At 65.8% G+C, this 55,958-nt stretch carries 49 protein-coding genes, 1 tRNA gene and 3 pseudogenes; 30 read left to right on the top strand and 23 right to left on the bottom strand.

Annotated elements, in window-relative coordinates:
* The first annotated feature begins 98 nt into the window (after window positions 1-98).
* Window positions 99-1,505 (top strand): class II fumarate hydratase, encoded by a 1,407-nt coding sequence (locus OZ10_RS06670; protein ID WP_039564253.1) that lies wholly within the window; start codon window positions 99-101, stop codon window positions 1,503-1,505.
* Window positions 1,506-1,641: 136 nt separating this feature from the next.
* Here OZ10_RS06670 and OZ10_RS06665 read toward each other — a convergent pair whose 3' ends face one another.
* From OZ10_RS06665 to OZ10_RS06635, 7 genes are all read right to left on the bottom strand, one after another.
* Entirely contained in the window at window positions 1,642-2,064 is a 423-nt protein-coding gene (locus OZ10_RS06665; protein ID WP_039403207.1) for a hypothetical protein, read from the bottom strand.
* Window positions 2,065-2,338: 274 nt separating this feature from the next.
* Complete coding sequence (locus tag OZ10_RS06660) at window positions 2,339-2,869, bottom strand: DUF2884 family protein (RefSeq protein ID WP_039564251.1); 531 nt, start codon at window positions 2,867-2,869, stop codon at window positions 2,339-2,341.
* A gap of 22 nt (window positions 2,870-2,891) precedes the next feature.
* Window positions 2,892-3,716, bottom strand: a complete 825-nt coding sequence (locus tag OZ10_RS06655; protein WP_039564250.1) for a DUF4097 family beta strand repeat-containing protein — start codon at window positions 3,714-3,716, stop codon at window positions 2,892-2,894.
* Between the two features lie 10 nt (window positions 3,717-3,726).
* Window positions 3,727-4,713: a hypothetical protein gene (locus tag OZ10_RS06650; RefSeq protein WP_039403197.1), complete on the bottom strand. Its 987-nt coding sequence runs from the start codon at window positions 4,711-4,713 to the stop codon at window positions 3,727-3,729.
* On the bottom strand, window positions 4,710-5,585 hold the full coding sequence (locus tag OZ10_RS06645) for an ABC transporter ATP-binding protein (protein ID WP_039403195.1): 876 nt from the start codon (window positions 5,583-5,585) through the stop codon (window positions 4,710-4,712). Before OZ10_RS06645 ends, OZ10_RS06650 begins: the two co-directional genes overlap by 4 nt.
* Window positions 5,582-5,944: a GntR family transcriptional regulator gene (locus OZ10_RS06640; protein WP_003483692.1), complete on the bottom strand. Its 363-nt coding sequence runs from the start codon at window positions 5,942-5,944 to the stop codon at window positions 5,582-5,584. The genes OZ10_RS06645 and OZ10_RS06640 overlap by 4 nt, the downstream gene beginning before the upstream one ends.
* Window positions 5,945-5,946: 2 nt before the next feature.
* Window positions 5,947-6,195: a hypothetical protein gene (locus tag OZ10_RS06635; RefSeq protein WP_039403185.1), complete on the bottom strand. Its 249-nt coding sequence runs from the start codon at window positions 6,193-6,195 to the stop codon at window positions 5,947-5,949.
* 135 nt (window positions 6,196-6,330) lie between these two features.
* On the opposite strand from OZ10_RS06635, the gene OZ10_RS06630 reads away from it, so the two are divergent.
* The 10 genes and pseudogenes from OZ10_RS06630 (at window position 6,331) to OZ10_RS06585 (ending at window position 15,612) form a co-directional block, all read left to right on the top strand.
* Entirely contained in the window at window positions 6,331-6,888 is a 558-nt protein-coding gene (locus OZ10_RS06630; RefSeq protein ID WP_039403183.1) for a glutathione peroxidase, read from the top strand.
* Between the two features lie 90 nt (window positions 6,889-6,978).
* On the top strand, window positions 6,979-7,950 hold the full coding sequence (locus OZ10_RS06625; RefSeq protein WP_039403181.1) for an FKBP-type peptidyl-prolyl cis-trans isomerase: 972 nt from the start codon (window positions 6,979-6,981) through the stop codon (window positions 7,948-7,950).
* Window positions 7,951-8,011: 61 nt separating this feature from the next.
* Window positions 8,012-8,365, top strand: a pseudogene (locus tag OZ10_RS06620) (UDP binding domain-containing protein); the annotation flags it as partial.
* Window positions 8,358-8,594 (top strand): SlyX family protein, encoded by a 237-nt coding sequence (locus tag OZ10_RS06615; protein ID WP_039403175.1) that lies wholly within the window; start codon window positions 8,358-8,360, stop codon window positions 8,592-8,594. The pseudogene OZ10_RS06620 and the gene OZ10_RS06615, both read left to right, overlap by 8 nt.
* Before the next feature lie 18 nt (window positions 8,595-8,612).
* Window positions 8,613-9,350 carry a DUF2058 domain-containing protein gene (locus tag OZ10_RS06610; RefSeq protein WP_324251030.1) on the top strand — a complete coding sequence of 246 codons (738 nt, stop codon included), beginning with the start codon at window positions 8,613-8,615 and terminating at the stop codon, window positions 9,348-9,350.
* Window positions 9,351-9,743: 393 nt separating this feature from the next.
* Complete coding sequence (locus OZ10_RS06605; protein ID WP_139051283.1) at window positions 9,744-10,586, top strand: transporter; 843 nt, start codon at window positions 9,744-9,746, stop codon at window positions 10,584-10,586.
* Window positions 10,587-10,996: 410 nt separating this feature from the next.
* Window positions 10,997-12,103 carry a LacI family DNA-binding transcriptional regulator gene (locus tag OZ10_RS06600; RefSeq protein WP_236726781.1) on the top strand — a complete coding sequence of 369 codons (1,107 nt, stop codon included), beginning with the start codon at window positions 10,997-10,999 and terminating at the stop codon, window positions 12,101-12,103.
* A 13-nt stretch (window positions 12,104-12,116) separates the two neighbouring features.
* The gene (gene fucP, locus OZ10_RS06595; RefSeq protein WP_039403156.1) at window positions 12,117-13,427 is read left to right on the top strand and encodes an L-fucose:H+ symporter permease; all 1,311 of its coding nucleotides are present in this window, start codon (window positions 12,117-12,119) and stop codon (window positions 13,425-13,427) included.
* Window positions 13,424-14,410, top strand: coding sequence for a carbohydrate kinase family protein (locus OZ10_RS06590; protein WP_039564248.1), 987 nt, complete (start codon window positions 13,424-13,426; stop codon window positions 14,408-14,410). The genes fucP and OZ10_RS06590 overlap by 4 nt, the downstream gene beginning before the upstream one ends.
* On the top strand, window positions 14,407-15,612 hold the full coding sequence (locus OZ10_RS06585) for an AGE family epimerase/isomerase (RefSeq protein WP_039564246.1): 1,206 nt from the start codon (window positions 14,407-14,409) through the stop codon (window positions 15,610-15,612). Before OZ10_RS06590 ends, OZ10_RS06585 begins: the two co-directional genes overlap by 4 nt.
* A 129-nt stretch (window positions 15,613-15,741) precedes the next feature.
* Here OZ10_RS06585 and metH read toward each other — a convergent pair whose 3' ends face one another.
* From metH to OZ10_RS20565, 3 genes and pseudogenes are all read right to left on the bottom strand, one after another.
* The gene (gene metH, locus OZ10_RS06580) at window positions 15,742-18,495 is read right to left on the bottom strand and encodes a methionine synthase (protein ID WP_039564245.1); all 2,754 of its coding nucleotides are present in this window, start codon (window positions 18,493-18,495) and stop codon (window positions 15,742-15,744) included.
* 316 nt (window positions 18,496-18,811) lie between these two features.
* Entirely contained in the window at window positions 18,812-19,951 is a 1,140-nt protein-coding gene (locus tag OZ10_RS06575) for a homocysteine S-methyltransferase family protein (RefSeq protein WP_039412832.1), read from the bottom strand.
* Window positions 19,948-20,950: pseudogene (locus tag OZ10_RS20565) on the bottom strand (ArsR/SmtB family transcription factor). The gene OZ10_RS06575 and the pseudogene OZ10_RS20565 overlap by 4 nt, the downstream one beginning before the upstream one ends.
* 123 nt (window positions 20,951-21,073) lie before the next feature.
* Between OZ10_RS20565 and OZ10_RS06570 the strand changes: the two are divergent.
* Together OZ10_RS06570 and OZ10_RS06565 are read left to right on the top strand one after the other, a co-directional pair.
* Window positions 21,074-22,222 carry an acyl-CoA dehydrogenase family protein gene (locus OZ10_RS06570; RefSeq protein ID WP_039412847.1) on the top strand — a complete coding sequence of 383 codons (1,149 nt, stop codon included), beginning with the start codon at window positions 21,074-21,076 and terminating at the stop codon, window positions 22,220-22,222.
* A 333-nt stretch (window positions 22,223-22,555) separates the two neighbouring features.
* Window positions 22,556-24,079 (top strand): platelet-activating factor acetylhydrolase IB subunit, encoded by a 1,524-nt coding sequence (locus OZ10_RS06565; protein WP_039412850.1) that lies wholly within the window; start codon window positions 22,556-22,558, stop codon window positions 24,077-24,079.
* A gap of 269 nt (window positions 24,080-24,348) precedes the next feature.
* Here OZ10_RS06565 and OZ10_RS06560 read toward each other — a convergent pair.
* A tRNA-Leu gene (locus OZ10_RS06560) sits at window positions 24,349-24,435 on the bottom strand.
* Window positions 24,436-24,555: 120 nt separating this feature from the next.
* Here OZ10_RS06560 and rnr point away from each other — a divergent pair.
* The 4 genes from rnr (at window position 24,556) to OZ10_RS06540 (ending at window position 32,179) form a co-directional block, all read left to right on the top strand.
* Window positions 24,556-27,102: a ribonuclease R gene (rnr, locus tag OZ10_RS06555; protein ID WP_039412853.1), complete on the top strand. Its 2,547-nt coding sequence runs from the start codon at window positions 24,556-24,558 to the stop codon at window positions 27,100-27,102.
* A gap of 126 nt (window positions 27,103-27,228) precedes the next feature.
* Window positions 27,229-27,702: a GFA family protein gene (locus tag OZ10_RS06550; RefSeq protein ID WP_039412856.1), complete on the top strand. Its 474-nt coding sequence runs from the start codon at window positions 27,229-27,231 to the stop codon at window positions 27,700-27,702.
* 438 nt (window positions 27,703-28,140) lie between these two features.
* Window positions 28,141-28,890, top strand: coding sequence for a 23S rRNA (guanosine(2251)-2'-O)-methyltransferase RlmB (gene rlmB / locus OZ10_RS06545; protein WP_039412860.1), 750 nt, complete (start codon window positions 28,141-28,143; stop codon window positions 28,888-28,890).
* A gap of 256 nt (window positions 28,891-29,146) precedes the next feature.
* Complete coding sequence (locus OZ10_RS06540) at window positions 29,147-32,179, top strand: ligand-binding sensor domain-containing diguanylate cyclase (RefSeq protein WP_039564243.1); 3,033 nt, start codon at window positions 29,147-29,149, stop codon at window positions 32,177-32,179.
* Window positions 32,180-32,405: 226 nt separating this feature from the next.
* Here OZ10_RS06540 and rnt read toward each other — a convergent pair whose 3' ends face one another.
* The 8 genes from rnt to OZ10_RS06500 all read right to left on the bottom strand — a co-directional run bounded on the left by rnt (window position 32,406) and on the right by OZ10_RS06500 (window position 40,655).
* A complete protein-coding gene (rnt, locus tag OZ10_RS06535; protein WP_081419347.1) occupies window positions 32,406-33,047 on the bottom strand; it encodes a ribonuclease T in 642 nt (213 codons plus the stop codon).
* Window positions 33,048-33,204: 157 nt separating this feature from the next.
* Complete coding sequence (gene phoU, locus OZ10_RS06530) at window positions 33,205-33,915, bottom strand: phosphate signaling complex protein PhoU (protein WP_039412869.1); 711 nt, start codon at window positions 33,913-33,915, stop codon at window positions 33,205-33,207.
* Between the two features lie 111 nt (window positions 33,916-34,026).
* Window positions 34,027-34,857, bottom strand: a complete 831-nt coding sequence (pstB, locus tag OZ10_RS06525) for a phosphate ABC transporter ATP-binding protein PstB (RefSeq protein WP_039412872.1) — start codon at window positions 34,855-34,857, stop codon at window positions 34,027-34,029.
* A 22-nt stretch (window positions 34,858-34,879) separates the two neighbouring features.
* Window positions 34,880-35,749 (bottom strand): phosphate ABC transporter permease PstA, encoded by an 870-nt coding sequence (pstA, locus tag OZ10_RS06520; protein ID WP_039412875.1) that lies wholly within the window; start codon window positions 35,747-35,749, stop codon window positions 34,880-34,882.
* Window positions 35,749-36,723, bottom strand: coding sequence for a phosphate ABC transporter permease subunit PstC (gene pstC / locus OZ10_RS06515; protein ID WP_039412879.1), 975 nt, complete (start codon window positions 36,721-36,723; stop codon window positions 35,749-35,751). Before pstC ends, pstA begins: the two co-directional genes overlap by 1 nt.
* A 111-nt stretch (window positions 36,724-36,834) precedes the next feature.
* Window positions 36,835-37,926, bottom strand: a complete 1,092-nt coding sequence (pstS, locus tag OZ10_RS06510) for a phosphate ABC transporter substrate-binding protein PstS (RefSeq protein WP_039412882.1) — start codon at window positions 37,924-37,926, stop codon at window positions 36,835-36,837.
* 262 nt (window positions 37,927-38,188) lie between these two features.
* Window positions 38,189-39,208 (bottom strand): phosphate ABC transporter substrate-binding protein PstS, encoded by a 1,020-nt coding sequence (pstS, locus tag OZ10_RS06505; protein WP_039412904.1) that lies wholly within the window; start codon window positions 39,206-39,208, stop codon window positions 38,189-38,191.
* A 196-nt stretch (window positions 39,209-39,404) separates the two neighbouring features.
* Entirely contained in the window at window positions 39,405-40,655 is a 1,251-nt protein-coding gene (locus tag OZ10_RS06500) for an OprO/OprP family phosphate-selective porin (RefSeq protein ID WP_039564242.1), read from the bottom strand.
* Window positions 40,656-40,991: 336 nt separating this feature from the next.
* Between OZ10_RS06500 and OZ10_RS06495 the strand changes: the two genes are divergently transcribed.
* From OZ10_RS06495 to OZ10_RS06485, 3 genes are all read left to right on the top strand, one after another.
* The gene (locus tag OZ10_RS06495; RefSeq protein ID WP_039412909.1) at window positions 40,992-41,312 is read left to right on the top strand and encodes a hypothetical protein; all 321 of its coding nucleotides are present in this window, start codon (window positions 40,992-40,994) and stop codon (window positions 41,310-41,312) included.
* A 115-nt stretch (window positions 41,313-41,427) separates the two neighbouring features.
* Window positions 41,428-42,108: a carbonic anhydrase gene (locus OZ10_RS06490; protein ID WP_039564241.1), complete on the top strand. Its 681-nt coding sequence runs from the start codon at window positions 41,428-41,430 to the stop codon at window positions 42,106-42,108.
* Window positions 42,109-42,119: 11 nt separating this feature from the next.
* Window positions 42,120-43,688, top strand: coding sequence for a SulP family inorganic anion transporter (locus OZ10_RS06485; RefSeq protein WP_039564240.1), 1,569 nt, complete (start codon window positions 42,120-42,122; stop codon window positions 43,686-43,688).
* Window positions 43,689-43,896: 208 nt separating this feature from the next.
* Here the strand turns inward: OZ10_RS06485 and nth are convergent, their stop codons facing one another.
* Genes nth through OZ10_RS06470 form a run of 3 tightly spaced genes read right to left on the bottom strand, consistent with a single transcriptional unit; the run spans window position 43,897 to window position 45,775 of the window.
* Window positions 43,897-44,562 (bottom strand): endonuclease III, encoded by a 666-nt coding sequence (gene nth / locus OZ10_RS06480; protein ID WP_081419345.1) that lies wholly within the window; start codon window positions 44,560-44,562, stop codon window positions 43,897-43,899.
* A 41-nt stretch (window positions 44,563-44,603) separates the two neighbouring features.
* Window positions 44,604-44,984, bottom strand: coding sequence for a hypothetical protein (locus tag OZ10_RS06475; protein WP_039564262.1), 381 nt, complete (start codon window positions 44,982-44,984; stop codon window positions 44,604-44,606).
* Between the two features lie 8 nt (window positions 44,985-44,992).
* Window positions 44,993-45,775, bottom strand: coding sequence for an enoyl-CoA hydratase/isomerase family protein (locus OZ10_RS06470; RefSeq protein ID WP_039412897.1), 783 nt, complete (start codon window positions 45,773-45,775; stop codon window positions 44,993-44,995).
* 164 nt (window positions 45,776-45,939) lie between these two features.
* Between OZ10_RS06470 and OZ10_RS06465 the strand changes: the two genes are divergently transcribed.
* The 4 genes from OZ10_RS06465 (at window position 45,940) to OZ10_RS06450 (ending at window position 49,465) form a co-directional block, all read left to right on the top strand.
* Complete coding sequence (locus OZ10_RS06465) at window positions 45,940-46,638, top strand: FKBP-type peptidyl-prolyl cis-trans isomerase N-terminal domain-containing protein (RefSeq protein WP_039412898.1); 699 nt, start codon at window positions 45,940-45,942, stop codon at window positions 46,636-46,638.
* Window positions 46,639-46,756: 118 nt separating this feature from the next.
* A complete protein-coding gene (locus tag OZ10_RS06460; protein ID WP_039412914.1) occupies window positions 46,757-47,554 on the top strand; it encodes a CoA pyrophosphatase in 798 nt (265 codons plus the stop codon).
* Window positions 47,551-48,423, top strand: a complete 873-nt coding sequence (locus OZ10_RS06455) for a sulfurtransferase (RefSeq protein WP_039564235.1) — start codon at window positions 47,551-47,553, stop codon at window positions 48,421-48,423. Before OZ10_RS06460 ends, OZ10_RS06455 begins: the two co-directional genes overlap by 4 nt.
* An 88-nt stretch (window positions 48,424-48,511) precedes the next feature.
* Window positions 48,512-49,465, top strand: a complete 954-nt coding sequence (locus OZ10_RS06450; RefSeq protein ID WP_039412472.1) for a DUF1684 domain-containing protein — start codon at window positions 48,512-48,514, stop codon at window positions 49,463-49,465.
* Window positions 49,466-49,503: 38 nt separating this feature from the next.
* Here the strand turns inward: OZ10_RS06450 and OZ10_RS06445 are convergent, their stop codons facing one another.
* Complete coding sequence (locus OZ10_RS06445; RefSeq protein ID WP_039412435.1) at window positions 49,504-50,079, bottom strand: N-acetylmuramoyl-L-alanine amidase; 576 nt, start codon at window positions 50,077-50,079, stop codon at window positions 49,504-49,506.
* Between the two features lie 23 nt (window positions 50,080-50,102).
* On the opposite strand from OZ10_RS06445, the gene OZ10_RS06440 reads away from it, so the two are divergent.
* The 6 genes and pseudogenes from OZ10_RS06440 to rlmKL all read left to right on the top strand — a co-directional run bounded on the left by OZ10_RS06440 (window position 50,103) and on the right by rlmKL (window position 55,766).
* On the top strand, window positions 50,103-50,594 hold the full coding sequence (locus OZ10_RS06440) for an MOSC domain-containing protein (RefSeq protein ID WP_039412437.1): 492 nt from the start codon (window positions 50,103-50,105) through the stop codon (window positions 50,592-50,594).
* Window positions 50,591-51,118 carry an alpha/beta hydrolase gene (locus OZ10_RS06435; protein ID WP_039564232.1) on the top strand — a complete coding sequence of 176 codons (528 nt, stop codon included), beginning with the start codon at window positions 50,591-50,593 and terminating at the stop codon, window positions 51,116-51,118. Before OZ10_RS06440 ends, OZ10_RS06435 begins: the two co-directional genes overlap by 4 nt.
* A gap of 40 nt (window positions 51,119-51,158) precedes the next feature.
* Window positions 51,159-51,665: a GNAT family N-acetyltransferase gene (locus OZ10_RS06430; protein ID WP_039412443.1), complete on the top strand. Its 507-nt coding sequence runs from the start codon at window positions 51,159-51,161 to the stop codon at window positions 51,663-51,665.
* A 186-nt stretch (window positions 51,666-51,851) separates the two neighbouring features.
* Window positions 51,852-53,465: an ABC-F family ATP-binding cassette domain-containing protein gene (locus OZ10_RS06425; protein ID WP_039564231.1), complete on the top strand. Its 1,614-nt coding sequence runs from the start codon at window positions 51,852-51,854 to the stop codon at window positions 53,463-53,465.
* Window positions 53,444-53,634 (top strand): annotated as a pseudogene (locus OZ10_RS21045) (hypothetical protein). The gene OZ10_RS06425 and the pseudogene OZ10_RS21045 overlap by 22 nt, the downstream one beginning before the upstream one ends.
* The gene (gene rlmKL, locus OZ10_RS06420) at window positions 53,631-55,766 is read left to right on the top strand and encodes a bifunctional 23S rRNA (guanine(2069)-N(7))-methyltransferase RlmK/23S rRNA (guanine(2445)-N(2))-methyltransferase RlmL (protein WP_039564229.1); all 2,136 of its coding nucleotides are present in this window, start codon (window positions 53,631-53,633) and stop codon (window positions 55,764-55,766) included. The pseudogene OZ10_RS21045 and the gene rlmKL overlap by 4 nt, the downstream one beginning before the upstream one ends.
* Window positions 55,767-55,958 lie beyond the last annotated feature (192 nt).

Genomic DNA, 55,958 nt, shown 5'->3' with positions numbered 1-55,958 from the left:
GCAACGTCGCCAGCGGGTATCGTAGTGGGCCTCGCCAGCGTGGGTGCGCCCGCTGCCAGCCATTGCGTCACCACCACCACTACGTGCGGAGAGTGCAGATGAGCGAACGTTTCAGGACCGAACACGACAGCATGGGGCAATTGCAGGTGCCCGCCGATGCGTTGTGGGGCGCGCAGACCCAGCGTGCGGTACAGAATTTCCCGGTGTCCGGCCAGCCGATGCCGCGCGGCTTCATTCGCGCGCTGGGGCTGATCAAGGCCGCTGCCGCAGGCGTCAATGCCGACCTGGGGCTGTTGCCGAAGTCGATCGGCAAGACCGTGCAGGATGCGGCATTGCAGGTGGCCGATGGCACGCACGATGCGCAGTTTCCGATCGATGTGTACCAGACCGGCTCGGGTACCTCGTCCAACATGAATGCCAACGAGGTGATCGCCACGTTGGCCACGCGCGCCGGCAAGGATGCGGTGCATCCCAACGACCACGTCAATCTTGGCCAGAGTTCCAACGATGTGATCCCCACTGCCATCCGCGTCTCTGCGTTGCTTGCGGTGCAGGACCATCTGCAGCCGGCACTCAAGCACCTGCGCAAGACCATCGACAAGCGCGCCAAGTCGCTGGACAAGATCGTCAAGACCGGGCGCACGCACTTGATGGATGCGATGCCGCTGACGTTCGGGCAGGAATTCGGCACCTGGTCGGCGCAGCTGAGTTCGGCGCAGGAGCGCATTGACGATGCGCTCAAGCGGTTGCGGCGGCTGCCGCTGGGCGGCACCGCGATCGGCACCGGCATCAATGCCGATCCGCGTTTCGGCGGCAAGGTGGCCAAGGCCTTGTCCAGCCTGAGCGGGGCCAAGTTTGAAAGTGCGCAGAACAAGTTCGAAGGCCTGGCCGCGCAGGACGATGCGGTGGAGTTGTCGGGCCAGCTCAATGCACTGGCCGTTGCACTCATCAAGATCGCCAACGACCTGCGCTGGATGAATGCCGGCCCGTTGGCGGGCCTGGGCGAGATCGAACTGCCGGCGTTGCAGCCTGGCAGCTCGATCATGCCCGGCAAGGTCAATCCGGTGATTCCCGAGGCCACGGTCATGGCATGCGCGCAGGTCATCGGCCACCACACCGCGATCACCGTGGCCGGGCAGACCGGCAATTTCCAGTTGAACGTGACCCTGCCGCTGATCGCCTACAACCTGCTGGATTCGATCACGCTACTGGGCAATGTGTCGCGGCTGCTGGCCGATAACGCCATCGCCGGATTGAAGGTGCGCCAGGAGCGCGTGCGCGAGGCTCTGGACCGCAATCCGATCCTGGTGACCGCTCTCAACCCGATCATCGGCTACGAGAAGGCCGCCGCGATCGCCAAACGTGCCTACAAGGAACAGCGCCCGGTGCTGGACGTGGCGCTGGAAGACAGCGGGCTCGGCGAAGCGGATCTGCGCCGTTTGCTGGATCCGGCCGCGTTGACGCGTGGTGGCATCCAGGCCGGCAGCAGTGGCGGCGGTGGCTGACCACTGTGAAGCGTGTGCGGATGTAGGAGCGCACCTGGGCGCGATGAAGCCTTCCCGATAAGGCCCCATCGCGCACCAGCGCGCTGCTACACGGTCTCGCGCCAATCTACTGATTTGCGCGGACTTGGCCAGCGACTCAGTGCCGCTCGGCCTGGATGTTGCCAAAGCTTTCGCGATACGGTTGCAGCGACGGAATCTCATCCAGCAATTGGCTGCTGAGCGTCTGGATCTCGGGTGTGGCGGTCAGCTTGATCGACTTGTATTCCGGGTCCGGGCCGGCGTCGTTGACCGCCTGCTGGCGCAGCATCTGCAGGTGCCCGAACAGCAGTTGCAGCTTGGCGCGGGTCGGCTCCTTCTGCGGTAGCGCGATATCGTCGATCTTGAGGGTGCCGTCCGGGGTGATCTCCGCGTTGGCGGCAGGCGGGCGACGGATCATCACCGACTGCGTGGTGATGGCGACGCGCGGCTTACCACGTTCGGCACGCCGGGACGACTGATCGCCGCAGGCGGCGAGTGTGCACAGCAACAGCGCCATGCAGAGCATCACGAACTTGTTCATGGGATCGGTGGGTCGAGGGGAGCGCACTAGTGTAAATCCCGCCGCGGTCTACGGGTGCCGGCGCGGGTGGTCGGCAGAGCTAACAAAACGTCGCAGGGGTGCGCCAACCAGCGGTTGCAACACGATCATCGTGCGCCGCTGACGGATTGCATGTTCACCCGTGCGCAGAGTGCCGGCCAGTGGCTGCCGCGATGTCCGACCAGGCCGATGCAGGGCCGCAAGCACGACGGCGAACGCCGCGGAGCCGAGCCCTGCCTCAATCCGCTCGCCGCCCTCAATCGCGGCAGTCGGCAACATCCTTCTGGGTGAGATTGGCATAGGGTCCAAATTCGGGCACGGCACGGGTTGCGGCATCCTGCGCGCCGCGTAACTTGTCCAGCTGATCGCAGATCAGCATGGTCTTCTGTTTGAAGGTCTCCGCTTCGGCTTCGATCTTGTCGCCGATCTGGTCCGTGTTGCCGCTCAGCACGCCTTTGAGCGCTTCACCGGCGGCATGCGCGCCGAATGCCGCACCCTGCGTACCGATATCGATGCCCTTGGCCGCAACGCCCTGGATCTGCGCGTAGTAATTGCGCATCGCCTGATGCTGCATGTCGTTCAAGTTCACCGGTTTACCGTCGATGCTGAGCGCACCGTCGGCACTGATGGTCGCCGCGGGCAAGCCGCTGCGCTTGAGCGTCACGCTCTTGCCGTTGAAGGTCACGCCGCCGCTGTCGTTCTCGCCCGACACCACCACCTTCGGCTCGGACTTGCCGCAGCCCACCAGCAACGCGCTGGCCATTACCGCAGAAATAAGCAGTTTCATAAGCTATCCCCCAAATGAAGAGTTACTTGTCCGCCGGCACGCGCGTGGCGCCGACCACATCGCTGGCGCTGATGTCGCCGCTGCCCTTGCGCACAAGGCTGACATCGCCACTGACCTTGCGCACATGGATCGAGCCGGAGCTGATCGCCTCGACCCGAACGCTTCCCTGCACGTCCTCGATCTCCACCTCGCCCGACCCCACGGTGCCGACGGTGACGTTGCCTGCCACGTCGCGCAGTTTGACGTCGCCGGAGCCGACCGTACCGACGTCGGTTGCGCCATGGATCTGCTTTGCCTTCAGATCGCCCGAGCCCACCGCCAGCACACGCAGCGCACCGATATCCTCCAGCTCGATGTCGCCGGAGCCCACCTTGGCGGTGACACGTCCCTTGCTGCGGCGGACGGTCATATCGCCCGAACCGACATCGGCGCTGACGGATGCGGCACCGGTGATCTCGGCATCACCGGAACCCACATCGAACTGCACCAGCAGGGTGTTCGGCACGCTGCCGCGCAGGTCCAGATACGAATAGTTTTCGCCGATGGACATGCGGATCAGGCGGTCTTCGGCCAGGGTCACCACCAGCTTGTCGCCGACCCGCTTCTGGGTCACGGTCAGGTGCTTGAGCAGTTCGGCCTTGGCCGCACAGGCGCGGCCTTGCAGGCGTCCGCCGGTACCGGGCGCGGCGTCCACACGCAGGTCGTTGGAGGCGACTTCGAACAACACCGACTTCACTCCCGCCAGTTGCAGCTCCAGGCTGCGCGGCTCGGAGTACTTGCATTGCTCTTCGGCAGCCGCGGCGCCGGGCAATGCGAACAGAAGGGCCAGGGTCAGGGGCAGGCGCATGGAATGTCCTTCAGGCTTCGGAGCGCCGGCGGCGCAGGTAGATGGAGGCGACGATCAGGGCCACACCGATGGCGGCGCCGATCCAGATGTCGGCATTGCCGTAGACGCGTGCGCTGTCGGTGTGCTGCAGGGCCCACTGCACCAGGTCGCTGGGGTTCTGCATGGCGCTGCTGTCCAGGTTGCCGCTGACCGCACGCGGCGACCAGGTGCCCGGCAGCACGCTGAGCAGGCCGCGGTAGCCGACGATGTACCAGATCCAGCCGATCGGCAGCGACACGCCAGGCATCGCCGCAAGGATGCTCAGCATTACGCAGGCCAGCAGCGGGAACAGCACCGCCCACAGGAATGGCTTGCTCGAGGCCCAAGCGGAGCAGAACATCAGCCAGCCGATGGTGGGCAACGACCACAGCAGGCTCATCGGCACGGTCTTGAGCAGCAACCACAGTAGCGCGAACGGATGCGAGTGCGTGGCCATGGCCCAGGGGCTGGGCGCACCGGCGATCAACGCGCCGCCGATGGCGATCAGCCACAGCGCCAGCCCCACCACCAGACCGATCGCAATGGCGATCAGCGGCGCCAGCAACAGCGCCCAGGCGGCCTTGGACAGCACGGTCTGCACGTCGGAGACCGGCAGCGATTTCCAGAACAGCACGCTGCGGTCGCGGCGGTCGTCGTACAGGCTGCCCAGCGCATAGAAGAACACCACGAAGGCCAGTACGACCGAGGCGATGCCGATCCCGCCCAGCAGCAGGCCGTCGCCCACTTGGCCCAGGGTGCGGGTGTACTCGGCCATGTCGTCCAGGTTGACGCTGTCGCCGACCATGTTGCGGCGCGCCGTGATCGCACCGATCACCGCGCCCAGCAGCGCGAAGAACACCGCAATGCCGCCGGTGATCACCTGCGCCCACACGAAGCCGCCACGGTGTTCCCAGTATTCGCGTTTGAGCAGCCAGCCGAAGGTGCGGGCAGGCGATGCGTGGTTGGTCATGGCATTCATGCGTAGGTCCCCTTCATGACGGCAACAAACAGGTCGGCCAGGCCGGGATTGCGGGTTTCTCCAAAGCCGGCGAGCTGCGCTTTGGGCACGCCGTCGAACAACATCACCGTCTTGCCGAAGGGCAGGGCGCGTTCGTCGATCGGCCTCAATGTTCGCGCGGCGTCGAGGTGCTCGGTACCGACCAGTACTTCGGTGTAGCGCTGCGCCACGTCTTCCATGTCGGCAGTCAGCACGATGCGGCCGTCGCGGATGAACATCACATCGGTGAGGATGTGTTCGATCTCCTCGACCTGGTGCGTGGTGACGATGATGGTCTTCTGCTCGTCGAAGTAATCCTCCAGCAGGCGCTGGTAGAACTGCTTGCGGTAGAGGATGTCCAGGCCCAGGGTGGGCTCGTCCAGCACCAGGATGCGTGCGTCGATGGCCATCACCAGCGCCAGGTGCAGCTGCACGATCATGCCCTTGGACAATTCGCGCACCCGCGACTTGCGGTTGAGCTGGGTGTTGGCCAGGAAGCGCTCGCACTTTGCGCGATCGAAGCGCGGATGCACGCCGGCGACGAAATCAATCGCCTCACCAACCCGCAGCCAGCGTGGCAGCACCGCCACGTCGGCGATAAAGCAGACCTCGTTCATCAGCGCGTTGCGCTGGGTGCGCGGGTCCAAGCCCAGCACGCGCAGCTCGCCGTCGAAGTCGGTCAGGCCCAGTACCGCCTTCAGTGCGGTGGTCTTGCCGGCGCCGTTGGGGCCGATCAGGCCGACGATGCGGCCGGCGGCGATGGTGAAACTGGTGTTGTCCAGCGCCAGGCGGTGTTTGTAGGCCTTGCGCAGGCCGCGGGCGTCGACGACATGGTCGGTGGAGACGGCGGTCATGGTGTTTTCCCCTGTGGCAACAGATCGTCGATGGACAGGCCCAGGCGCTGGATGCGTTCCAGCACCGCCGGCCATTCTTCATTCAAGAAACGCTCGCGTTCGCTGCCGCGCAGCTTCTGTGCGGCTTCCGGGGTCATGAACATGCCCAGGCCGCGGCGTTTTTCCACCAGGTTCTCGTCGGCCAGTTCCTGATAGGCGCGCGAGACGGTGATCGGATTCAATTGATAGTCCGCCGCCACCTGGCGCACCGAGGGCAGGGCATCGCCCGGCTTGAGGATTCCATCGAGCATCATGGCAATGACCCGTTCCTTGAGTTGGCGGTAGATGGGAGCGCCGTCGCTCCATTGGATGTCGTTCATGATCAGCTCCGTGGGCGCAGGACCTGCGCGAAGGAGAAATAGGGCATCGACAGCGAGGCGCGCGGATGCCGGCCAGGCCGGGCGCGCGCTTCGGGGGGAGTTGTCGCATTTTCCGTAACCGCTTCCGACACGCCATAATCGGCGCCGGACTCCGTCACCTGACTGGAAGCGGCTCCCAGCCAACCAATGGCAAACAGGGTGCTGCCGAACAGCAACAGCGGAACTGGTCGCGTGACACGTGTGCTGTTCATGCTTTCCCCCTGCGTTGGATGACTGGTGTTGTATTCAACTATAACACCGACACGCAGGCAGTCAACTGTCTGTCACACCCAACTGATGGCACCCCGCCAAATTCGGGATGCCGATCCCTCGCCGAGGCCTTGCCCATGTTGCTAAAACGTCTGTTAGTGGTTGTATTTGCTGGATTTTTCGCGGGCTCGGCGCTGGCCGCCGGCGCTGCGCTGCTGGATCTGGACTACCGCCCGCTCGCCGGAAAGGCGCCAATCAACCTGAACCGCAGTTACGGTGGCAAGGTGGTGATGGTGGTCAACACCGCCAGCAAGTGCGGCTACACCCCGCAGTACGAAGGCCTGGAAGCGCTCAACAAGCGCTACGCCAGCCGTGGGTTTGCGGTGTTGGGCTTTCCGTCGAACGATTTTCAGGGGCAGGAGCCCGGATCCGAGAAACAGATCCAGGAATTCTGCACGCTGACCTATGGCGTCAAGTTCCCGATGTTCGAGAAGGTGCATGTGCTTGGCAAGGAGGCCACGCCGTTGTACCAGCGGCTGACCCAGGCGACGGGCGTGGCGCCGGGGTGGAACTTCCACAAGTATCTGATTGGTCGCGATGGGCGCGTGGTGGCGCAGTTCCCCAGCAAGATCAAACCGGACGATCCGCGCGTTGTGTCGGCGATCGAACGCGAGCTCAATGCGCCCTCGCGCTGAGCACGGCTCTCGCAACGCCGCGTGCGCATGCGACAATGCGTGTTCAGCGCCGTCGGCGGCGTGTCTTTTCACTTTCGGGAAGTGCATCGAATGAAGATGGGAAAGCGCGGCGCGGCGGCGTCGCTACTGATGGTGGCAATGGCGGCTTCGGTGCCGGCGATGTCGCAGCAACCGGCCGCAGCGGCCACCAAGGAGAAGCCAGTTTTGAATGCATCGTCTGAGAAAAGCACGCGCGACAACGTCAGCTACGCCATCGGTATGGACGTGGCCCGCTCGTTCGAGCCGATCGCCCAGGACATCGATCTGAGCGCCATGCAACGCGCCATCGAAAATGCATTCAAGGGTGGTAAGCCGCTGTTGTCCGACGAGCAGACCCAGGCCACCGATACCGCCCTGCGCACCGCGCTGGCGGCCCGTAACGGCCAGCAGGTGCCGGGCATGGCGCCGGGTTCCGCGCCGGCTGCCCCGTCCAAGGAAAACGTCGGCCTGATGCTCGGCGACCGTGCAGTCGGTCCGTCGCTGGCCGGCATCAAGGACGAGATCGATCTGTCGATCCTGATGGAAGCGGTGCGTACCGTGTTCGCCAAGGGCACCACGCGCCTGACCCAGCAGGAAGCGGCCGCCACCATGCAGGCGTTCGCCTCGGCCAAGCAGGGCGCTGCCGGTGCCAAGAATCGCGAAGAAGGCAATGCCTTCCTTGCCAAGAACAAGACCGAGAAGGGCGTGATCACCACCGCATCCGGCCTGCAGTACATGGTGCTGCGCCAGGGCAGCGGTGAGCGCCCGATGCGGACCAACAAGGTGCGCGTCAATTACGAAGGCAAGCTGCTCAATGGGCAGGTGTTCGATAGTTCCTACCAGCGCGGCCAGCCGGCCGAGTTCGGCCTGGATCAGGTCATTCCCGGCTGGACCGAGGGCGTCGCGTTGATGCCGGTCGGTTCGAAGTATCGGTTCTGGATTCCATCCAACTTGGCCTATGGCCCGAACGGCACGCAGGGTGGGCCGATCGGACCGGACGCAACCTTGACGTTCGATGTCGAACTGATGGGCATCCTTCCCTGATCTGTCGCAGGACTTCCGTACCCATGCGCGTTGCGATCTCTGGTGCCGGCGACGTTGGTCCAGCACCGACGACGTGCGTGCTGCGTCCAGCCGTTGTCTGATGGCGCAGCCCTGGGAAGCCGGTGCCAGCGTGCGAGCCTCCGACCCGGAGGCCACTCGTGAAGCCAGGCGCATCTTCGGCGGGCGCGATGACCTGACCTTCTGCGACGAAGCGTTCGCGGCACCGGAAGGCGCCCACGCGTTGGTTCTGGTCACCGGATGGAAGCAGCTCCGCAGCCCGGATTTCGGCAAGATCAGGCAGGCAGTGAAGGACAAGGTCGTGTTCGACGGCCGCAACCTGTATGACCGGCAAGAGATCGAAGCCGCTGGTCTGGCTTACTACGCTATCGGACGAGGCCGTTCGTTACATGCATGAGCAACTCTCGCCGCGCGACCAGGACCTGGAAGCGCGATTGGTGGAACTGGAAACGCGCCTGTCCTTTCAGGAGCAGGCGCTCAACGAACTGAGTGAAGCGCTTGCGGATGCCCGTTTGACTGGTGCCCGCAATGCCGAACTGATCCGCCACCTGCTCGAGGATCTGGGCAAGGTGCGCTCCACGTTGTTTGCCGATGCGGCGGATGAACCGCCGCCTCCGCACTATTAATTGCAGATTGCCGCCGCCATGAGCGATACCCTACGTGACCAGCTGCTTGGCCTGGGCTTCAAGTCCGCGCCCAAGCCAGAACGCAAACCCGACGCGCGGCCTGCCGCGCGTCCGCACGGCAAGGGCGGCAAGCCCGCACCCGGCGGCCACCGGCCGGATGGCCAGGGCAGGGGGCCTCAGCGGTCGTCTGCCGCCGCGGCCACCGATGGCAGCGGCGAACGCAAGCACGGAGGCAGGCCCGATCGTCGTAACGACGGCCGGCCGGCGGGGTCGCCACGTCCGCCCCAGGCCGACGCAGGCCGGCGCGGTCCCAGGCCGCCGCGCACGCGCGAAGACATCGATCTGGCCAAGGCCTATGCGATCCGTGCGCAGCGCGAGAAGGACGAACGCATCGAAGCCGAACGTATCAAGCAGGAAGAAGCGCGCCTGCGCCGCGAAGCCAAGGCCAAGCTGGAAGAACTGCTCAAGGACAAGGGACTGAATCACGCCGATGCCGACATTGCCCGGCATTTTCCGTACGGCGGCAAGATCAAGCGCATCTATGTCACCGCCGACCAGCTCAAGGCACTCAACGCCGGCGAGCTCGGCGTGTTGCAGCTCAACGGGCGCTATCTGCTGGTGACGGCCGAAGTGCTGGCCGAAGCCGAGGCGGTGTTCGCGCCATCGGTCGCCCTGAAGGTGGACCCGAACGCACCTGCGGGCGAGGATCCCTATGCCGATCCCAAGTACCAGGTGCCTGACGATCTGGTCTGGTAAGGCGGCATCACGTGGCTGTCTTGAAAGGGCACCTGAGGGTGCCCTTTTTGTTGGCGGGCGAGCTTGCCAATGGTTGCGACTGGGCAGGGCGGCGGGATGCTGACCCACCGGATCGGGCCTGCCTGCCGGCCCGGCGATCGTCAGTGCCGGAGCAGTTGCTGGTTGACGTCGGCGCGTGTCGGCTAGTGCGCCTGTTGTAGCTGTCGCCGCAGCGTGCTGTTTTGCCGCGCCACGGCCTGCCACGCGTACAACGCTGGCTGCGCCGCTGGCGAGAGCGGCGCGGTATACAAACCGGTCACGGCCGGCGCGGCACCATGCGCGCCGTTGCTGGTCGACGCAGCCATCCCGATGACTTGCTGCGTTGTCGCTCACTTCCTGCCGATGGTGCCACCCATGTCCGTGTTTTCTGTTCCCGCGCAATTGCGTGCCGATGCACCGTCGGTGCCGGCGTCTTCCTTCGTGAGCGAGAGGTTGCAGCTGCGCGCAGGGCGACCTCTGCTGTTGGCCGGGGCGCTGCTGGTGTTGTGCCTGAGCAGCCGGCCGGCAGCGGCGCAGGCGGAGGATCCACCGGCGTTCGACCGGCCCGGCATCCCGTTTGCCGCCGAGGTGTTGCAGCCCGGCGCATTCGCCTGGGAGCAGGGTTTGCCGGATGCGAGCACCGATCGCACCGATGGCCAGCGGACCACGCTGTACACCGCCGACACCGTGCTGCGTCTGGGCCTGTCGCAACAGGTGGAGCTGCAACTGGGCAGCGACAGCTACAACTGGCAGCACGGGGGCGGCCAACGCGTGCGCGGCGGTGGCGATAGCCGCATCGGCTTGAAGGTGGCCCTGCCATCGCGCTCCGACAGTTTTCACTGGGCGGCGCTGGGCACCTACAGCGTGCCGACGGGCAGCCCGGCCTTCAGCGACGGCTATGCCCGCGAACTCGGCGTCACCGCCTCCTGGGACCTCGCGCAGCAGCGTGCGTTTGCCCTGTACGTCAACTACGCGCGCGACGACGACGGCCACACCTGGACCTTTGCGCCCAATTACACGTTTTTTTCCGGCGAGCATTTCAGCAGCTACGTGGAAGCCGGGTTCGATACCGGCAGCGCGCATTCGCGTGTGGCGGGTGCGGGCGGCGCCTGGCAACTGCCGCACGCGATGCAGCTGGATGTCTCGGTGCTACGGGGGTTGACCTCGGAGAGCGCCGACTGGCAGGGCGGAATTGGCTTGTCGATCGCATTTCAGTAACGACTGTCGGTGAGCCAGGCGTCTGCGTCGTGCTGCCCGGATGACGCTAGCCGCGTGTTGCGTGGCTGCCAGTGGTGGCCCGAACGGTCGTGGCGGCATCGCAATGCGGGGCTGCATTCTCGAGCTGGCGGTGGCGGTCAGAAAGTTCTAGATGCCGGGGGTGCGCAAGGCGGAGACGGCGTCACGTTGGCGGCAGCCGATCTTGCGGCAACGACCCGTGCGCTGCTTAACCGCCCCGATCGACCAGTTGGCACGCACTGAATGGGCTATCCAGCCCGATTTGTTGCACTGCCGCATGCATTGAGAACAAGGAAAAGGCCTAATTGGATCGATCCAATGAACGCCACGGGCATGCGCATTTCTCTCAACGCCAGGTCTGCAACTTGACGCGTGCCACGCCCACATCCGCAATGGAAGAGGACGGCGACGCGCGCCGTCTGCGCCGTGGCGCAGTGACGTTGCGCGATATCGCGGTCGCCATCGGTGTGTCGCGTGCCACCGTCTCGCTGGTACTGCGTGGCAGCCCGTTGGTGCATGCAAGCACGCGGGCACGTGTCGAGGCCGAGCTGGATCGACAGAACTATGTGTACAACCGCGCCGCCGCCAATCTGCGCCGGCGCACCTCGTCCAGCATCGCGTTGGTCATCAACGACCTGTCCAATCCATTTTTTGCCGAGTTCGCCGCAGGCGTCGATGAAGCGCTGGGCGCGGCCGGCTATGTGACGCTGCTGGGCAGCACCGGTGAATCGACGCAGCGCCAGCAGGCGGTGCTGACCTCGTTGATGGAGCACACGCCGGCCGGAATCATCCTGTCGCCGGCCGAAGGCAGCCAGGCGCAGGCGCTGACCCAGGTGCTCGGCCGCCAGCGCAACGTCGTGCTGTTCAACCGTGAAGTGGAGGGTGCCGGCTGGGATCTGCTGGCGCTCGACAACGAGCAGGGCGCGTTTCTGGCCTGCATGCACCTCATCGCGCAAGGTCACCGGCACATCGCGTTCTTCGGTGGCCATGCCGAATCCAGTTCGTGCCGTCAGCGCCGTGCCGGCTACACGCGTGCAATGACGGATGCGGGGCTGGCCGTGCAGTACGTCGAGTCGGCACCCAATCGCCAGGATGCCGCGCTGTGTGGCGCACGCATGTTGGGCAGTGCGGGCCAGCGCGTGAGTGCGGCGGTCTGCTACAACGACAGCGTGGCGCTGGGCCTGATGGCCGCGCTGGCGATGCAGGGCCGTGTGCCCGGCCGCGATTTTGCGGTGACCGGCTTCGACGATATCGCCGAAGCCGCGTTGTTCACCCCGGCCCTGACCACGCTGGCCGCCGACCCCCGCGCGCGTGGCCGGCAGGCCGCGCAACTGGTGCTGCAGCGTATCGGCAGCCCTGAACTGGCGGCGCAACGGCTCACCGCCGCCGTCGCCTTGAAGATCCGTGCAAGCAGTGCATGCGCGCCGACCGCAGCGCCTGCGCCGCAACGCGCAAGCCATTCCCCCAACCGTTCCCCCACCAAGGCCTCAGGCCGCTGACCAGGCAACTCCTATGGTTTCCCTTTCCACGCAATCCACTGTGCCAAGCGGCAACAAGGCGCCCGTCAACAACGGCGTCGCGTTGTCGGTGGTTACCACGATCTTCTTCATGTGGGGCTTTCTCACCTGCCTCAACGACATCCTGATCCCGCACCTCAAAGCGGTGTTCGAGCTCAACTTCGCCCAGGCGATGCTGGTGCAGTTCACCTTCTTCGGTGCGTATTTCCTGATGTCGCTGCCGGCCGGTTGGCTGGTGAACCGGTTGGGCTACAAGCAGGGCATCGTGGCAGGACTTGCGGTGGCGGCAGTTGGAGCGCTGGGCTTCTGGCCGGCGGCAGAATTGCGGGTGTATGGCGCATTTCTGGGCGCATTGTTCGTGCTGGCCACCGGCATCACCATCCTGCAGGTGGCGGCCAACCCGTACGTGGCATTGCTGGGGCCCGAGCGCAGCGCGTCCAGCCGTCTGACCCTGGCGCAGGCGCTCAACTCGTTGGGGACGGCGATCGCGCCGCTGTTGGGTGGCTGGTTGATCCTGTCCAACACGGTGATGAGCGGCGACCAGCTCAAGGCACTGCCGCAGGCCGAGCAGCTGGCCTATCGCGTGCAGGAAGCGCAGGCTGTGCAAGGGCCCTATATCGGCCTGGGCGTGGTGCTGTTCCTGCTGGCGATCTTCGTGTTTCTGTTCCGTCTGCCGGCACTGACCGATGCAGGCGCACAGAAAGACCAAAGCACGCATAGCCTGCGCGATGCCTTGCGTCACCCGCATGTGCGCTTCGGGGTGCTGGCGATCTTTTTCTATGTCGGCGCAGAAGTGGCGATCGGCAGCCTGATGGTCAATTACTTCTCGTTGCCGGAGATCGGCGGTTTCACCGAGCGCGAAGCGACCAAGTACGTCTCGGCCTACTGGACGCTTGCGATGATCGGCCGTTTCATCGGCTCGGCACTGCTGGCCAAACTGTCGCCCCGCGTCCTGTTGTCGGCGTTCGCGGCGATCAATGCACTGCTGCTGGGCGCCACCATGGTCAGCGGCGGCATGCTGGCGGTGTACGCACTGGTGGCGATCGGCCTGTTCAACTCGATCATGTTCCCGACCATCTTCACCCTGGGCATCGAGCGCCTCGGCCCGCTGACCGGGCGTGCGTCGAGCCTGTTGATCATGGCCATTGTCGGCGGTGCGATCGTGCCGTATCTGCAGGGCCTGCTCGCAGACCGGATCGGCCTGCATGAGTCGTTCGTGCTGCCGCTGGTGTGCTACCTGTACATCGTGTTCTACGGTATCTGGGGCTCGCGTCTGCGTGGCGCATTGGCGGAGGCGCACGCATGAGCGCTGCCAAGAACCAGGTGATCTGCTTCGGCGAAGCCTTGATCGACATGCTGGCCCTGCCACAGGCTGGCAGCGACGACGCGCGCACGTTTGCGCAATATGCGGGCGGCGCACCGGCCAACGTGGCTGTCGCTGTCGCCAAGCTCGGCGGTGCGTCCAATTTTGTCGGCATGCTCGGGCGCGACATGTTCGGCGACTTCCTGCTGCAGAGCCTGCAGCAGGCCGGTGTGGCCACCGGCGGCATCGTGCGCACCGATCAGGCCAAGACGGCGCTGGCGTTCGTCGCGTTGGACGAGGCCGGCGAGCGCAGTTTCAGTTTCTACCGGCCGCCTGCAGCGGATCTGCTGTTCCGTCCCGAACATTTTGCTGCCGATGGCTTCGCGCAGGCGGCGGTGCTGCATGTGTGCTCCAACAGCATGACCGAGCCGGAGATTGCGCAATGCACGCTGGACGGCATGCGCCGCGCGCGCGCCGATGGTGCCATCGTCAGCCTCGATCTCAACCTGCGCCCGATGCTGTGGCCGCAGGACGTGAACCCGGCGCCGGTGCTGTGGGAGGCGCTGGCCCTGGCCGATGTGGTCAAGCTTTCGCGCGAAGAGCTCGACTATCTGGCCGGCACGCTGGACAGCGATGCCAGCGCAGTGACGCAGAAGCTGTGGCAGGGCAACGCGACCTGGCTGCTGGTCACCGATGGTGGCGGCCCGGTGCACTGGCAGACCCGCACCGATTCCGGCCAGGTGCCGGCGTTCACCGTGCAGGTGCGCGATAGCACTGCTGCGGGCGATGCGTTCGTGGGTGGGCTGCTGTTCCAGCTGGCTGCGCGCGGCACCACGCTGGCGCAATTGTGCGGCGATACCTCGGCGATGACCGAGGTGATCCGGTTCGCTGCCGCCGTCGGCGCATTGGCGGTCACGCGCAAGGGCGCGTTCGCTGCGATGCCCGGTATCGATGACGTCCATTCTCTGATCCAGGAACAAGCATGAGCCCGTTGCCCGCATCCCCCGCACCCGATTTCCGCTCGGCCGATGTCCTGCGCCAGCACATCGCCGACACCATGGCGTTCTATCACCCGCGCGCGATCGACCCGGCCGGTGGCTTCTTTCAGTATTTCCGCGATGACGGCTCCATCTACGACGCCGGGCACCGGCATCTGGTGAGTAGCACGCGCTTCGTCTTCAACTACGCGATGGCCTACCGCGAGTTCGGCAACGCCGAGTACCTGGAGGCGGTGCGCCACGGCCTGGATTACCTGCGCAACGTGCATCGCAATGCGGCGACCGGCGGCTATGCCTGGACCTTGCGCGATGGCGTGGTGGAAGACGACATGAACCACTGCTACGGCGTTGCATTCGTGCTGCTGGCGTATTCGTGCGGGCTGAAGGCCGGCATCGCCGAAGCCCGCACGTGGATGGACGAAACCTGGCAGCTGCTGGAGAAGTATTTCTGGGAGCCGGAATTTGGCTTGTACCGCGATGAAGCCGACGCCCACTTCAATTTCACCACGTATCGCGGCCAGAACGCCAACATGCATATGTGCGAGGCGATGATCGCCGCGTATGAGGCCAGTGGCGAGCAACGTTATCTCGACCGTGCGCTGCAGTTGGCCGACAACATGACGCGCCGTCAGGCCGCCAAGGCCGATGGCCTGGTGTGGGAGCACTACGACCCGCAGTGGAACATCGATTGGGATTACAACCGCGATGACCCCAAGCACCTGTTCCGCCCCTGGGGCTTCCAGCCAGGCCATCAGACCGAATGGGCCAAGCTGCTGATGCTGCTGGACCGCTACGCGCCGGCCGACTGGTTGTTGCCGACCGCGCAACACCTGTTCGATGTGGCGGTGGAACGCTCCTGGGATGCCCAACGCGGCGGGCTGTATTACGGCTTCGCACCGGACGGGCAGGTCTGCGATGACGACAAGTACTTCTGGGTGCAGGCCGAATCGCTCGCTGCTGCCGCATTACTGGCCCAGCGCAGTGGCGAGGATCGCTACTGGCAGTGGTACGACAAGCTGTGGGACTACTCCTGGAAGCACATGATCGATCACCGCTACGGCGCGTGGTATCGCATCCTGGACGCGGACAACCGCAAGTACAACGACGAGAAGAGCCCGGCCGGCAAGACCGATTACCACACCATGGGCGCATGCTACGAGGTTCTGAACGTGTTGCGCCCGGCTGCCTGATGTTGATGTGATCAAAGCGCCGCTGTCGAAGGTCGGCGGCCCCACGTAGAAGCGCACCCGGGCGCGACAGGGCTTTACTGGTAACGCCCTGTCGCGCCCGGGTGCGCTCCTACGGTGTTGCGGCGGACCTTACTCCGGGTCGTAATCCAGGTTCGATGCCAGCCAGCGTTCGGCCATGGCCAGCGTGATCCCCTTGCGCTTGGCGTAGTCAACGACCTGTTCCTTGCCCAGGCGCCCGACCACGAAATACTGGCTCCTGGGATGGCTGAAGTAATAGCCGGACACCGCGGCGGTAGGCAGCATCGCGAAACTTTCGGTCAGCGTCATCGTGGTGTTCTGCTCTGCATCGAGCAGGTCGAACAGCGTGCGTTTTTCGCTGTGTTCCGGGCAGGCCGGGTAACCGGGGGCAGGACGAATGCCGCGATAGCGTTCGGCGATCAAGGCGTCGTTGTCCAGGCTCTCGTCGTCCGCATAGCCCCAGAACTCGGTGCGCACGCGCTGATGCAAGCGCTCTGCCAGTGCTTCGGCCAGGCGATCGGCCAGCGCCTTGAGCAGGATCGCATTGTAGTCGTCGTGCGCGGCTTCAAAGCGGGCCACATGCGGGTCGATGCCGATGCCCGCGGTGACCGCGAAGGCCCCGATCCAGTCCTGCACACCGCTGTCCTTGGGCGCGATGAAATCGGCCAGGCAGAAATCCGGGCGGTCGATGGGTTTGTCGACTTGCTGGCGCAAGAAATGCAGGGAATGGGGAATGGAGAATCGGGAATGGTCGAGCGCGGGAGCATCGCTTTGCGATTCCCGACTCCCGATTCCCGATTCCGCCGGTTCGGTCAGGACGACGACGTCGTCGCCCACGCTATTGGCCGGCCATAGCCCAAACACGGCCTTCGCCGTCAGCCACTTCTCGTCGACGATCTGCTTGAGCATGCGGCGTGCGTCGCGATACAGCTCGCTGGCCTGGGTGCCGACGATCTCGTCGCTGAGGATGGCCGGGAACTTGCCGGCCAGCTCCCAGGCCTGGAAGAACGGGGTCCAGTCGATCAGCTCGACCAACTCCTGCAGCGGGTAGTCGTCGAAAACGTGCAGGCCCGGCTGGCGTGGCGCGGGCGGCACGTAGCTGTCCCATCCGCCATCGAAGCGTTGCGCACGTGCCTTTTCCAGCGACACCAGTCGCTTGGCATCGCCACGGTTGCGATGGCGGGCACGGATCTCGGCGTAGTCGGCGTCATTGGCGGCCACGAACGCCTGACGCAGGTCGCGCGAGATCAGCGATTGCGCAACGCCGACCGCACGCGAGGCATCTTTGACCCACACGGTGGGCGCGGTGTAGTGCGGGTCGATCTTCAGCGCGGTATGCGCGCGCGAGGTGGTGGCACCGCCGATCAAGAGCGGGATCTCGAACCCCTGGCGCTGCATCTCGCGCGCCACATGCGACATCTCTTCCAGCGACGGCGTGATCAGGCCCGACAGACCGATCAGGTCGGCATTTTCTGCGCGTGCACGATCCAGGATCACCTGCGCCGACACCATCACGCCCAGGTCCACCACATCGAAGTTGTTGCAGGCCAACACCACGCCGACAATGTTCTTGCCGATGTCGTGCACGTCGCCCTTGACGGTGGCCATGATGATCTTGCCATTGGACCTGCCGACATCGCCGGTGCGCAGTTTTTCCGCTTCGATGTAGGGCAACAGATACGCCACGGCCTTCTTCATTACGCGTGCGGACTTGACCACCTGCGGCAGGAACATCTTGCCGGCGCCAAACAGGTCGCCGACCACGTTCATGCCGTCCATCAGCGGGCCTTCGATCACATCCAGCGGGCGGGTGGACTGCTGACGCGCTTCTTCGGTATCGGTGTCCACGTATGCATCGATGCCGTGCACCAATGCATGCGCCAGGCGCGCGCGTACCGGCTTGTCGCGCCAGGCCAGGTCTTCGGTTTTCGCCGCACCCTTGGTGCCCTTGTAACGCTCGGCGATCTCCAGCAGGCGCTCGGTGCCGTCCTTGCGCCGGTTGAGGATGACATCCTCCACGCGCTCGCGTAGCTCAGGGTCCAGGTTGTCGTAGATCGGCATGCCGCCGGCATTGACGATGCCCATGTCCATGCCGGCCTTGATCGCATGGAACAGGAACACCGAGTGAATGGCCTGGCGCACGCTTTCGTTGCCGCGGAACGAGAACGACACATTCGACACGCCGCCGGAGATATGGCAGTGCGGCAACGTGCGTTTGATTTCACGGGTGGCTTCGATGAAGTCCACTGCGTAGTTGTCGTGTTCTTCGATGCCGGTGGCGACGGCAAAGATGTTCGGGTCGAAGATGATGTCTTCCGGCGGGAAGCCGACCTGCTCGGTCAGCACCTTGTAGGCACGCGTGCAGATTTCCACCTTGCGTGCGCAGGTGTCTGCCTGGCCCACCTCATCGAAGGCCATCACCACCGCGGCGGCGCCATAGCGCAGCACCTTGCGTGCCTGCTCGATGAAGACCGCTTCGCCTTCCTTGAGCGAGATCGAATTGACCACGCTCTTGCCTTGCAGGCATTTCAGGCCTGCTTCGATTACCGTCCACTTGGACGAATCGACCATCACCGGGATGCGCGCGATATCCGGTTCGGACATGATCAGATTGAGAAAGCGGGTCATCGCCTTCTCGGAATCGATCAGGCCCTCGTCCATGTTGACGTCGAGGATCTGCGCACCATTGGCCACCTGCTGGCGCGCCACCTCCACCGCTTCTTCGTAGCGCTCTTCCTTGATCAGCTTGCGGAACTGGGCGCTGCCGGTGACGTTGGTGCGCTCGCCGACGTTGATAAACAGCAGGTCAGGGGTGATGACCAGCGGTTCCAGGCCGGACAGGCGGGTGTAGCGGGGAGTGCTCATGCAAGGCCCTGCTGGAGGTTGGCGCCGCGATCAGTCTGGGTGTGTTGGTGCTTATGACCAGATGAGGGAACGCGGTGGAAGGCGGCCCTCATCCGGCGCTGCGCGCCACCTTCTCCCGCAGGCGGGAGAAGGGCAAGGCGCGGCGCGTGGAGTGTCGTTGTGGCAGGCCCCGCCATGCTGTGTCTTTCTTCCGCCAGCGGGAGAAGGGTCGGGCGCGGCGCATGGAGTGTCGTTGTGCCAAGCCCCGCCATGCTGTGTCCTTCTCCCGCCTGCGGGAGAAGGTGCCCGAAGGGCGGATGAGGGCACGCCTGCCGCATCACGCCGCCAGCTCCTGCGCGCCAGGCAATTGCCGCGGTGGCAGATCGGCCACCGCTTCGGCGATGGCGCGGATGTGATCGGGCGAGGTGCCGCAGCAGCCGCCGACCAGGTTGAGCAGGCCGGCCTGCGCGAATTCGCGCAAGGTGTGCGCCATCTCTTCCGGCGTTTCGTCGTACTCGCCGAATGCATTCGGCAAGCCGGCATTGGGGTGCGCGCTGACGTAGGCATCGGCAATCCGCGCCAGCGTCTCCACATGCGGGCGCAGGTCCTTTGCGCCGAGCGCGCAGTTCAGTCCCACCGACAGCGGCCGGCCATGCGCAACCGACGCATAGAACGCCTCGGCCGTCTGGCCGGACAAGGTGCGGCCGGAGGCGTCGGTGATGGTGCCGGAGATCATCACCGGCAAGCGCCCGCCGCGTGCCTCGAAGACTTCCTCGATCGCGTACAGCGCGGCCTTGGCATTGAGCGTGTCGAAGATGGTTTCCACCATCAGGGTGTCGGCGCCGCCGTCGATCAGGCCTTCGATCGCCTCGCGGTAGGTCTGCCGCAGCGCATCGAAGCTGGTATTGCGATACCCCGGGTCGTTGACGTCCGGGCTGATCGACGCGGTGCGGCTGGTGGGGCCGAGCACGCCGATGACAAAGCGCGGCTTGTGCGGTGTCAGCGCCTCGACGGCATCGCAGCATGCGCGCGCCACCTGCGCGCCGGCCTTGTTCAATTCGTACACCAGATGTTCCAGGTGATAGTCGGCCTGGCTCACCGAGGTGGCGTTGAAGGTGTTGGTTTCCAGCAGGTCGGCACCGGCGTCCAGATAGGCGCGGTGAATGCCGGCAATGATCTCCGGGCGCGTCAGCAGCAGGAGATCATTGTTGCCTTTCAGGTCATGCCCGTCCGGCGCGTGCGCGTGATCGCATCCCGGGCCATGCACGTGCGTGCTGTCGTAGCCGTCGGCAAAACGTGTGCCGCGGTAATCCGGTTCCTGCAGGTCGTGGCGCTGGATCATGGTGCCCATCGCACCGTCGATGATGAGGATGCGTGCGCGCAATGCGTCCGTCAGCGAGGCAGCGCGCTCGGGGTGCAGCCACGGCAAAGTAAACGGGATTGGGGATTCGGAAGTGGGGATGCGCGCGTGCGTCATGGTCCGGTTCTCCTCGCCGCAGTGTCTTTGTTTTCCACCAATCCCGATTCCCGATTCCCGATTCCCGATTCCCGGCTTCACCGCAATCAACGAGATCACCTCGAAATGCGGCGGACGTTTTTCGCGCGTCACCGTCTCCAGGCTGGACACCTCCAGATCCGCCTTCTCGACGAACCTGCGCAGTTCCTTGGCGGCAAAACCGAGATTGACGTGGCCGTAGGCATGTACTGCGGCGCGATGTTCGTGCTTGGCCAGGCTGCACAGCAGCAGGCGGCCCCCCGGGCGCAGCACGCGCGCCGATTCGGCCACCGCCTGCGCCGGCTTTGCGGCGTAGGTAAGCGCATGCATCAGCACCACCAGGTCGAAGCTGGCATCGGGGAACGGTAGCGCATGCATGTCGCCCTCGCGCACTTCCACGTTGCGCAGCTTGCGCAGGCGTTCGCTGGCGGCGGCGACCACGCGGGCGCTGGTGTCGATGCAGATGTAGCGGGTGGCGTGCGGGGCCACCAGTTCGGCCAGTACGCCGTCGCCGGAGGCGATGTCGAGTACGTCACCGGTTTCCAGCAGGGGCAGCGCCGTGCGCGCCAGCGCTTCCCAGGTGCGCCCGGGGGAGTAGTGGCGCTCCATGTCGCCGGCCACCGAATCGGCCCAGTTCTGGTCGGCGGCGCGGTTGGCGAGCACGGCGGCCACGCGCTCGGCATCCTGGCGCAGCAGCGGATCGTCGCTGCCGGTGCTCAGCGCCAGCCACAGCGCCCGTTGCGCCGGGTCCAGTGACACTTCGTCGAAGCGGTAGTACGCCGACACACCGGCGCGACGGTCGCGCACCAGCCCGGCTTCCTTGAGCTTGGCAAGGTGGGTGGACACGCGCGGCTGGGCCAGTCGGGTAATGGCCGACAGCTCGGCCACGGTGAGTTCTTCCTGTTCCAGCAAGGCCAGCAGGCGGACTCGGGTAGCGTCGGCGAATACTTTCAGGCGGGCCGACCAGTCTTCCAGATCCATGAATATCTCTATATCGCGATATGGAGATATTTTCGGCGGGGCGGGGTGCGGGGTCAACTACATACGCATGCGAATGGTTGTGGCTACAATGGCCGCTCAGCCAATACCCGGGAGGGGTCGAACGTGGATTTCAGCTTTACCGAAGAACAACTGATGATCCAGGACGTGGCCCGCCGGATCGCCCAGGAAAAGATCGCCCCCGGCGCCGAGCAGTTCGACCGCAGTGGCGAATTCCCGCTGGAAAACATCCAGCTGCTGGGTGAGAACGGCCTGATGGGCATCGAGGTACCGGCCGAGTACGGCGGCGCCGGCATGGACCCGATCAGCTACGCACTGGCGATGATCGAAATTGCCGCCGCCGACGGTGCGCACTCCACCATCATGTCGGTCAACAATTCGCTGTTCTGCACCGGCATCCTGAAGAACGGCACCGAGGCGCAGAAGCAGCTGTACGTGCGCGCGATTGCCGAAGGCACGCACATCGGTGCCTTTGCGCTGACCGAGCCGCAGTCTGGGTCGGACGCCTCGGCGATGCGCTGCCGCGCGGTCAGGCAGGCCGATGGCAGCTTCGTCATCAATGGCAAGAAGAGCTGGATCACCTCCGGCCCGGTGGCCAGGTACATCGTGCTGTTCGCGGTGACCGAACCGGACAAGGGCTCGCGCGGCATCACCGCGTTCATGGTCGATACCGAGCGTGCCGGCTTCCACCGCGGCAAGACCGAGCCCAAGCTCGGCATTCGCGCCTCGGCCACCTGCGAGATCGAGTTCGCCGACTACGTCGCGCAGCCTGACGAGGTGCTGGGCCAGGAGGGAGCGGGCTTCAAGACCGCGATGAGCGTGCTCGATGCCGGGCGTATCGGGATCGCGTCGCAGGCCGTGGGCATTGCGCGCGCCGCCTATGAAGCCACGCTGGCGTATGCGAAGGAGCGCAAGGCCTTCGGCGCGGCGATCGGCACTTTCCAGATGACCCAGGCCAAGATTGCCGACATGAAGTGCAAGCTGGATGCAGCCTTGTTGCTGACGCTGCGCGCGGCCTGGCTCAAGGGGCAGGGCAAGTCATTCGGCACCGAAGCGGCGGTCGCCAAGCTCACCGCCTCCGAGGCAGCGATGTGGATCACCCACCAGGCGGTGCAGATTCATGGCGGCATGGGGTATTCCAAGGAAATGCCGCTGGAGCGCTACTTCCGTGACGCCAAGATCACCGAAATTTACGAGGGCACCTCGGAGATCCAGCGTCTGGTGATCGCACGCAGCGAGACCGGCCTGCGCTGAGCGGCCTGTTCCGGCAGCGCGCCGCCGGTTGCCGACTCCATTGGCCCGAGGTGCGCAGCGCTCTATCCAGTGCTTGATTTAGGCGATTGCTTCCCGCTGCCAGGTAGGAGCGCGCTTGCGCGCGATGAAGCGTTATCGATAACGCCGCATCGCGCGCAAGCGCGCTCCTAAGCAAGCGTGAGCGGTCTGCGATCAGAGGTGTGTCGTGCCAGTGGCCTGGCGCCGACACATCACAAGGACTTCGCAGCCTTACATGGCGGTGGCTGCGTCCACGCTTGTGGTGCGCGGCGCGCGCGGATCACAATCGTGGCTTCTCCAGCCTCTGGTGCGCGCATGTTCCGGTCTTTGCACGCTGTGTTTCCTCGCCTTTCGCTATCCGCCATCGCGCTCGCGCTGGTGTGTTGGGGGCTGCTGCTGGTCTGCCCCGCAGCGAGCGCGCAGACGCCGCCGCCGTCGATCGTCCCCACCGATCGCCTGCAGGAGCCCTGGTGGGCGCAGCGGCATGCGCAGGTGCTGGAGCAGGTCAGGCAGCATCCGGAGACCAAGCTGCTGCTGATCGGCGACTCGATCACCCAGAACTACGAAAAATCCAAGGCGCCGGACGAGGACTTCCAGCCGACCTGGCAGACCTTCTACGGCAGCCGCGGCGCGCTCAATCTGGGCTTTAGCGGTGACGGCACCGAAAACGTGCTGTGGCGGCTGGCCAATGGCGAAGTCGACGGGCTGCAGCCCAAGGTCGCGCTGGTGCTGGTCGGCACCAACAACACCGGCCATCTCGGCCAAAGCGCGGAGCAGGCTCAGCTCGGCATCGACGCGGTGGTTGCCGCGCTCGAACAAAAGCTGCCGCGTACCCACATCCTGTTGTTGAGTGTGCTGCCCAGCGGTGTTTCTGCGGAGAAATCGCGTCGCGACGCGCAGGTCAACCAGAGTCTGGCAGTGCGTTACGGCGACAACCCGCGTGTGACCTACCTGGATGTGAGCGCGGTGTTTCAACGTGCCGGCACGCTGCGCACCGAGCTGTTCTACGACACGCGCTTCCATCCTGCCGCCGGTGCCCTGCATCCGGACACCCAGGGCCAACGCATGCTGGCCGAGGCGATCGAGCCCACGCTGGCGCGGCTGTTGGGGGAGGCGCCGGTCAAGCCGGTGGCCGAGCTCGGCCGCGACGTGGCGACCTCGCTGCTGCCGGTCGATTGGCTGGAACAGGACTCCTACGACTGGTACGCACGCCATCATGCCGCACTGGCTGCCGCGCGTACGCTCAAGCCGGAGGTGGTGATGATCGGCGATTCGATCACCCACTTCTGGGCGGGCCCGCCGCAAGCCACGCGCGTCAGCGGGCCGGCGTCGTGGCAGTGGTTGTATGGCAAGCGGCCGGTGCTCAACCTGGGCTTCGGCTGGGATCGCACCCAGAACGTGTTGTGGCGTATCCGCCAGGGCGAGCTCGACGGCCTGGATCCGCGCTGGGTGGTTGTGCATATCGGCACCAACAACCTCACCGGCACCGCGCAATCGCGCGCCAGCACGCCTGCCGAAGCAGCACAGGGCGTCGAAGCGGTGGTGAGCGAAGTGCGCCGTCGTCTACCCAACAGCAAGCTCATCCTGATGGCCATCATGCCGCGTGGCCGCTCTGCCGGCGATCCGCAGCGTGCTCCGATTGCCGAAACCAACCGCTTGCTGCGCACGCGGTATGCCAGCGACCCGGCGGTGCGCCTGGTCGATATCGGCCCGCAGCTGCTGCAGCCCGACGGCAGCCTGCCCGAAGCCCTGATGCCCGACGGCACCCATCCCAGCGAGGCCGGCTACCGGATCTGGGCACAGGCACTGCGCGCGGCGGGGATGACAGCAGTTCCGTGATCGAACGACCGGCAGCATGCGCGATGCGGGCGCTGCCGGCGTTGACGCGGATGACGGCAGCGAATGTATCGCCGCCCACGGGTGAGCGATTGCCACGTGGTGACGTGACGGTTGAGTGGTTGCGCTGCGCGAGGTGATTGCGATGACCATGGTCAACCGCGGTGCCGGGCCTCAGCAGAACAGCGAGCGGCGCGGCAGCGACCAGGGCCCAGCGTTTTCCGTAGCCCAAAAACCAGAAGACCCCCGATCGCTCGGAGGTCTTTTTAAACTGGTGCCCAGAAGAGGACTCGAACCTCCACGAAGTTGCCCCCGCTAGCACCTGAAGCTAGTGCGTCTACCAATTCCGCCACCTGGGCAGGTGAGCCGCGAATTTTGCAGACTCCCGGCGGGCTTGTCAACAACTTGCCTGCATCCATTGCCATGGACGGGCCGGCCTTGCCGCCCACGTCAGGACCGCAGGGGGTACCATTAGGGCAATGACAAAGAAAAACACCCCAGATTCCGATCGGCCGAGTCGCCGCAAATCCACCGGCGCAGCCGAGTCCAGCACCGCCGAGCAGCAGAAGTTGCCAGGCTGGATGCCGGACTTCCTGGTTCGCGCCGCCGCCGGTGCATCGACCAAGGCCGCCAACAAGCGCGCTGCCGATAAAGCCTCCGGCGTAGCCTCACAGCCATCGGACGCGCTGCCCATGCCGGCGGCTCCCCGCGCACCACACCCGCGCAAGAGCGGGCCTGCCGCGCCGCTGCCGGAACGTTTCCAGAACGAGGCCGCCCAGCAGAAAGGAGTCCAGGCCGGCAATGCCGGGTTCAAGGACCCGCATGCCGATCGTGAGGCCCTGCGCTACGCCGAGCCCATTGCCAGCCGCGAGGCCATCCTGCAGCTGCTCGATGCCTGCGACGGCCCGCAGACTGCTGAAGAGATCGCCGACAAGCTCAACCTGAGCGATCGCATCGATGCGCTGGGCAAGCGCCTGGCTGCAATGGTGCGCGAAGCGCAGCTGGTGCAGAACCGCCGTGGCGGCTACGCGCCGGTGCAGCAGACCAGCCTGATTGCCGGTGTCGTGATCGCCAATCCGGAAGGCTTCGGCTTCCTCAAGCCGGACGAGGGCGGTGACGATCTGTTCCTGCCGCCGTTCGAGATGCGCAAGGTCATGCACGGCGACCGTGCGTTGGCCAACGTCACCGGCATCGACCGCCGCGGCCGTCGCGAAGGCGCGATTGCGCGCGTGCTCGAGCGCGGCATGTCGCGCATGCTCGGGCGGTTTTTCTACGAACATGGCGTGGCGTACGTCGATCCGGACGACAAGCGCATCCAGCGCAACGTGCAGATTGCGCCGGATGGGATCGGCGAGGCGCGCGAAGGGCAGTTGGTGGTGTGCGAGCTGATCGCGCCGCCGGACGCGCGCCGCCCGGCCATCGGCAAGATCATCGCAGTGTTGGGCGACAAGCTCACCCCGTCGCTGGTGGTGGAAATGGCCATTCACGGCCATGAGCTGCCGCACGAATTTCCGCAGGAAGTGCTGGATGAAGCGGCCGCTGTGCCGTTGGTGGTCGAGCCGCAGATGATCGGCGGGCGGGTGGATCTGCGGCAGATGCCGCTGGTCACCATCGATGGCGAGGATGCCAAGGACTTCGACGACGCGGTGTATTGCGAACCCAACGCCGACGGGTTCCGTCTGGTGGTGGCGATCGCCGACGTGTCCAACTATGTGCGTCCTGGCACGCCGCTGGACGACGAGGCGCAAAAACGCGCCACCTCGGTGTATTTCCCGGGATTCGTGGTGCCGATGCTGCCGGAGACATTGTCCAATGGCATCTGCTCGCTGATGCCCAAGGTCGACCGCATGTGCTTCGTCTGCGACATGCAGGTGGGGCGCGATGGCGAGGTGACCGGCTCGCGGTTCTACGAAGCGGTGATGAACTCGCACGCACGCCTGACCTATAACCAGGTCTGGAAGGCGGTCGGCGAAGACGACGCCGATACCAAGGCCTTCATCGGCCCGCTGCTGCCGCAGGTGCAGCGCCTGCATCAGCTGTATCACGTGCTGTCCAAGGCCCGTACGCAGCGCGGCGCGATCGAGTTCGAAACCTCCGAAGTACGCTTCGTGCTCGACAACACCGGTGAGGTGACCCAGGCCGGCATGCTGGTGCGCAACGATGCGCACAAGCTGATCGAAGAGTGCATGATCGCCGCCAACGTCGAGGCGGCACGCTATCTGCTGAGCATGCATGTGCCCGCGCCGTACCGCGTGCATGAGCGCCCGCCGGAGAGCAAGTTCGAAGACCTGCTGGAGTTCCTCAAGGAGTTCCAGCTCAGCCTGCCGGCGTGGAGCAAGGTGCGCCCCGGCGACTACACCAAGCTGCTGAAGAAGGTGCGCGCGCGCCCGGACGCGGCGTTGCTGGAGTCGGTGCTGCTGCGCAGCCAGAGCCTGGCGGTGTATTCGCCGGAGAACAACGGTCACTTCGGTCTGGCGTTGGAGGCGTACGCGCACTTCACGTCGCCGATCCGCCGTTACCCCGATCTGCTGGTGCACCGCGCGATCAAGCATGCCTTGACCGGGGCCAGCCCGGACAAGTTCATCTATACTCCGCGGCAGATGTCGGCGTTGGCGCTGCAGTGTTCCGAGCGCGGACGCCGTGCCGACGAAGCCGAGCGCGAAGTGGATGAGCGTTATCGCGCCGCCTGGATGGAAAAGCACGTCGGTGGCCAGTTCGACGGCGTCATCAGTGGCGTGACCGGCTTTGGTCTGTTCGTGGAATTGACCCAGTCAAAGGTCAATGGCCTGGTGCACGTCACCCAGTTGCCGCAGGACTATTACCAGTTCGACCCGATCCGCAAGACGCTCAGTGGCGAGCGCCGCGGCCGCGAATTTCGGTTGGGCGATCCGGTACGCGTGCTGGTGCTCAAGGCCAGCATGGAAGAGCGCAAGATCGACTTCCGTCTGGCCGAGGATGGCGCAGCACCCGAAGCGCCACTGCCGCCACGCGAGAAACCGGCCAAGCGCAGGAAAAAGGCCAATTGAAGTCGGCGTTGTGGGCGGTCGAACGGGCCGCTCGCAAGGTGCCGACGCGGTAGTGCAGGCTGGTGGCTCGTGGCGAGCGCTGGGGTCGCCCCGATATCCGTTGCAAGCTGACAAGCGGGGCGCAGGATGAACAGCTCTTCCGAATACAGCGGTGGTTGCCAATGCGGCGCCGTGCGTTTCCACGTGCGCGGCGTGCTCGACGACGCGTCGATCTGCCATTGCCGGATGTGCCAGAAAGCCTTCGGCGCGTATTACGCGCCATTGGTGTCGGTGCGCGGCAGCGCGTTCCGCTGGACCCGCGGTGAGCCCAAGCGCTTCGCCTCCTCGTCGGTGGTGCAGCGCGGTTTCTGCGCCGATTGCGGCACGCCGCTGACCTATGAAGCGCCCGATGGCGTGGCGATCGCCGCCGGCGCATTCGACACGCCGGAGCGGTTGCCTCCGCACATCCAGTACGGCCTGGAACGCAAGCTGCCGTTTGTCGATGCGTTGGCGCAGTTGCCGACACGACGCACAGAAGATGATGCCGCCGCAGAAGCATTCCAGGCTTCGCTGGTCTCGCGGCAGCATCCGGACCACGACACCGAGCGGTGGCCGGTGTAAGTAACGGCCCAAGGTCAACTTGCATCCAGGTGCCATCCACGTTGCCGGCAACGTGGCGCAGTTCGCTGCCAGTCGTCGGCGCTGCGCGAGCTGCAAACATTGCAAGGACGTGCGGAGCACCGATGTGTTGGCGTGCCGCAGCCAACCCTGCGCAACGGTTGTCGAGCCTTCCGTTGCCGGCCAGGGGCGCGGCTCACCAGTAACAGCTGCGGCAGCGCGAGAGTCAACAGCCATCACCAAGGTTCGAGCTGCGGCAGACGTGCAGGGGCTGACATAGCCCTCCTCTGCGTGTTGTCGCCGGCCTCGCGCCACTGCAACAGGCATCAGCGGCATTACCGCCCGGCGTTTGGCCATCGTGTGCAGGCGATCCACGCCCGGCCGTGACGTGGCAGGCCGCAGGCCCTACCATTCCCCCACATTTCTTCGTATGCCCGCGCAATGAGCAAGCAGAACCAGTGGATCGTCGGCGTCAACGCTGTCGCCTCGTCCGTCGAGAACGACGCCGACAACGTGCGCGAGGTCTTGATCGAGGCCGGCAGCAAGAACCCGCGCCTGACCGAGATCGAAGAACAGGCACGCCGCAAGGGCATCGACGTGCGCCGGGTCAATACCCAGGCGTTGGACGGCGTGGGTGGGCAGGTCCGTCACCAGGGGGTGGCGGCACGCTACGCCGCCGCGCGCCTGTGGGCCGAGAACGAGCTGGAAGGGCTGGTCGAAGCGGCGCAGGGGCGCGCGCTGGTGCTGGTGCTCGATGGTGTGCAGGACCCGCATAACCTGGGCGCCTGCCTGCGCAGCGCCGCGGCTGCCGGTGTCACTGCGGTGGTCATCCCCAAGGACAAGTCGGCCACGGTGAACGCCACCGTGCGCAAGACCTCGGCCGGCGCCGCCGACCGCATTCCGGTGGTGGCGGTCACCAACCTGGCGCGCTGCCTGCGCGATCTGCAGAAGCAGGGCGTGTGGCTGTACGGATTGGCGGGGGAGGCCGATGCCTCGTTGTACAGCGTGGACCTGCGCGGCAATGTCGGGCTGGTGCTCGGTGGCGAGGCCGATGGCCTGCGCCGTCTCACCCGCGAGCACTGCGATGGCCTGGTCAAGATTCCGATGCCGGGCGATATCGAGAGCCTGAACGTGTCGGTGGCAACCGGCGTGACCCTGTTCGAGGCCGTGCGCCAGCGGCTGGGCGCCTGAAGGCAAGCGGCAAGAGGAGCCAACGGCAGCCTGTGGCCTTTGCCGCAAGCGCTGCCGGCGGCATCCGACACCGTCGCGTAGCTGCGTGGACCGACGCTGCAATCTGCGCAGATTGCGGCGTTTCCGTTACTGGCACAGCGACACCGGGGCGCGACAACGCCGTCATAACAGGCGTTTCGGCACCAGGCCGGTGCCCGCTCAACGCGCCGGGCGCTTTTTGCCTACCATATCGTCAGTAAACGGTATGTCATGTCTGATGAATCTTGGGGTGGGCGCCCGCGGCATGGGCGAGAACGGGGACGCCGACCTGGCGTCGGCACGACGGTATTGGCAGTGGCGGCACTGGCTTGGTGTCGGCCTCTGCCTGCTGTTGGCATTGTCTTCGGCCGCAGCGATCGCCGCGCCGGCCGGCACGGCGTCCCTGCGCGATTACGCGATCGACAGCTGGAGTTCGCGCAACGGCCTGCCGCACAACTCGCTGCGCGACATTGCCCAGACCCGCGACGGTTATCTGTGGTTCGCCACCTGGGAAGGCCTGGTGCGCTACAACGGCCTGGAATTCAGCGTGATCGATCGCAGCACGCGCCCGGGGCTGCCCGACAACGGGGTCGGTGCGCTGTATGTGGACCGCGATGGCGCGCTCTGGCTCAGCGATGCGCGCGGCAATCTGGTGCGTCACGGTGCCGACGGGCAATGGCGGCAATGGCAACGCACGGGCCAATGGCCGCAGGCGCTGATCCATGCGATGACGATGGATTCGGATGGCCGCATGTGGCTGTTGTTCGAAGGCCACGGGCTGGGATGTCTGTGGCCGGATGGACGCTTCGACTATTTCCCGCCGCGTGACGGCGTGCCGCTGCAGAGCAGTTTTCCGCGCATGCTGTTCGACGGCCAGGGCCGCTTGTTGATCGGCACGCTGGATGGCTTGATCTATCGCGAGCCGGATGGACGCATGCACCGCGCGCCGGCCGCCTTCGGTCTGCCGCCAGGCCTGGCGTGGCCTTATCGCGCGCCGGACGGCACGGTGTGGGTGGTTGCCGGCGAGCAGCTGTTCCGCCTGCACGACGAGCGGGCAGCGCTGGTGCACCGGCTGCCGGGGCAGGGCCATTTCACCGCGATGCTGCAGGACCGCAACGGCGACCTCTGGCTGGGCAGCGAAAACCAGGGCCTGCTGCGGATCGGCAGTCATGGCGTGGAGCATCTGGCGGCAGGTCGCAGCCTGCCTACCGGGCGGATCGTCAGCCTGCGCGAGGATGCCGAAGGCAGCATCTGGGTGGGCGCCAACGGTGGCCTGTTTCGGCTGCGCGAGACCTTGTTCAGCAGCTACAGCCAGCGCGATGGGCTGAGCGGCGACTATGCGCGCGCGGTGCTGGAAGACCGCGATGGCAGCCTGTGGATCGCCAGTACCGCCGGTCTGGACCGCATGCTGCCGGATGGCCGCGTCGTGCCGGTGCCGGTTGCCACACCGTCGGGGCGGCGGCTGTCGGTGCTCAGCCTGGCGCTGGATCGGCATGGCGACCTGTGGGTCGGGACCTACGCCGACGGAGTCTTCGTGCTGCGCGATGGTCGCGTCTTACGGCATTACGGCGACGCCGAAGGCATTCCCAGCGGCCATATCCGGGCCATCGCGGTCGATGCGCAGGATGTGGTGTGGCTGGCGACGCAACGCGGCGTCGTGCAATTGGTGGAGGGCAAGCGCGTGCCGGTGACGGTCCAGGGCCTGCCCGACGGCGTGGTGACCGCGTTGGCCAGCATCGATGGCGCGCTGTGGATCGGATCGGTCGATGGCGCGGCAGTGTTGCGCGACGGCACGCTGCGGCAACTGGATCTGGAACGCCTGGGCGGCGCGCGCAGCGTGTTCGGCTTTCAGTCCATTGGCGATGCGGTGTGGATCTCCACCGATCGCGGCCTGTACCGCGCACGCGGCGGCAGCCTCGCACGCGTGGGTCTGGAGCAGGGCATGCCGGTGGACACGGTGTTCCAGCTCGTCGAGGACCGCTTCGGCAACGCGTGGATCAGCAGCAACCGTGGCATGTTGCGGACCGGGTTTGCCGCGCTCAATGCGGTTGCCGATGGGCACGGCACGCTCGCCATCGAGCGTTATGGCGAGATCGATGGCATGGGCAATGCGCAGGCCAACGGCAGTTCCGGCCCCAGCATGATCGAACGTGCGGACGGGTCGGTCTGGGTGGTCACCGCTGGTGGCGTGAGCACGGTCGATCCCGCGCGCCTGCAGCGGTTTCGCGAACGTCGCCCGCCGTCGGCGTTGATCGAAAGCGTGCAACAGGATGGCCGCCCGCTGGCATGGCGCCAGCAGGCGCAACTGCCTGGCGGCTACCGGCTCAATGTCTCGTATGTGGGCATGAGCTTTCTGCTGTCCGAGCGCATCGAGTACCGCACCCGTCTGGACGGCCTGGACAATGTCTGGATCGCGCGCGGCCGGCAGCGCAGCGTGGAATTCATCGGCCTGCCGCCGGGCCACTACACCTTGCGTGTGGCCGCACGTCACCCGGGCGGCGCGTGGAGCCCGCAGGAGGCGCGCTGGACCTTTGACGTGCTGCCGCTGTGGTGGCAGCGCCGCGATGTGCGCATTGCTGCAGCGCTGGGCGCGATCCTTGCGCTGACCCTGCTGTACCGGGTGCTGTTGCATCGCTACAAGACCCACAACGCGCGCCTGGCCGAACTGGTGCGCAAGCGCACCCAGGATTTGCAGATGCAGGCCCAGCGTCTGCTGCAGGCCAATCAGGAAAAGAGCGAATTGCTGACTCGCCTGCGCATCAAGTCCGACGTGTTCGAGCGCCAGGCGCACGAGGATGTACTGACCGGGCTGCCTAACCGTCGCCACTTCGACGAAGCACTGGCGCGCGACATCAGCCGCGCACGGCGCAGCGGGCGCCCATTGGTGCTGGCGATCCTGGATATCGATCATTTCAAGCGCATCAACGACCGGCATTCGCATGCCAGTGGCGATGCGGTGCTACACGAGGTGGGTGCATTGCTCACCGCCGCTGCACGCGCCTCGGATCTGCCCGCCCGACTTGGTGGCGAAGAGTTTGCGCTGCTGCTGGCCGACACCGCATTGCACGATGCACAGGCGCTGTGCGAACGCATTCGCACGCGCTTCCACGCGCGCAGCGACTGGGGCGGCGTGGAAGGGCTGCAGGTGACCTTCAGTGCCGGGCTGACCGCACTGCGCGATGACGACACCGGCTCATCGTTGATGCAACGCGCCGACCAGGCGCTTTACCAGGCCAAGAGCGCGGGGCGCGACCAGATCTGGGTGGGTTAGAGGCCGGGATTGGGGATTGGGGACTCGTGAAGCGCTGCGTCGGCGCTTCTCTGTCGGGCGGAAGACCTGAGCCTTGCAGGGAACGAGGCCTCCAATCCGACGGCAAGTGCACGCCTGCATAAGACGACGCGAGTTGCATGTCGGCAACTGTTCGCCGCGCAAGAGGGGACGTTCGCGCAGCCCGAACATGGCGCGCTTCTGCCAATCCCGAATCCCGAATCCCGACCTAAACAGGCCCCGGCCAGGCATTGGCGATCGTGCAGAACAGCCGCGCGGTCTGCTCGGTGTCGTAGACCGCGCTGTGTGCATCGGCCGAGTTCCAGTCCAGACCCGCAGCCTGCGCGGCACGCGCCAGCACGGTCTGGCCATAGGCCACGCCGGCCAGCGTCACCGTATCGAACACGCTGAAAGGATGAAACGGATTGCGTTTATGCCCCACGCGCGCCACTGCCGCGTTGAGGAAATTCAGATCGAAATGCGCGTTGTGGCCGACCAGGATCGCGCGCTGGCAGCCGTACTTCTTCACCGCGGCGCGTACCGGGGCGAAGACGTGGTCCAAGGCGTCCTTTTCCTGCTTGGCAAAGCGGAAGGGATGGTCGAGCACGATGCCCGTGATTTCCAGCGACTTGGGGTCGATCTCCAGCCCGGGCGCCGGCACCAGATGCGCGCTGGCGGTCTGCCCGGGGAAGAAGCGGCCCTCGTCGTCCATTTCGATCGGCACGCAGGCAATTTCCAGCAAGGCGTGCCGGTTCCAGTCGAAGCCGCCGGTCTCCACGTCCACCACGACGGGCAGATAGCCGCGGAAGCGCCGCGACATGGGCAGGATGGCGCGGGCAGGCTGTGGGTCGACCGGTTCGTTCATCCGCATAGCCTAGCAGGTCACACCCCGGGGCTCGACGGCGCGAGGCGCGCCTTGCGTGCGCCTTTGGTCTGACGCGTCGGCGGCTGGCCTGCCATTGCAGCTCACAAGGCGTTCCGGCAGCTGCCGCAAGCAAGCGGCCGCTGTCGCGCAGCGCCGCCAGCGCTCAGATGACGCCGGTGCTGCTGGTGTCGTCGCGCTTGAGGCGTGGCGGCAACGGCTGTTCGCCATGCACCAGAAACCAGACGTTTTCGGCGATGTTGGTGGCGTGGTCGCCGATGCGTTCCAGGTTCTTGGCCATGAACAGCAGATGCGTGCACGGGGTGATGTTGCGCGGGTCTTCCATCATGTAGGTCAGCAACTCGCGGAACAGCGCGGTGTACTGCGCATCCAGCCGTGCGTCTTCGTCGCGCACGCGGATCGCGGCATTGGCGTCCTTGTCGCGATACGCCTGCACCGCCGCGCGCACCGCATCGGCCGCCATCTGCCCGAGCGCGCGCAGGCCCACCGTTTGCGGCAGCGGTGGCGCCGAGTTCAGCGCGATCGAGCGCTTGGCCACGTTGGCCGCGTAATCGCCGATGCGTTCGATATCGGCCGGGATGCGCAGGCCGGCCAGGATCTCGCGCAGGTCGCGCGCCATCGGCCCGCGCAATGCCAGCCGCATCACGTCGTGGCTGATTGCATGTTCCAGCGCGTCGATCGCCTCGTCGTTGACCACGATGCGATGTGCGGCGTGGTCGTCGCGCCGTTCCACCACGTCCAGCGCCGCCTCCAGCTGCGCCACCGCCGTGTCGCCCATGCGCACGATCTCGGCGACAAGACGGTGCTGCTCCTCGTCGTAGCTTTTGACGATATGGTCGTTGAGGTGCTGGTTCATCGTGATCTCGATTACATGGCCGTGGTGGATGTCTGCTACCCCGCCGAATGCGCCGGGCACGGCAGGAGACGGAGCTGCTTCAATGCGGGCGTTACGGTGCGTCGCCTTGCATCACCCGAACCGGCCGGTGATGTAGTCCTCGGTCTGTTGCTTGGAGGGCTGCGAAAAAATGGTCTCGGTGCGGTCGTGCTCGATCAGGTCGCCCAGATACATGAAGGCGGTGTAGTCGGATACGCGGGCGGCCTGCTGCATGTTGTGGGTGACGATCACGATGGTGTAGTCGCGCTTGAGCTCTTCCACCAGTTGCTCGATACGGCTGGTGGAGATCGGGTCCAGCGCCGAGGTCGGTTCGTCCAGCAGCAGCACGTCCGGGCGCAATGCCACCGCGCGTGCGATGCACAAACGCTGCTGCTGGCCACCGGACAACCCCAGCGCGCTCTGTCCCAGCTTGTCCTTGACTTCGTCCCACAGTGCGCCCTGGCGCAGCGCCTGTTCGACGCGGTCCTGCATGTCGGCCTTGGACAGTTTTTCGTGGTGGCGGATGCCGTAGGCCACGTTCTCGAAGATGGTCATCGGAAACGGCACGGGCTTCTGGAACACCATGCCTACCTTGCTGCGCAGGCGGTTCATCGGGTACTTCGGCGACAGGATGTTTTCGTTGTCCAGCAGCACCTCGCCGCGCGCTTCCATCTTCGGGTACAGCGCGTAGATGCGGTTGAAGATGCGCAACAGGGTCGATTTGCCGCAGCCGGAAGGTCCGATCAGCGCGGTGACGCGCTTTTCCGGGATTTCGATGTTGATGCCCTTCAACGCGTGATACTTGTCGTAATAGAAATCCAGATTGCGTGCGGCCACCTTCACCGGCGCCTGCGCCGTTGGCGCCCCCTTTGCGGCCGGAACAGCGATGCGATGCATCGGCGTGGCGTTTTGGAGATCGTTCATGTCGGGTGTCCGGAAAGATAGGTCAGTCATTGGAAATCTTGTTGCGCAGTAGCAGGGCACGTGCGCCCAGGCTCACCAACAACACGAACACGGTCAGCACCAGCGCACCGGACCAGGCCAGCGTCTGCCAGGACTCGTACGGGCTGCCGGCAAACTGGTTCATGATCACCGGCACGCTGGCCATCGGCTGGAAGATGTTGCTGTTCCAGTACTGATTGCCGAACGCGGTGAACAGCAGCGGTGCGGTTTCGCCGCTGATGCGCGCCAGCGCCAGCAACACGCCGGTGACGATGCCGGCCGAGGCGCTGCGATACAGCACCTGCACGGTCACCTTCCACTGCGGAATGCCCAGCGACAACGCCGCTTCGCGCATCTGCGCCGGCACCAGTCGCAGCATTTCGTCGGTGGTGCGTACCACCACCGGCAGCACGATGAAGGCCAGCGACAGGGCGCCGGCAAACGCTGAAAACCGCCCGCCGGTCTGCATCACGTACAAGGTGTAGACGAACAGGCCCAGCACGATCGACGGCGCCGAGAGCAGGATGTCGTTGACGAAACGCACCACGATGCCGGCCTTGCGCGCATTGCCGTACTCGGCCAGCCAGGTGCCGGCGGCCACGCCCAGCGGGGTGCCGATCGCCAGCGCCAGCCCGCACATCACCGCACTGCCGAAGAAGGCATTGAGCAAGCCACCTTCCTGCATCGGCGGCGGCGTCATCTTGGTAAACAGGTTGAGGTCGATGCCCGGCACGCCCTTGGACAACAGCGTCCACAGGATCCAGGCCAGAAAGAACAGACCGAACAACGCAGTGACGCACGACAGCAGCAACGCAATCGCGTTGGTCACCCGGCGACGGTTGTAGAGGGATTGCGACACCGAAGACGCAGACATCAGTTGCCCTCCCGACGCGACAGCTGCATCAGCATGAAGCGTGCAATGGCCAGCACGATGAAAGTCACGATGAACAACACGAAGCCCAGCAACAACAGGGCCGAACGATAGGTTTCGGTAGCCTCGCCGAAGTCATTGGCGATCAACGCGGCGATGGTGGTGCCCGGTTCCAGCAGCGAGGGCGACAGGCGCACCGTGTTGCCGACCACGAACGCCACCGCCATGGTTTCGCCCAGCGCACGGCCCAGTCCCAGGAACACGCCGCCGATCACCGCCGAACGGGTATAGGGCAGCACGATGTCCCAGCTCACCTCCCACTTGGTCGAGCCCAGCGCGTATGCCGATTCCTTCAGGCGCGTGGGCACGGTCAGGAACACTTCGCGCATCACCGAAGAGATGAAGGGAATCACCATGATCGCCAGCACGAAACCGGCGGTCAGCAGGCCGATGCCCAGCGGCGGGCCCTGGAACAACGGGCCGATCAACGGCAGCGTGCCGAGGTGATCGTTGAGCCATGGCGTCACGTGCTCGGTCATCACCGGCACCAGTACGAACAGGCCCCACATGCCGTAGATGATCGACGGGATGCCGGCCAGCAGTTCGATCGCGGTGCCGACCGGGCCGCGCAACCAGCGCGGCGCCACTTCGGTCAGGAAGAACGCGATGCCGAAGCTCACGGGTACCGCAATGACCATCGCGATCAACGCCGTGACCAACGTGCCGTAGATCGGCGCCAGCGCGCCGTACTTGTTTTCAACCGGGTTCCAGTCGGCCGAGTAGAAAAAGCTCAGGCCCTGCATCTGCAAGGCATGGCGTCCGCCCCACAACATCGACAGCGCCGCGCTGCCCAGTGCCAGCAGCACAAAGACGACGGTGGCGGCCAGCGCAAGCTTGAACAGGCGATCGGCGCGCGCATCGCGCAGGTCGCGGCCGCGGGGTGCGGTCATCGCTTCGGGAAGTGCGGTGGCATTCATTCGATTGAACTCGTCACCCGCGCAGTGCGGGAGCGTGAGACATCAGGAACGGCGAGGCGCGGTCAGGCACCTCGCCGCCGCGCAGCCCGCCATGCAGGCGGGATGCAGGCATTACTTGAACTCGCTGCCCCAATAGGCCTGGATCTGCTTCACCAGCTCCGGCGGCAGCGGCACGTAATGCAGTTCGCTGGCCTGGGTCTGGCCGTTTTCCAGCGCCCACTTGAAGAAGTCCAGGGTCGCCTTGCTGCGCGCAGCATCCTTGGCCTGCTTGTGCATCAGCATGAAGTTGGTGGCGGTGATCGGCCACGCCTTCTCGCCCGGTGCGTTGGTGATCACCAGGTTGAAATCCTTGGCGTTGGCCCAGTCGGCGCTGGCAGCGGCAGCGGCGAAGCTGTCGGCATTGGGTTCGACCCACTGGCCAGCCGCGTTCTGCAGCGAGGTGTACGGCATCTTGTTCTGCAGCGCATAGGCCAGTTCGACATAGCCGATCGAGCCCTTGATCTGCTGCACGTACGAGGCCACGCCTTCATTGCCCTTGCCGCCCACGCCACCCGGCCACTGCACCGAGGTGCCTTCGCCGACCTTGCTCTTCCACTCCGGGCTGACCTTGGACAGGTAGTTGGAGAAGTTGAAGGTGGTGCCCGAGCCATCCGAACGGTGCACCAGGTTGATCTTGGTGGCGGGCAGGGTGACGCCCGGGTTGGCCGCGACAATGGCCTTGTCGTTCCACATGGTGACCTTGCCCAGGAAGATGTCGCCCAGCAGCGCGCCGGTCAGGCGCAGCTTGCCCGGGGCGATGCCTTCCAGATTGACCACCGGCACCACGCCGCCGATCGCGGACGGGAACTGGCCCAGGCCGGCCTGCTGCAGCTCGGCGCTGTCCAGCGGCTTGTCGGTCGAACCGAAATCCACCGTGCCGGCCTTGATCTGGGCAATGCCGCCGCCGGAGCCGATCGACTGGTAGTTCACCTTGTTGCCGGTGGCGGCGTTGTAGTCGGCCGACCACTTGGACACCAGCGGGTAGATGAAGGAGGCGCCGGCGCCGGAGATTTCGGCAGATGTGCTGTCGCCTGCGGTGGCGCCTGCGCTGGGAGCGCCCTTGGCGGCATCGCCGGACTGCGCGTCCTTGCCCGGGGAGCATGCGGCCAGGGCAAGGGCGATGGTGAGGGACAGGGCGGTCAGGCTGGCCGACTGCAATTTCATGGAAGCTCCGAGGCTGGATTGGCCGGGTGTCCGGCAGACCACGCTATGAAATGATGTTTTTGTTACACGTGCATGACAGTGCCTTCTGGCGAAGGCATCACAAAAAAAGACGCGGACCACGGAGGGCATCGCACCCTCCGGGATCCGCGTCCCGGTCCCGACGCCGGGGAGAGAGACGGCGCCGTTCCTGTGACAGGTTATTGCCTTGTTCGGCGGCCGGGCGAGCGGTGGAACGCCTGCCCGCCCGCTGCCCTGGCTGTGCTTAGCGCGGCAGGGTCTTGGCCCAATAGGCCTCGATCTGGCTCACCAGACTGTCCGGCAGCGGCACGTAGTCCAGCTGCTTGGCCTGTGCATCGCCCTTGCTGTAGACCCAGCGGAAGAACTCCAGCGTGTTCTTCAGGCCGGCCGGATTCTTCGGCTTCTTCTGCACCAGGATGAAGTTGGTCGCCGTGATCGGCCAGGCGTTGTCGCCCGCGGCATTGGTCATCACCAGATAGAAATCTTTGGAGGTGGCCCAGTCGGCGCTGTTGGCGGCAGCGGCGAAGGTTTCATCGGACGGCTGCACGAACTTGCCGGCGGCGTTCTTCATTGCGGTGTAGGCCATCTTGTTCTGCAGTGCATACGACAGCTCGACATAGCCGATGCCGCCCTTGATCTGCTTCACGTACGCGGCCACACCCTCGTTGCCCTTGCCGCCGATGCCGGTCGGCCACTGCACTGCGGTGCCTTCGCCGACCTTGCCCTTCCAGTCGGCATTGACCTTGGACAGGTAATTGGTGAAGTTGAAGCTGGTGCCCGAACCGTCGGAGCGGTGCACTACGGTGATCTTGCCGTCGGGCAGCTTCATACCCGGGTTGAGCGCGGCGATCGCTGGGTCGTTCCAGGTGCTGACCTTGCCCAGGAAGATGTCGCCCAGGGTCTTGCCGTCGAGCTTGAGCGCACCGGCAGCCACGCCCGGCACGTTGACCACCGGCACCACGCCGCCGATCACCGACGGGAACTGCGCCAGCCCGGCAGCGGCCAGTTCTTCCGGCTTGAGCGGGGCGTCGGAAGAGCCGAAGTCCACGCTGGCCGCCTTGATCTGCGCAATGCCGCCGCCCGAACCGATCGATTGATAGTTGACCTGCTTCTTGGTGGCGGCGTTGTAGTCGGCCGACCACTTGGACATCACCGGGTAAATGAACGACGCACCGGCGCCGGTGACATCGGCGGCCTGGGCACACAGTGCCAGCGACGCGGCGAGCACGCCGACGGCCAGGCGGGTCTTGAAGGAGTGGATCACGGAACAGCTCCAGATAGGGTAGGGATCGGAACGTCCCGCGGTCGTGCCATTGCAGTGCAGGGGCATGACCGCGCGATGTCGGGTAAATGACAGGCAGGTGACGCGGGCGTGCGATGGCACGCCGGGTCGGGCGGGCCAACCAGGCGGCACCCTGCGGGCTCTGGCGAGCCGCCTGGCGCCCGGCGCGGTCGCAGGCTTACCAATAGAACTGCGCGCGCGCCTCGATGATCGACGGGTTGTCGTCCACCAGGCCGCGCGTGGCGCTGCTATAACGGGTGCTTTCCACCTTGGCGTAGTCGAGCGCCAGCTTGAAGTTGGAGCGCCAGTACCAGTTGGCACCGATCGTCCACACATCCATCTTGCCGCCCAGCACGCCGTCCACGAACGGGGTGTTGCCGTTGGCAATCAGATGGCCATCGTTGAGGTCGAGGGTGTCGTAGCGCATCGCCAGCTGCCACATGCCCGACGCCGGTTCGTTGGGCAGCGGGGTGGTGGGCACGCCGGCCTTGTAGCCCCACGTCTCGCCGGTGATGTTCCAGACGCCGCTGACGTACCAGCCATCACTCTTGTAGTCCTGCGCGTTGGTGCCGATACGCTTGGCGGTTTCCTGGAAATATTCGCTCTGCAGCTTGAACGGCCCGGTGACCCACATCGCCTCGGCCCCCGCCACGCCCACGCGGTCCACATTGGTGATGGCGCCGCTGTCGATCAGGCGGATCGTGGTCAGGTCGGCATCCGGGCGCGCGCGCAGGCGCAGGGTGTCGTCGTCGGTGTCGTACCCGAGGTAGCTGAGGCCGAAGTGCAGCACATCGCCGGTTTCGTTGATCGGTGCCCAGGTGCCGCGCGCCCCATAGCCGCTGCCGTGGGCCTGGTTGCGGGTCAGTTCACGGCCGAACGCACTGGCCGTCACGCTCCAGTTGTTGTCACCGATGCCGTAGGCCACGCCCAGGCGGCGCGAAATGCCATAGGTATTGGTCACCGACGCCTTGGAGACGAAGTCGTTGTTCTTGGTGCTGGACAGTTCTTCCAGGCTGTTGGGCTGCTTGAACTGGCCCACCTGCAGGTAGTTGTTGGCTTTGCCGCCAAACTTGTACTTGATGTTGTTGTCCAGGAACCGCCCGGTGCTGCGGATGGTGGTGCCGCGGATGGTGACGTCCTTCAGCACGCTCGGGTCGTACCCGGCCACCCATTCGAAATTGCCCGGGCCCTTGCCCTTGAGCACCAGCTCGGCGCGGCGGATGCTGAATTCGGAATTGTCGCCATTGGCACCGATTGGACCGTTGAGGTCCTGCACATCGTCGTGAAACCAGTTGCCGTCGGCCTGGACCAGGCCTTCCAGCGAGATCTCCGAGCCACCGATCACATCGATGGCGATTTCCGCGTGGGCAGCGGGCGCCGTCAGCACCAGCAGCAACGCGGAGCCAAGCAGGGAGGGAGCGAATTTCATATGTGCCTTGCGACCTGAGAAAGTGCGCGCAGGCTATGGCGTGAAAGTTGCGTTAATGTGACAAGACGATAGAAATGTCACAATTGATTTTTGTCAATAAAGACAATAGTTTACGGTCGTTTCAACTGTGTCAGCGTGTGTCAAAAATCTGAACGCAGCTGGCTTATGACAGAGCGTTGATCACGCCAACGCCGCCTGTTTTGAGGGCTACGTCACTGGCGACCTGAACCGCAACCATTGCAGACTGAACATATATGTCAGTTTGTGCGACGCACCACTTGCGCATGCCGCGTCTAAATTGTTAGTTTCGAGGCCATGTTTCCTCGATTCCTCCAACTGTTGCTGGTCTGCTTGCTCGCGCTCAGCGCGTGGTCGGCCGCCAGTGCACACACGCGCATCCAGGATGCGTTGGTGGGCGATGGTTTGGCGGTGATGGTGGATGCTGGCGAACAACGCGATGCAGCAGAAGATCCGCAGGACGATGGCGATACGCAAAGCCAAGTCGATACACAGCCTGCAGACGATATCCCCTTGCTCTCCCAAGCTTGGCCGATGCTGGCGCGGTATTCCCCCTCGTGGCACGCGCATCACGCGCCGGCAAATCAAAAACGCGACCTGATCCCGCAACTGCGTCCTCCAAACGCGCTGCTTGGCTGATCCCCGTTGTCGCTGCACCCGGCGCTTCCTGCGTCGGATTTCCGATTGATTTGTTTGTCTTTGCAATTCGCGGTTTGCGCCGCGGACGGCCATTCGTTGCCCAGAGGAATCTCCCATGGAAAGTTTGCTAGAAGGTTTTCGTCATTTCCGTAAGGAAGTGTATCCGCGTCAGAGTGCGCGCTTTCAGGAACTGGCAGGCGGCCAGAGCCCGCACACACTGTTCATTACCTGTGCCGATTCGCGCGTCATGCCGGAGCTGATCTTCTCCGCGCAGCCCGGCGAACTGTTCGTCTATCGCAATATCGGCAACGTGGTGCCGCCGTACTCGCAACACGTCAGTGGCGTGGTGGCGGCGATCGAGTACGCCATCTCCGTGCTGGGCGTGCGTCACATCGTGATCTGTGGTCATACCGATTGCGGCGCGATGAAGGCGGTGCTCAAGCCGGAATCGCTGGAAGACGTCCCGTCCGTGGCCGCGTGGCTCAAGCACACCGATGCGGCGCGTCACGTCACCGCGCATCACGGGCACGATCCGGCCAGCCAGGACGCACTGAGCTGCATGACCGAAGAGAACGTGGTCTCGCAGCTGGACCACCTGCGTACGCAGCCGGTGGTGGCCGCGCGTCTGGCCGCCGGCACCTTGCGCATCCATGGCTGGATCTACGACATCGCCCACGGCGAGATCCGCGCCTTCGATGCCGAGAAGGGTGGCTTCCGTCCGTTGCTGGCCGAGAGCACCCCCGAAGCCACTCCGCGTCCGCGACTGCAGCAAGTCGTCCGCGCTGAACTCGCCTGACGGAGTCGATCATGAACACATCAGGTATCGGCGGATATTTCCGTCAGGGGCTGTTCGGGCGTGATTTGTTGTCGTCCGTGGTGGTCTTTCTTGTCGCGCTGCCGTTGTGCATGGGTATTGCGATCGCGTCCGGAATGCCGCCGGCCACAGGTCTGATCACCGGCATCATCGGTGGGTTGGTCGTTGGCTTTCTGGCGGGCTCTCCCTTGCAGGTGAGCGGTCCGGCCGCCGGCCTGGCTGTGTTGGTGTTCGAACTGGTGCGAGAGCACGGCGCCGCCGCGCTCGGTCCGGTGATCCTGGTGGCCGGTGCCATCCAGCTGGTCGCCGGTCTGTGCCGTGCGGGCGTGTGGTTCCGGATGACGTCGCCGGCCGTGGTGGCCGGCATGTTGTCGGGCATCGGCATCCTGATCGTGGCTTCGCAGGCACACGTGTTGATGGACGCCGCGCCCAAGGCGCGTGGTCTGGAAAACTTCGCTGCACTGCCGGCCGTGTTGTGGCAGGCCATCAGCGAAGGCACCGGCCGTACCGCGCTGTTGGTGGGTCTGGCCACGATCGGCATCATCCTGGCCTGGGACAAACTGCGTCCGCAGCGTCTGCGCTTCCTGCCGGGTGCGTTGATCGCGGTGGTGGCGGTGACGGCAACGGTGCAGTTGCAGGGCTTGAACGTCAACAAGGTCGACGTGCCGACCAACCTGTTCTCGGCGATCAGCATCCCCAGCCTTTCCGACATCTTTGGCGTGTTCAACCACACGTTGCTGGTGTCGGCGGTGACCTTCGCCTTCATTGCCAGCGCCGAAACGCTGCTGTCGGCGGCGGCGGTGGATCGCATGCATCAGGGTGCGCGCACGCAGTACGACCGTGAGCTGGCGGCGCAAGGTGTGGGCAATATGCTGTGCGGCTTCCTGGGTGCACTGCCGATGACCGGCGTGATCGTGCGCAGTGCGGCCAACGTGCAGGCTGGTGCTGCCACGCGTACGTCGACCATCCTGCATGGCGGTTGGCTGCTGGTGTTCGCGATGCTGTTGCCGTGGCTGCTGCGGATGACGCCGGTGGCGTGTCTGGCCGGCATCCTGGTCTACACGGGCGTGAAGATGATCAAGATCGGGCAGGTCAAGGAGCTCGCGACCTACGGTCGTGGCACCGCGGCGATCTACCTGGCGACCACCTTTGCGATCGTGGCGACCGACCTGCTGACCGGCGTGTTGATCGGCTTCGGCTTGTCGCTGTTCCGTCTTGCGCTGCATTCCTCGCGTCTGAAGGTCGAAGTGCGGGAGCACGCTGACAAGAAGGACGAAATGCACCTGACCCTGCAGGGCTCGGCCACCTTCCTGAAGGTGCCGGCCATGGCGCGGACGCTGGAAAGCGTGCCGCCGAACACCGCGCTGCACCTGGACGTGGCCAAGCTGCATCACGTTGACCATGCCTGCATCGAGTTGCTGCGCGACTGGAGCCGGAATGCGGCCTCGCGTGGCTGCGAGCTGGTGGTGGACTGGAAGGAGCTGGACCGGCGCGTCGAAGGTCAGCCGACCGTAGACAGTGTGCTGGTCGACAAGCGCGTCGAGCAAGCCAAGGCTGCATAACCTGCTGTACCTGCCCGGCGTACGCGCCGGGTAACCCTCTATCGTGACCGGATGATGCATGGCGCCGAAAGACGCATCATCCGGTCGCGATTTTTTTTGGGGCCGGGATTGGGGAATCGGGATTTGGGATTCGCAAACGCAGCGGGTCGCGCTGGCGAGGTGGTTGCTTGGTGTCAGGCGGTGGGTTGCTTGTTGCGGTGGTGCCTGGTCAGCCTTTTGGCGTTGTCGATCGTTCGGCCGGTGCGGGGGTCTTGTCGCGGTAGCGGCAGAGGTCATGGATCACGCAGCCGGGGCAGTCGGGTTTGCGTGCCTTGCAGACGTAGCGGCCGTGCAGGATCAGCCAGTGGTGTGCGTCATGCAGGAACTGCGCAGGAATGACCTTGACCAGTGCGTCTTCCACGGCGCGCACGTCCTTGCCGGGTGCAAGGCCGGTGCGGTTGGCGACGCGGAAGATATGCGTATCCACCGCCATGGTCGGTTCGCCGAAGGCGGTGTTGAGCACCACGTTGGCGGTCTTGCGGCCCACTCCGGGTAATGCCTCCAAGGCAGCGCGATCGTGCGGCACTTCGCCGCCGTACTGCTCCAGCAGGATGCGGCAGGTGGCGATGACGTTCTTGGCCTTGGCGTTGAACAAGCCGATGGTCGCGATGTAGCGCTTCAGGCCTTCTTCGCCCAGATCCAGGATGTCGCGCGGGGTATTGGCCACCGGATACAGCTTGCGGGTGGCCTTGTTGACGCCAACGTCGGTGGCCTGCGCCGAGAGCAGCACCGCAATCAACAATTCGAAGGGTGTGGTGTATTCCAGCTCGGTGGTTGGATGCGGGTTGAGTTCGCGCAGCCGCGCGAACATTTCCTGGATCTCGGGCTTGCGCATGCTGCTGCCGCGGCGCGGAGTGGCAGTGGGGCGGACCGCGCTCACGGCTGCGCGCCTCCGGCGGCCTTGGCCTTGGCGCGTGCAAGGATGGCGGCGGCCAGTGGCGGCAATGCGGGCGCGGCTGTCTGGCTCGGCGCCGGGGCAGGCGCGCGTCGCGCGTCGCGCTCGGCTGCGCGACGTTGCAGGCGGGCGTCACGTGCGCGGTAGCGTTCGCGCGCAGCCCAGGCAGTGCGCAGGCGATGCTGCGCGGCGAGCAGGGCGGAAACCACCACTACCGGCGTGGCGTTCGGGTCGTCTTGCGCCTGCATCGGTTGGTAGTCCATCAGGCCGAGCGCAATCGCGCGATCGAGATCGTCTGCCTGTACGCACGCAAACAATTGCAATGGCAGCGCGGGCGATGCAGGGGGGAAGTCGGGCAGCATGGCCAAGCTCAGCGATTGAGGAAATGGGCAGCGCGCTTGTCGAGAAAGGCGCGGGTCCCTTCGCGCATGTCCTCGCTGGCAAACAACAGCGCAAATTGCGCGGTTTCCAGTTGCAGGCCTTCTTCCATCCCGCATTCTCCGCCGAACACAACCGCGTCCAGGATGCCGCGCAATGCCAGCGGTGCGGCGGTGGCCAGCCGCTGCGCCAGTGCCAGGGTTTCGTCCTGCAAGGCGTCCGGCTCGACCACCCGGTTGACCAGCCCGAGTTGCAGCGCACGCGCCGCATCGATCGGCTGGCCGAGCAGGCACAGCTCCAGCGCTGCAGCGCGTCCGGTCAGGCGCAGCAGGCGCTGAGTGCCGCCGAAGCCGGGGATCAGGCCGAGATTGATTTCCGGTTGCCCGAGCCGTGCGGTCGCTGCGGCAATGCGCAGGTGGCAGGCCATGGCCAGCTCCAGGCCGCCGCCGAGCGCAAACCCGTTGACCATGGCGATCACCGGCTTGGGCATGCGTTCGATGCGGCGCATCAACTGCTGCCCGACCAGCGAAAACGCACGGCCTTCCATGGCCGACAGCTCACTCATCTCGGCGATGTCCGCGCCGGCCACGAACGACTTGGGACCGGCACCGGTGAGGATCACCACGCGCACATCGTCGGCGCTCGCGGCGTCGGCGAAGGCCTGATCCAGTGCCAGCATGGTGTCGCGGTTCAGGGCGTTCAGCTTGTCCGGGCGATTGACTGTAATGGTCCGGACATTGGCGTGATCGGCGATCAAAATGACGTGGCTGGACATCGAAAACCCTTGAGAACGTAAAAAAATAGTAAATGCGGAACTTCCGAAAGCCTTGCTGGTCCTAGCTTTCGTGATAAGTAGCGGTTCGGTATCGCGGCCGCTATCCTAGCGCGTCATCTCAGGCGGCAGACCCGTCCTGTGCCACCACCCTGGAGAATTGTTTGATGAAGTTGCGTTCTATCGCGGTCGCTGTGGCGGCCCTGGCCCTGACGGGCAATGCACTGGCCCAGGACACGACGTCCGAAAAGGGCAAGTTGAGCTATTACTTCGGTTACGACTACGGCAATAACCTTGCCGAGCTCACCGGTCGCGGCGAGCAGCTCGACATCAACTCGGTGGTAAAGGGTCTGCAGGACGCCTATGCCAAGAAGCAGCCGGCGATCACCGCCGACCAGCTGAAGCCGGCTGTCGAAGCGTTCCAGAAGCGTGAGCAGGGCCGTGCACAGCAGGCCAAGGCCGAGTACGACAAGGCCGCTGCCGCCAACAAGACCAAGAGCGATGCGTTCCTGGCCAAGAACAAGAGCGCCGCTGGCGTACAGACGCTGCCGAGCGGCGTGCAGTACCGCGTGATCGAAGCAGGCAAGGGTGCCAAGCCGACCCAGGCCAGCACTGTGCAGCTGGAAGTGGCCGGTCCGTATCCTTTCGGCGACCGCGAGAAGGCGCGCCCGGCGCAGCAGATCCCGGCCATCAAGGTCAGCGAAGTCGAAATGAAGGCCATGCGCGAAACGCTGCTGCAGATGCCGTCCGGCTCGAAGTGGGAAGTGACGTTGCCTCCGGAGCAGGCCTATGGCGCCGATCCGCGCACGCCGTTCCCGCCGAACGTGGCCGTGCAGTTCGAGATCAAGCTGGTCAGCGTCAAGTAACTGCGGTTGCTGTTGCACTGACAACGCCGGCCATCAGGCCGGCGTTGTCGTTTTTGGCCCGGCCAAGGTGCCTGAAGAGATCGATGAACGTCCCACACCGCGTCTGCAGCAGCAAGCGATGAGCGCCACCGACGCGGCCGCCGGGTCTCTGCCCAGTCCATGTATCGGTGTATGTTCGTTGGACGCGCAATCGCACTGTGTCGGCTGCCTGCGCAGCCTGGATGAAATCGCACGCTGGATGAGCATGAGTGACGTCGAACGCCAGGAGTTGTTGCACACAGTCTTGCCGGCACGGGGCCTGGTTGCCGCATTGCCCGAGTACGCGCAGCTGCGCCGCGCGCTGTACCCGCTGGATACCGCGCCTGCCGGGCCGGGCTGGAACCATGCCGAACTGATCGATCTGAGCGAGGGAGGCGCGTCTGCCGAAGCGGCGGTGCTGTGCGGCCTGGTGCCACGCGCGCAGGGCACGACGGTGCTGCTGACCCGGCGCACCGACAGCCTGCGCCACCATGCCGGGCAGGTCAGCTTCCCGGGGGGGCGGATGGAGCCGTCCGACGTCGACGCCGCCGCGGCCGCATTACGCGAAAGTTGCGAGGAAATCGCCCTCGGTACGCAGCAGGTGCACGCGCTGGGCTATCTGGACCCATTCCTGACCGTAAGCGGATTCCGGGTGACGCCGGTGGTGGCAGTGGTCGATCCGGCCTTCGTCGCGGTGCCGCAGCCGGATGAGGTGGCCGAGGTCTTCGAAGTGCCGCTGGCCTACCTGATGGACCCGGACAATCTGCGCAGCGTGGAACTGGAATTTCGCGGGCGCCCACGCCGCGTGCTCGAATACGACTGGCCCGGGCAGCGCATCTGGGGCGCGACCGCGGCCATTCTTCTCAATCTTCGTCGTCGCCTGGAGCAGGTTGCATGAGTGTCGATCCGAACTGGACCACTTTGGTGGACGTCAGCACGCTGGCGGGCACGTTGGCGCACCCGCAGGTGCGCGTGCTGGATGCGCGCGCCGCGCCACCGACTGCCCCGGACCCGCAGGCCGCACGCAAGGCGTATGCGCAAGGGCATTTGGCCGGCGCATTTCATGCCGATCTGGACCACGACCTGGCCGACCTGTCGCGTCCCGGTCAGGGGCGGCATCCGTTGCCGCATGCCGCCGATTTCGCCCGCCGTCTGGGCGGGTGGGGGATCGATCCGGCGAGTCAGGTGGTGGTTTACGACGCGGGCGACGGCAGCATGGCGGCCGCGCGCGCGTGGTGGATGCTGCGCCTGATGGGGCATCGGCGCGTGGCGGTGCTCGATGGCGGGCTGGCTGCGTGGCGCGCTGCCGGTTTGCCGGAAACCGGCGAGCAGCCGGAGCTGCACGAGAGGCCTGCGTACCCGGGTAGCTTCGACAGCGCTGCCGTGGTCGACGCCGAGCACATCCTGGCGCGGCTGGGGCAGGCGCCGGGATGGCTGCTGGACGCACGCGCGGGCGAGCGCTTTCGCGGCGAGCTGGAGCCGATCGATCCGGTGGCCGGCCACGTGCCGGGCGCGATGAGTCGTCCGTTGGGGCTGAGCCTGCGCGATGGCCGCTTCAAGCCGGCCGAGGAACTGCATGCGGAACTGTCTGCGCTGCTGGGCGCGTACCGGCCCGAGCAGGCGGTAGTGATGTGCGGCTCCGGCGTGACGGCCTGCCACCTGCTGCTGGCGCTTGAAGTGGCCGGGCTGCCCGGTGCGCGGGTGTACGCCGGTTCCTGGAGCGGTTGGCTGCAGGATCGCTCGCGTCCGGTCGCGACCGCTGCCTGATGCATGCACAATGACTGTAGGAATGGTGGTCTGTGGGGACGCAGGCTCGCTGCGCGGAGCGCAGTTTCTTGCAGAGTTGGGTGGCGACATGCGGGTGCAATTGCAGGCCGGCGCCTTGTGCGTCGCAGTGATGTCGATGACGGCGTGCTCGGCGGGTTCGACTGCCGACACCAACGGTGTGCGGGGCGCCAGCCGTGACGAGGACGACGGGCAGCAGGTCTATCAGGTCGCTCTGGAGCAGGCACGTGCGCAGCGGCTGGCACGGTTACGGGCGCCGGATGGTTGGCTGAGCTACACAGGCTCCGGCCGCGTCCGCGCGGGCCGGTACCAGGTGGGCAGCGATCCGCGCAGCGACCTGGTGTTGCCGGCCGGTCCTGCGCACCTGGGCCAGCTGAGCCTGGACGCCTCCGGCCACGTGCGCTTCAAGGCAGCCGCCGGCGCAGGCGTGAAACTGCACGGTCGGCCGGTCGATGAAGTCAGCCTGGAGCCGGAGCGCGTCGATCAGCCCGGCGACCGCCTGGACGTGGACAACCGGCAGTTCTACCTGGTGCAGACCGGCGCGTTGTTCGGCTGGCGGTTTCGCGACCCGGCGGCGCCCGTATTGGCCCGGTTCCAGGGCTTCGACTATTTTCCGATCGATCCGCACTGGCGTGTTCAGGCGCGCTGGCAGCCGTATGCCACGCCGCGGACCGTGACCTTGCTGACCTCGATCGGAACGCCACTGACGGTGGACGTGCCGGGCGAGGCGGTGTTCGAGCGCAATGGGCAGACCTATCGCCTGCAGCCGATCGCGCAGGAGGACGGCAGTGGGCTGTTTTTCCTGTTTGCCGATCGCACCAGCGGCAAGGAGAGCTACGGCGGCGCGCGCTATCTGTTCACCGCGCTGCCGCGCGATGGCCATGTGTTGCTGGATTTCAATCTCGCGGAAAACCCGCCCTGCGCGGTGACGCCGCATGTGGTCTGCCCGATCGCGCCGCCGGAAAACCGGCTCGCCGTGGCCGTCGATGCGGGCGAAAAAACCTATCGTGCTCCGGAGCCGTGAGGCGCCGCTGAGGCGTTGCTCCAGCGCAGGGCGTGCGGTCAACGCAGGCTGTGCGACCAGCCAACGGCTGCATGGATGCGTGACCACGGAAACAACGGGCCGGGGTCGAGCTTGCGCTGGATCTTGCGGGACGGGTCGTCACTGGCCGCTTCCTGCGTGGTATCGAGCTCCTGATGTCCGGCGATCCGGCGCACCGATGGTAGCTGCTGCTGCAGCCACTGCAGCAAGGTGATGAGTGCGCCGATCTGTGGCTCCGGGTACGCCTCGCTCATCAGTTGATGGCGCGAGTCGAGCCAGTGCGGATAGCGGCCGCGGTTGACCAGTTCGATGCCAAGTGTGTGCGGGTTGTGGCCGCGCACATGATGGGCGACGCGCTCCAGCGCGACGTACTGCTGGATGCTGCCGTTGCGGTCGATGTAGTAATGCCCGCTGTTGCCGGTGCCGCTGTCGTAGAGCACGCGCTCGCCGTAGTCGCGCGCCATCGCCATGTCCGGCAGTTCGGTGCAGTGGATGACCACCATGTCGATGTGCCCGAGCGGGCGCCGCGCCAGTCGCGATTCGTAGGGCAACGGCGCGTAGGTGATCGGCGGCGACGGCAGGACGGCATCGGACATGTGGCGAATGCTAGCATTCGACGATGGCCTTGAATCCCGACAGCCCCCTGGGCAAATTGATGGCGACGCTGCCGCAGACCGGTCAGGTGACCTGGATCGGCGTGCGTCCTGCGCGTGATGTGGACATGCTGGAGGTGGACGCCGCGCAGGCCACTACCGGTATTGGCTTGGTGGGCGACCGCTACAAGGGCGGCAGCGGCAAGCGGGGCGTGACCCTGATCCAGGCCGAGCACCTGCCGGTGATTGCGGCGCTGGCAGGCCACGCGCAGATCGCACCGGCCACGCTGCGACGCAATCTGGTGGTGTCCGGCATCCCGCTGATCGCGTTGAAAGGGCGGCGCTTTTGCATCGGCGAGGTCGAGCTGGAGGGCACCGATCCCTGCGACCCGTGCTCGCGCATGGAAGACGCACTGGGTGCTGGCGGCTACAACGCGATGCGCGGACATGGCGGCTTGTGCGCCCGCATCCTGCGCGGCGGCGTGCTGCGCATCGGCGATACGGTGCAGGCGCTATGAGCCGCGGGCACTGCATCCTCGCGCATGGGTTCGAGAGCGGTCCCGATGCCTTGAAGGTCACCGCGTTGGCCAAGGTGGCCGAACGTCTCGGATGGACCCACGAGCGGCCGGACTTCACCGATCTGGATGCGCGCCGCGATCTGGGCCAGCTGGGCGATGTGCGCGGGCGTCTGCAACGGTTGCTGGACATCGCGCGTGCTGCGGCCGACAAGGGCCCGGTGGTGCTGGCGGGGTCCAGCCTGGGGTCGTATATCGCCGCGCAGGTCTCGCTGCAGGTGCCCACGCGTGCGCTGTTCCTGATGGTGCCGCCGACCAGAATGGGGCCGTTGCCGGCGCTGGATGCGGCGGCGGTTCCGATTTCGATCGTGCATGCCTGGCACGATGAACTGATTCCCGCCGCCGAGGTGATCGCCTGGGCACAGGCACGCGCCGCGCGGCTGTTGCTGGTCGACGACGGACATCGCCTGGCATCGCATGTCGACGCGTCGGCACGCGCGTTTGCCGAACTGCTGCAGAGCCTGTGATGCGCCATCTCGGGCACCTGCGTCGCCGGCGAGCCGGGCAATGAGCATTCTGATCCGTGAAGCGTCCGAGGGCGATGCGGCGGCCATCGAGATCCTGACGATGGTGGCATTCATGCGCGACGAGCACAGCCGCCACGACGAACAGCATGTGATCGCTGCACTGCGCGAGGACGGCGCGCTGGCGTTGTCGCTGGTGGCCGACCATGACGGCTATGTAGTGGGGCACCTGGCGGTGTCGCCGGTGTCGCTGTCGGACGATTCGCCCGGCTGGTTCGCGCTGGGGCCGCTGGCCGTGGGTCCCGGGCATCAGCGGCAGGGCGTGGGCACGCGGCTGGTGCAGGCGGCGCTCGCCAGCCTGCGCGAGCTTGGTGCGGCCGGTTGCCTGGCGCTGGGCGAGCCGGCGTTCTTCAAGCGGTTGGGCTTTGCGGTCGAACCCGGGCTGGTGTTGCCCGGTGTGTCCGCATCGGAACTGCAGGCGCTGGCCTTCGGCGACCGTCTGCTGCCGCTGGCCGATGTCGCCTACCACCCGGCCTTCGGGCTGGGCTGAGCGCCGGCTGCATGGGCACGGGTCTGCCGCCCGTGTATCGCCGCTGGAGCTGCAGGTTAGACTGGTTGCACGTAACCCGTTGAGGACCAGTCCAATGCGCCATTGATGCCGCCGTCGTGATGACGGCCTTACCTGCTGCTGGTCCGCTTGGATCGGCGCATGTGCTGGCATGCAATGGAGACCTGTATGACCTGTCCGTCGCTGACGCTGGAAGGCGTTGCGTATGTGCTGCCCGATGCCAGCCCGCTGTTTTCCGATCTGAATATCCACATCGACCAACGCGCCACCGGCCTGGTCGGGCGCAATGGCGTGGGCAAGAGCGTGCTGGCGCGGCTGCTGGCCGGTGAGCTGATGCCCAGCGCCGGGCGTTGCGTGCGCAGCGGTCGCGTGCATTACCTGCCGCAGCGGGTGAGCGTTGCGCCGGGCCAGACCATTGCCGACCTGGCCGGCGCTGCGCCGCTGCTGGATGCGCTGGACCGCATCGCCGCTGGCAGCATTGCGCCGGCTGATTTCGAACGCGTCGGCGAGCGCTGGACCGCCCATGCGCAATTTGCCGAAGAGCTCGAGCGGCAGGGCCTGGGTGGGCGCGATCCGCGTGCGCCGGCCGCGCACCTGAGCGGCGGCGAAGCGATGCGCGTGGCGCTCGCCGGTGCGTTTGTGACCAGGCCGGATTTTATGATCCTGGACGAGCCCAGCAATCACCTGGATGGCCCGCAACGCCAGCGGCTGATGGATCAGTTGCTGGCGTGGCGCGGGGGCTTGCTGGTGATCAGCCACGACCGCGGCCTGCTCGATGCAATGCAGCGCATTGTTGAATTGTCCGCGCAGGGACTGCGCAGCTACGGTGGCAATTACGCGTTCTATGCGCAGCAGCGCGCCATCGAACAACAGGCGGCCGCCGATCTGCTGGCCCAACGCAAACATGCGCGCGTACGCGGCGAGCAGGCACTGCGCGAGCAGTTGCAGCGTCAACAGCAACGCCAGGCACGCGGTGCGCGCGCTGCGGGGCAGGCCAATCAAGCGCCGATCCTGCTGGGCAGGCAGAAGCAACGCAGCGAAGTCAGCGCGGGGCGGCTGCAGCAGCAACGTCGGGCCGAACAGCTGCGGCTGAGCGAAGCGGTGGTGCAGGCCGCAGCGCAGGTGGAGGCAGATCGCGCGATCGCCGTGCTGGCGCCGGGCGCACCCGCCGGCGCATCGCGGCGTCTGGCCACGCTGCGGCAGGTGGAACTGGCTGGCGGGCGGCTGGGCGGGCGGCGGGTGAACCTGCTGCTGCAGGGGCAGCCGCGGATCGGTCTGGTCGGCCCCAATGGCAGCGGCAAGTCCGCGTTGCTGCAACTGCTGGCAGGGCGCCTGCAACCAAGTGCGGGGCACTGCCAGGTGCATGTGCCGGTGGCCTATCTGGATCAGGACCTGGCGCTGCTGGACCCGGCGCGCTCGGCCGCAGCGCAACTGTGCGATGCAGACCCGGGCGCGCCGGCCCACGCACAGCGGCTGCGCCTGGCGCTGCTGGGGCTGGACCAGGCGCGTGCCGACCTGCCCAGCGGCCAGCTCAGCGGCGGCCAGCGGCTCAAGGCGGCGCTGGCCGGTGCGCTGTACCGGGCGCAGCCGGCGCAACTGCTGTTGCTGGACGAGCCGACCAACCACCTGGATCTGGCCTCGGTGGAAGCGATCGAAGCGCTGCTGTGCGGCCACCAGGGTGCGCTGATCGTCGCCTCGCACGACGCCGCCTTCCTGCAGCGGCTGGGCCTGCAGCAGCGGCTGGACACCGCGCAGCCGCAGTGGCGGCTGGCGCCGTGGTGAACCGTGCGGCGGACACTCCGGCCGCCGGGCTGGTAATGCCGGCCGCGATGGCCGACCATTTGCGGCCGTCCACGGCGGCCACGGCATTGCCCACCAGGGCGCCGGCCCGCTGCCCTGCTCCCACGCTCGCCGCCGCGGCCAGCGTCTTTATCGATACCTGCCTACGTGAAATTCTTCGCATCCTGTGCCAAGGGCCTGGAATACCTGCTTGCCGACGAGCTGCTTGCGCTCGGTGCCAGCAAGGCCACCGCCACCATCTCCGGCGTCAACGTCGAGGGCGAACTACGCGATGCGCAGCGCGCCGTGCTGTGGTCGCGCCTGGCCAGCCGCGTGCTGTGGCCGCTGAGCGAATTCGATTGCCCGGACGAAGACGCGCTGTACGCCGGCGTGGCCGAGCTGCCATGGGACGAGCACCTGTCGGTGGGGCACACGCTGTCGGTGGACGCGCATGTGTCCGGTACCGCCATCACCCATGCCCGCTACGCGGCGCAGCGCATCAAGGACGCGGTGGTGGACACCATGCGCCGGCAGGGCCTGGAGCGTCCGTCGGTGGATGTGGAAAGCCCGGACCTGCGCCTGAACCTGTCGCTGCGCAAGGGCCGCGCCACCATTTCGGTGGACCTGGGCGGCGGCCCGCTGCATCGACGCGGCTGGCGCATGGCGCAGAACGAGGCGCCGTTGAAGGAAAACCTGGCTGCGGCGGTGCTGATGCGCGCCGGCTGGACGCGCGCCTATGCCGATGGCGGCGGCCTGCTGGACCCGATGTGCGGCAGCGGCACGCTGCTGATCGAAGGCGCGCTGATGGCTGCCGACGTCGCGCCGGGTCTGCAGCGCTATGGCAGCGATGTGCCTAGCCGTTGGCGCGGTTTCGATCGCGAGACCTGGCAACAGCTGGTCAGCGAAGCGCGCGAACGCGACAGCGTCGGCCGCGCTGCGCTCAGGCAGGTGATCCACGGCAGCGACATGGACCCGCACGCAATCCGCGCCGCGAAAGAGAATGCGCAAGTGGCCGGTGTGGCCGAGGCGATCTGGTTCGGCGTGCGCGAAGTGGGCGAGCTGCAGACGCCGCCGCAGGCCACTGGCGTGGTGGTGTGCAATCCGCCCTATGACGAGCGCCTGGCCGCTGATGCGGCGCTGTATCGCCGCCTGGGCGATACCTTGCAGCGCGTCGTACCGCAGTGGCGGGCCAGCCTGCTGTGCGGCAATGCCGAGCTGGCGTATGCCACCGGCCTGCGCGCAGCCAAGAAGTACCAGCTGTTCAATGGCGCGATCGAGTGCGCGCTGATCGTCTGCGACCCGATCGCAGTGCCGCGGCGTACCCCGCTGGCGGCGCCGACCGCGCTCAGCGAAGGCGCACAGATGGTGGCCAACCGCTTGCGCAAGAACCTGCAGAAATTCAAGAAATGGCGCGCGCGCGAAGGCATCGAATGCTTCCGCGCCTACGACGCCGACCTGCCGGAATATTCCGCTGCCATCGACGTGTACCAGCAAGCCGATGGCGACCGGCGCATCTTCCTGCATGTGCAGGAATACGCAGCGCCCGCAACGATCCCGGAAGCCGATGTGCGCCGTCGTCTCAATGAATTGCTGGCTGCCGCGCGCGAGGTCTTCGAGGTGCCGGCCGAGCGCGTTGCGCTGAAGTCGCGCGAGCGCGGCAAGGGCGGCAGCAAGTACGGCCGTTTCGAACAGCGCAACGAAATTGTCCACGTGCGCGAACACGGCGCGTTGCTGCGGGTGAACCTGTTCGATTATCTGGATACCGGGCTGTTTCTGGACCATCGCCCGCTGCGCGGCACCATGGCGCAGCAGTCCAAGGGGCGCCGCTTTCTAAATTTGTTCTGCTACACCGGCGTGGCCAGCGTGGAAGCGGCGGTGGCTGGCGCGGCCTCCACCACCAGCGTGGATCTGTCCGCCACCTATCTGCAGTGGTGCGCGGATAATCTTGCGTTGAACGGCCAGGCTGGCAGCAAGCACAAGCTGGTGCAGGCCGATGCGTTGGCGTGGCTGGAAGCCGAGCGCGCGCATTTCGATGTGATCTTTTGCGACCCGCCGACCTTTTCCAACTCCGCACGCGCCGAGGACTTCGACATCCAGTGCGAGCATGTGCGCCTGCTGCGCGCGGCGGTGGCGCGTCTGGCGCCGGGCGGCGTGCTGTATTTCTCCAACAACTTCCGCCGCTTCAAGCTGGACGAAGACGCGGTGGCAGAGTTTGCGCAGTGCGAGGAGATCAGCCCGCGCACCATCGACCCGGACTTCGAGCGGCATGCACGCATCCATCGCGCATGGCGGTTGACGGCCTGAGGCGTACCGCGATGGGTGGTGGGTGGTGGGCGCGGTGCCCGCGGCAAGAGGCGCAGCGGCGGCGACGCACGCGAGGGCAGGGGGGCGTGGCAACAAGCCCAGCACAGGGCTGCGGTATGCTGATTCGCATGCTTTGGAGTCGACAATGACCGCACCACCCCGCATCGCCTTTCTGGCCAGCCCCACCGAGCC

This window comes from Xanthomonas cannabis pv. cannabis (assembly GCF_000802365.1).
GTDB lineage: Bacteria > Pseudomonadota > Gammaproteobacteria > Xanthomonadales > Xanthomonadaceae > Xanthomonas > Xanthomonas cannabis.
This window is presented reverse-complemented; position numbering and strand designations above follow the sequence as displayed.

Coding starts and splice junctions, on each gene's coding strand:
- OZ10_RS06670 (WP_039564253.1), top strand. CDS start 99: ATGAGCGAACGTTTCAGGACCGAACACGACAGCATGGGGCAATTGCAG.
- OZ10_RS06665 (WP_039403207.1), bottom strand. CDS start 2,064: ATGAACAAGTTCGTGATGCTCTGCATGGCGCTGTTGCTGTGCACACTC.
- OZ10_RS06660 (WP_039564251.1), bottom strand. CDS start 2,869: ATGAAACTGCTTATTTCTGCGGTAATGGCCAGCGCGTTGCTGGTGGGC.
- OZ10_RS06655 (WP_039564250.1), bottom strand. CDS start 3,716: ATGCGCCTGCCCCTGACCCTGGCCCTTCTGTTCGCATTGCCCGGCGCC.
- OZ10_RS06650 (WP_039403197.1), bottom strand. CDS start 4,713: ATGAATGCCATGACCAACCACGCATCGCCTGCCCGCACCTTCGGCTGG.
- OZ10_RS06645 (WP_039403195.1), bottom strand. CDS start 5,585: ATGACCGCCGTCTCCACCGACCATGTCGTCGACGCCCGCGGCCTGCGC.
- OZ10_RS06640 (WP_003483692.1), bottom strand. CDS start 5,944: ATGAACGACATCCAATGGAGCGACGGCGCTCCCATCTACCGCCAACTC.
- OZ10_RS06635 (WP_039403185.1), bottom strand. CDS start 6,195: ATGAACAGCACACGTGTCACGCGACCAGTTCCGCTGTTGCTGTTCGGC.
- OZ10_RS06630 (WP_039403183.1), top strand. CDS start 6,331: ATGTTGCTAAAACGTCTGTTAGTGGTTGTATTTGCTGGATTTTTCGCG.
- OZ10_RS06625 (WP_039403181.1), top strand. CDS start 6,979: ATGAAGATGGGAAAGCGCGGCGCGGCGGCGTCGCTACTGATGGTGGCA.
- OZ10_RS06615 (WP_039403175.1), top strand. CDS start 8,358: ATGCATGAGCAACTCTCGCCGCGCGACCAGGACCTGGAAGCGCGATTG.
- OZ10_RS06610 (WP_324251030.1), top strand. CDS start 8,613: ATGAGCGATACCCTACGTGACCAGCTGCTTGGCCTGGGCTTCAAGTCC.
- OZ10_RS06605 (WP_139051283.1), top strand. CDS start 9,744: ATGTCCGTGTTTTCTGTTCCCGCGCAATTGCGTGCCGATGCACCGTCG.
- OZ10_RS06600 (WP_236726781.1), top strand. CDS start 10,997: ATGGAAGAGGACGGCGACGCGCGCCGTCTGCGCCGTGGCGCAGTGACG.
- fucP (WP_039403156.1), top strand. CDS start 12,117: ATGGTTTCCCTTTCCACGCAATCCACTGTGCCAAGCGGCAACAAGGCG.
- OZ10_RS06590 (WP_039564248.1), top strand. CDS start 13,424: ATGAGCGCTGCCAAGAACCAGGTGATCTGCTTCGGCGAAGCCTTGATC.
- OZ10_RS06585 (WP_039564246.1), top strand. CDS start 14,407: ATGAGCCCGTTGCCCGCATCCCCCGCACCCGATTTCCGCTCGGCCGAT.
- metH (WP_039564245.1), bottom strand. CDS start 18,495: ATGAGCACTCCCCGCTACACCCGCCTGTCCGGCCTGGAACCGCTGGTC.
- OZ10_RS06575 (WP_039412832.1), bottom strand. CDS start 19,951: ATGACGCACGCGCGCATCCCCACTTCCGAATCCCCAATCCCGTTTACT.
- OZ10_RS06565 (WP_039412850.1), top strand. CDS start 22,556: ATGTTCCGGTCTTTGCACGCTGTGTTTCCTCGCCTTTCGCTATCCGCC.
- rnr (WP_039412853.1), top strand. CDS start 24,556: ATGACAAAGAAAAACACCCCAGATTCCGATCGGCCGAGTCGCCGCAAA.
- OZ10_RS06550 (WP_039412856.1), top strand. CDS start 27,229: ATGAACAGCTCTTCCGAATACAGCGGTGGTTGCCAATGCGGCGCCGTG.
- rlmB (WP_039412860.1), top strand. CDS start 28,141: ATGAGCAAGCAGAACCAGTGGATCGTCGGCGTCAACGCTGTCGCCTCG.
- OZ10_RS06540 (WP_039564243.1), top strand. CDS start 29,147: ATGAATCTTGGGGTGGGCGCCCGCGGCATGGGCGAGAACGGGGACGCC.
- rnt (WP_081419347.1), bottom strand. CDS start 33,047: ATGCGGATGAACGAACCGGTCGACCCACAGCCTGCCCGCGCCATCCTG.
- phoU (WP_039412869.1), bottom strand. CDS start 33,915: ATGAACCAGCACCTCAACGACCATATCGTCAAAAGCTACGACGAGGAG.
- pstB (WP_039412872.1), bottom strand. CDS start 34,857: ATGAACGATCTCCAAAACGCCACGCCGATGCATCGCATCGCTGTTCCG.
- pstA (WP_039412875.1), bottom strand. CDS start 35,749: ATGTCTGCGTCTTCGGTGTCGCAATCCCTCTACAACCGTCGCCGGGTG.
- pstC (WP_039412879.1), bottom strand. CDS start 36,723: ATGAATGCCACCGCACTTCCCGAAGCGATGACCGCACCCCGCGGCCGC.
- pstS (WP_039412882.1), bottom strand. CDS start 37,926: ATGAAATTGCAGTCGGCCAGCCTGACCGCCCTGTCCCTCACCATCGCC.
- OZ10_RS06500 (WP_039564242.1), bottom strand. CDS start 40,655: ATGAAATTCGCTCCCTCCCTGCTTGGCTCCGCGTTGCTGCTGGTGCTG.
- OZ10_RS06490 (WP_039564241.1), top strand. CDS start 41,428: ATGGAAAGTTTGCTAGAAGGTTTTCGTCATTTCCGTAAGGAAGTGTAT.
- OZ10_RS06485 (WP_039564240.1), top strand. CDS start 42,120: ATGAACACATCAGGTATCGGCGGATATTTCCGTCAGGGGCTGTTCGGG.
- nth (WP_081419345.1), bottom strand. CDS start 44,562: ATGCGCAAGCCCGAGATCCAGGAAATGTTCGCGCGGCTGCGCGAACTC.
- OZ10_RS06475 (WP_039564262.1), bottom strand. CDS start 44,984: ATGCTGCCCGACTTCCCCCCTGCATCGCCCGCGCTGCCATTGCAATTG.
- OZ10_RS06470 (WP_039412897.1), bottom strand. CDS start 45,775: ATGTCCAGCCACGTCATTTTGATCGCCGATCACGCCAATGTCCGGACC.
- OZ10_RS06465 (WP_039412898.1), top strand. CDS start 45,940: ATGAAGTTGCGTTCTATCGCGGTCGCTGTGGCGGCCCTGGCCCTGACG.
- OZ10_RS06460 (WP_039412914.1), top strand. CDS start 46,757: ATGAGCGCCACCGACGCGGCCGCCGGGTCTCTGCCCAGTCCATGTATC.
- OZ10_RS06455 (WP_039564235.1), top strand. CDS start 47,551: ATGAGTGTCGATCCGAACTGGACCACTTTGGTGGACGTCAGCACGCTG.
- OZ10_RS06450 (WP_039412472.1), top strand. CDS start 48,512: ATGCGGGTGCAATTGCAGGCCGGCGCCTTGTGCGTCGCAGTGATGTCG.
- OZ10_RS06445 (WP_039412435.1), bottom strand. CDS start 50,079: ATGTCCGATGCCGTCCTGCCGTCGCCGCCGATCACCTACGCGCCGTTG.
- OZ10_RS06440 (WP_039412437.1), top strand. CDS start 50,103: ATGGCCTTGAATCCCGACAGCCCCCTGGGCAAATTGATGGCGACGCTG.
- OZ10_RS06435 (WP_039564232.1), top strand. CDS start 50,591: ATGAGCCGCGGGCACTGCATCCTCGCGCATGGGTTCGAGAGCGGTCCC.
- OZ10_RS06430 (WP_039412443.1), top strand. CDS start 51,159: ATGAGCATTCTGATCCGTGAAGCGTCCGAGGGCGATGCGGCGGCCATC.
- OZ10_RS06425 (WP_039564231.1), top strand. CDS start 51,852: ATGACCTGTCCGTCGCTGACGCTGGAAGGCGTTGCGTATGTGCTGCCC.